52 protein-coding genes and 1 pseudogene (1 of these 53 running past the window's edge) are annotated in these 57,671 nt (G+C 69.7%); 44 read left to right on the top strand and 9 right to left on the bottom strand.

Going from position 1 to position 57,671, the window contains the following annotated elements; genetic code table 11:
• From secD to AB0D18_RS38280, 4 genes are all read left to right on the top strand, one after another.
• A protein-coding gene (secD, locus tag AB0D18_RS38295) for a protein translocase subunit SecD (RefSeq protein WP_362429854.1) crosses the window boundary here: on the top strand, positions 1-856 show its final stretch. The gene continues 905 nt to the left of window position 1, outside the view; 856 of the gene's 1,761 nt are visible here — the last part of the coding sequence; the start codon falls outside the window, past its left edge; its stop codon occupies positions 854-856.
• 1 nt (position 857) lies between these two features.
• On the top strand, positions 858-1,949 hold the full coding sequence (gene secF, locus AB0D18_RS38290; protein WP_362429851.1) for a protein translocase subunit SecF: 1,092 nt from the start codon (positions 858-860) through the stop codon (positions 1,947-1,949).
• Positions 1,946-2,497, top strand: coding sequence for an adenine phosphoribosyltransferase (locus AB0D18_RS38285; protein ID WP_362429848.1), 552 nt, complete (start codon positions 1,946-1,948; stop codon positions 2,495-2,497). Before secF ends, AB0D18_RS38285 begins: the two co-directional genes overlap by 4 nt.
• A gap of 201 nt (positions 2,498-2,698) precedes the next feature.
• Positions 2,699-5,167: a bifunctional (p)ppGpp synthetase/guanosine-3',5'-bis(diphosphate) 3'-pyrophosphohydrolase gene (locus tag AB0D18_RS38280; protein ID WP_362429845.1), complete on the top strand. Its 2,469-nt coding sequence runs from the start codon at positions 2,699-2,701 to the stop codon at positions 5,165-5,167.
• Between the two features lie 69 nt (positions 5,168-5,236).
• On the opposite strand, the gene AB0D18_RS38275 is transcribed toward AB0D18_RS38280, so the two are convergent.
• Positions 5,237-6,466 carry a DUF349 domain-containing protein gene (locus AB0D18_RS38275; RefSeq protein ID WP_362429842.1) on the bottom strand — a complete coding sequence of 410 codons (1,230 nt, stop codon included), beginning with the start codon at positions 6,464-6,466 and terminating at the stop codon, positions 5,237-5,239.
• Between the two features lie 169 nt (positions 6,467-6,635).
• Positions 6,636-7,442, bottom strand: coding sequence for a peptidylprolyl isomerase (locus AB0D18_RS38270; protein WP_362429839.1), 807 nt, complete (start codon positions 7,440-7,442; stop codon positions 6,636-6,638).
• A 182-nt stretch (positions 7,443-7,624) separates the two neighbouring features.
• On the opposite strand from AB0D18_RS38270, the gene AB0D18_RS38265 reads away from it, so the two are divergent.
• A complete protein-coding gene (locus AB0D18_RS38265; protein ID WP_362429836.1) occupies positions 7,625-8,320 on the top strand; it encodes an MBL fold metallo-hydrolase in 696 nt (231 codons plus the stop codon).
• Between the two features lie 10 nt (positions 8,321-8,330).
• The gene (gene hisS / locus AB0D18_RS38260) at positions 8,331-9,593 is read left to right on the top strand and encodes a histidine--tRNA ligase (RefSeq protein WP_362429833.1); all 1,263 of its coding nucleotides are present in this window, start codon (positions 8,331-8,333) and stop codon (positions 9,591-9,593) included.
• A gap of 91 nt (positions 9,594-9,684) precedes the next feature.
• On the opposite strand, the gene AB0D18_RS38255 is transcribed toward hisS, so the two are convergent.
• Together AB0D18_RS38255 and AB0D18_RS38250 are read right to left on the bottom strand one after the other, a co-directional pair.
• The gene (locus tag AB0D18_RS38255) at positions 9,685-10,536 is read right to left on the bottom strand and encodes an ABC transporter permease (protein WP_362429830.1); all 852 of its coding nucleotides are present in this window, start codon (positions 10,534-10,536) and stop codon (positions 9,685-9,687) included.
• On the bottom strand, positions 10,533-11,450 hold the full coding sequence (locus AB0D18_RS38250; RefSeq protein ID WP_362429827.1) for an ABC transporter ATP-binding protein: 918 nt from the start codon (positions 11,448-11,450) through the stop codon (positions 10,533-10,535). Before AB0D18_RS38250 ends, AB0D18_RS38255 begins: the two co-directional genes overlap by 4 nt.
• A 147-nt stretch (positions 11,451-11,597) precedes the next feature.
• Here AB0D18_RS38250 and AB0D18_RS38245 point away from each other — a divergent pair, with 147 nt between their 5' ends.
• The 10 genes from AB0D18_RS38245 to AB0D18_RS38200 all read left to right on the top strand — a co-directional run bounded on the left by AB0D18_RS38245 (position 11,598) and on the right by AB0D18_RS38200 (position 22,381).
• Positions 11,598-12,245, top strand: a complete 648-nt coding sequence (locus AB0D18_RS38245) for a vitamin K epoxide reductase family protein (protein ID WP_362429824.1) — start codon at positions 11,598-11,600, stop codon at positions 12,243-12,245.
• A 92-nt stretch (positions 12,246-12,337) separates the two neighbouring features.
• Entirely contained in the window at positions 12,338-13,690 is a 1,353-nt protein-coding gene (locus tag AB0D18_RS38240) for a replication-associated recombination protein A (RefSeq protein ID WP_362429821.1), read from the top strand.
• A 75-nt stretch (positions 13,691-13,765) separates the two neighbouring features.
• Positions 13,766-14,449 (top strand): HNH endonuclease family protein, encoded by a 684-nt coding sequence (locus AB0D18_RS38235; RefSeq protein WP_362429818.1) that lies wholly within the window; start codon positions 13,766-13,768, stop codon positions 14,447-14,449.
• Positions 14,450-14,806: 357 nt separating this feature from the next.
• Positions 14,807-15,421, top strand: coding sequence for a 30S ribosomal protein S4 (rpsD, locus tag AB0D18_RS38230; protein ID WP_185030621.1), 615 nt, complete (start codon positions 14,807-14,809; stop codon positions 15,419-15,421).
• 240 nt (positions 15,422-15,661) lie between these two features.
• Positions 15,662-16,102 (top strand): DUF948 domain-containing protein, encoded by a 441-nt coding sequence (locus AB0D18_RS38225; protein ID WP_362429862.1) that lies wholly within the window; start codon positions 15,662-15,664, stop codon positions 16,100-16,102.
• Positions 16,103-16,109: 7 nt separating this feature from the next.
• Positions 16,110-16,454, top strand: a complete 345-nt coding sequence (locus tag AB0D18_RS38220; RefSeq protein ID WP_362429816.1) for a DUF6167 family protein — start codon at positions 16,110-16,112, stop codon at positions 16,452-16,454.
• Positions 16,454-19,123 carry an alanine--tRNA ligase gene (alaS, locus tag AB0D18_RS38215; RefSeq protein ID WP_362429813.1) on the top strand — a complete coding sequence of 890 codons (2,670 nt, stop codon included), beginning with the start codon at positions 16,454-16,456 and terminating at the stop codon, positions 19,121-19,123. Before AB0D18_RS38220 ends, alaS begins: the two co-directional genes overlap by 1 nt.
• Positions 19,123-19,587, top strand: a complete 465-nt coding sequence (gene ruvX / locus AB0D18_RS38210) for a Holliday junction resolvase RuvX (protein WP_362429811.1) — start codon at positions 19,123-19,125, stop codon at positions 19,585-19,587. The genes alaS and ruvX overlap by 1 nt, the downstream gene beginning before the upstream one ends.
• A gap of 123 nt (positions 19,588-19,710) precedes the next feature.
• Positions 19,711-21,549: an endolytic transglycosylase MltG gene (mltG, locus tag AB0D18_RS38205; protein ID WP_362429808.1), complete on the top strand. Its 1,839-nt coding sequence runs from the start codon at positions 19,711-19,713 to the stop codon at positions 21,547-21,549.
• Positions 21,527-22,381: a shikimate dehydrogenase gene (locus tag AB0D18_RS38200; protein WP_362429806.1), complete on the top strand. Its 855-nt coding sequence runs from the start codon at positions 21,527-21,529 to the stop codon at positions 22,379-22,381. Before mltG ends, AB0D18_RS38200 begins: the two co-directional genes overlap by 23 nt.
• Before the next feature lie 19 nt (positions 22,382-22,400).
• Here the strand turns inward: AB0D18_RS38200 and AB0D18_RS38195 are convergent.
• A pseudogene (locus AB0D18_RS38195) lies at positions 22,401-23,395 on the bottom strand (IS5 family transposase).
• 42 nt (positions 23,396-23,437) lie between these two features.
• Entirely contained in the window at positions 23,438-23,692 is a 255-nt protein-coding gene (locus AB0D18_RS38190; RefSeq protein WP_362429803.1) for a hypothetical protein, read from the bottom strand.
• 115 nt (positions 23,693-23,807) lie between these two features.
• Between AB0D18_RS38190 and AB0D18_RS38185 the strand changes: the two genes are divergently transcribed.
• Positions 23,808-24,302, top strand: coding sequence for an RICIN domain-containing protein (locus AB0D18_RS38185; RefSeq protein WP_362429800.1), 495 nt, complete (start codon positions 23,808-23,810; stop codon positions 24,300-24,302).
• Between the two features lie 391 nt (positions 24,303-24,693).
• Here the strand turns inward: AB0D18_RS38185 and AB0D18_RS38180 are convergent, their stop codons facing one another.
• Positions 24,694-24,846: a hypothetical protein gene (locus AB0D18_RS38180; RefSeq protein ID WP_362429798.1), complete on the bottom strand. Its 153-nt coding sequence runs from the start codon at positions 24,844-24,846 to the stop codon at positions 24,694-24,696.
• Positions 24,847-25,141: 295 nt separating this feature from the next.
• Between AB0D18_RS38180 and aroC the strand changes: the two genes are divergently transcribed.
• The 9 genes from aroC (at position 25,142) to nusB (ending at position 33,522) form a co-directional block, all read left to right on the top strand.
• Complete coding sequence (gene aroC, locus AB0D18_RS38175) at positions 25,142-26,326, top strand: chorismate synthase (protein ID WP_362429795.1); 1,185 nt, start codon at positions 25,142-25,144, stop codon at positions 26,324-26,326.
• A gap of 29 nt (positions 26,327-26,355) precedes the next feature.
• Positions 26,356-26,838, top strand: coding sequence for a shikimate kinase (locus AB0D18_RS38170; protein WP_362429859.1), 483 nt, complete (start codon positions 26,356-26,358; stop codon positions 26,836-26,838).
• Positions 26,839-27,067: 229 nt separating this feature from the next.
• Positions 27,068-28,486, top strand: coding sequence for an RNA-guided endonuclease IscB (gene iscB, locus AB0D18_RS38165; RefSeq protein WP_362429793.1), 1,419 nt, complete (start codon positions 27,068-27,070; stop codon positions 28,484-28,486).
• Positions 28,487-28,602: 116 nt separating this feature from the next.
• Positions 28,603-29,706, top strand: coding sequence for a 3-dehydroquinate synthase (gene aroB, locus AB0D18_RS38160; RefSeq protein ID WP_362429790.1), 1,104 nt, complete (start codon positions 28,603-28,605; stop codon positions 29,704-29,706).
• Complete coding sequence (gene aroQ / locus AB0D18_RS38155) at positions 29,703-30,149, top strand: type II 3-dehydroquinate dehydratase (RefSeq protein ID WP_362429787.1); 447 nt, start codon at positions 29,703-29,705, stop codon at positions 30,147-30,149. The genes aroB and aroQ overlap by 4 nt, the downstream gene beginning before the upstream one ends.
• Before the next feature lie 206 nt (positions 30,150-30,355).
• Entirely contained in the window at positions 30,356-31,261 is a 906-nt protein-coding gene (locus AB0D18_RS38150; protein ID WP_362429784.1) for a Pro-rich N-terminal domain-containing protein, read from the top strand.
• Between the two features lie 81 nt (positions 31,262-31,342).
• On the top strand, positions 31,343-32,458 hold the full coding sequence (locus AB0D18_RS38145) for an aminopeptidase P family protein (RefSeq protein ID WP_362429781.1): 1,116 nt from the start codon (positions 31,343-31,345) through the stop codon (positions 32,456-32,458).
• Positions 32,459-32,518: 60 nt separating this feature from the next.
• Positions 32,519-33,085, top strand: a complete 567-nt coding sequence (gene efp / locus AB0D18_RS38140; RefSeq protein ID WP_362429778.1) for an elongation factor P — start codon at positions 32,519-32,521, stop codon at positions 33,083-33,085.
• Positions 33,086-33,087: 2 nt separating this feature from the next.
• On the top strand, positions 33,088-33,522 hold the full coding sequence (gene nusB / locus AB0D18_RS38135) for a transcription antitermination factor NusB (RefSeq protein WP_362429776.1): 435 nt from the start codon (positions 33,088-33,090) through the stop codon (positions 33,520-33,522).
• Between the two features lie 272 nt (positions 33,523-33,794).
• Here nusB and bldD read toward each other — a convergent pair whose 3' ends face one another.
• Positions 33,795-34,295: a transcriptional regulator BldD gene (bldD, locus tag AB0D18_RS38130; RefSeq protein WP_185030598.1), complete on the bottom strand. Its 501-nt coding sequence runs from the start codon at positions 34,293-34,295 to the stop codon at positions 33,795-33,797.
• Between the two features lie 207 nt (positions 34,296-34,502).
• On the opposite strand from bldD, the gene pyrR reads away from it, so the two are divergent.
• From pyrR to AB0D18_RS38060, 14 genes are all read left to right on the top strand, one after another.
• On the top strand, positions 34,503-35,111 hold the full coding sequence (gene pyrR / locus AB0D18_RS38125) for a bifunctional pyr operon transcriptional regulator/uracil phosphoribosyltransferase PyrR (RefSeq protein WP_362429772.1): 609 nt from the start codon (positions 34,503-34,505) through the stop codon (positions 35,109-35,111).
• Positions 35,112-35,208: 97 nt separating this feature from the next.
• Entirely contained in the window at positions 35,209-36,195 is a 987-nt protein-coding gene (locus AB0D18_RS38120; RefSeq protein WP_362429857.1) for an aspartate carbamoyltransferase catalytic subunit, read from the top strand.
• 2 nt (positions 36,196-36,197) lie between these two features.
• Positions 36,198-37,484 carry a dihydroorotase gene (locus AB0D18_RS38115; RefSeq protein ID WP_362429769.1) on the top strand — a complete coding sequence of 429 codons (1,287 nt, stop codon included), beginning with the start codon at positions 36,198-36,200 and terminating at the stop codon, positions 37,482-37,484.
• A complete protein-coding gene (locus tag AB0D18_RS38110; RefSeq protein ID WP_362429766.1) occupies positions 37,481-38,068 on the top strand; it encodes a hypothetical protein in 588 nt (195 codons plus the stop codon). Before AB0D18_RS38115 ends, AB0D18_RS38110 begins: the two co-directional genes overlap by 4 nt.
• Complete coding sequence (gene carA, locus AB0D18_RS38105) at positions 38,065-39,201, top strand: glutamine-hydrolyzing carbamoyl-phosphate synthase small subunit (protein ID WP_362429763.1); 1,137 nt, start codon at positions 38,065-38,067, stop codon at positions 39,199-39,201. Before AB0D18_RS38110 ends, carA begins: the two co-directional genes overlap by 4 nt.
• The gene (gene carB, locus AB0D18_RS38100) at positions 39,194-42,505 is read left to right on the top strand and encodes a carbamoyl-phosphate synthase large subunit (protein ID WP_362429760.1); all 3,312 of its coding nucleotides are present in this window, start codon (positions 39,194-39,196) and stop codon (positions 42,503-42,505) included. Before carA ends, carB begins: the two co-directional genes overlap by 8 nt.
• Positions 42,506-42,589: 84 nt before the next feature.
• Positions 42,590-43,699 carry a quinone-dependent dihydroorotate dehydrogenase gene (locus tag AB0D18_RS38095; protein WP_362429757.1) on the top strand — a complete coding sequence of 370 codons (1,110 nt, stop codon included), beginning with the start codon at positions 42,590-42,592 and terminating at the stop codon, positions 43,697-43,699.
• Positions 43,696-44,535: an orotidine-5'-phosphate decarboxylase gene (pyrF, locus tag AB0D18_RS38090; RefSeq protein ID WP_362429754.1), complete on the top strand. Its 840-nt coding sequence runs from the start codon at positions 43,696-43,698 to the stop codon at positions 44,533-44,535. The genes AB0D18_RS38095 and pyrF overlap by 4 nt, the downstream gene beginning before the upstream one ends.
• Before the next feature lie 257 nt (positions 44,536-44,792).
• Complete coding sequence (locus tag AB0D18_RS38085) at positions 44,793-45,116, top strand: integration host factor (RefSeq protein ID WP_018524251.1); 324 nt, start codon at positions 44,793-44,795, stop codon at positions 45,114-45,116.
• A 59-nt stretch (positions 45,117-45,175) separates the two neighbouring features.
• The gene (gmk, locus tag AB0D18_RS38080) at positions 45,176-45,769 is read left to right on the top strand and encodes a guanylate kinase (protein ID WP_362429751.1); all 594 of its coding nucleotides are present in this window, start codon (positions 45,176-45,178) and stop codon (positions 45,767-45,769) included.
• Positions 45,770-45,850: 81 nt separating this feature from the next.
• Positions 45,851-46,123 (top strand): DNA-directed RNA polymerase subunit omega, encoded by a 273-nt coding sequence (gene rpoZ / locus AB0D18_RS38075; RefSeq protein ID WP_028814064.1) that lies wholly within the window; start codon positions 45,851-45,853, stop codon positions 46,121-46,123.
• A 118-nt stretch (positions 46,124-46,241) separates the two neighbouring features.
• Positions 46,242-47,471 (top strand): bifunctional phosphopantothenoylcysteine decarboxylase/phosphopantothenate--cysteine ligase CoaBC, encoded by a 1,230-nt coding sequence (coaBC, locus tag AB0D18_RS38070; protein ID WP_362429748.1) that lies wholly within the window; start codon positions 46,242-46,244, stop codon positions 47,469-47,471.
• A gap of 250 nt (positions 47,472-47,721) precedes the next feature.
• Positions 47,722-48,930: a methionine adenosyltransferase gene (gene metK / locus AB0D18_RS38065; protein WP_362429745.1), complete on the top strand. Its 1,209-nt coding sequence runs from the start codon at positions 47,722-47,724 to the stop codon at positions 48,928-48,930.
• A 465-nt stretch (positions 48,931-49,395) separates the two neighbouring features.
• Complete coding sequence (locus tag AB0D18_RS38060; protein ID WP_362429743.1) at positions 49,396-51,567, top strand: primosomal protein N'; 2,172 nt, start codon at positions 49,396-49,398, stop codon at positions 51,565-51,567.
• 563 nt (positions 51,568-52,130) lie between these two features.
• On the opposite strand, the gene AB0D18_RS38055 is transcribed toward AB0D18_RS38060, so the two are convergent.
• Positions 52,131-52,778, bottom strand: a complete 648-nt coding sequence (locus AB0D18_RS38055; protein WP_362429740.1) for a hypothetical protein — start codon at positions 52,776-52,778, stop codon at positions 52,131-52,133.
• Positions 52,779-53,025: 247 nt separating this feature from the next.
• On the opposite strand from AB0D18_RS38055, the gene fmt reads away from it, so the two are divergent.
• From fmt to AB0D18_RS38035, 4 genes are all read left to right on the top strand, one after another.
• The gene (fmt, locus tag AB0D18_RS38050) at positions 53,026-53,967 is read left to right on the top strand and encodes a methionyl-tRNA formyltransferase (protein ID WP_362429738.1); all 942 of its coding nucleotides are present in this window, start codon (positions 53,026-53,028) and stop codon (positions 53,965-53,967) included.
• A 32-nt stretch (positions 53,968-53,999) separates the two neighbouring features.
• Positions 54,000-55,460: a transcription antitermination factor NusB gene (locus tag AB0D18_RS38045; RefSeq protein WP_362429735.1), complete on the top strand. Its 1,461-nt coding sequence runs from the start codon at positions 54,000-54,002 to the stop codon at positions 55,458-55,460.
• Between the two features lie 236 nt (positions 55,461-55,696).
• Entirely contained in the window at positions 55,697-56,383 is a 687-nt protein-coding gene (gene rpe / locus AB0D18_RS38040) for a ribulose-phosphate 3-epimerase (protein ID WP_362429733.1), read from the top strand.
• Positions 56,384-56,510: 127 nt separating this feature from the next.
• The gene (locus AB0D18_RS38035) at positions 56,511-57,557 is read left to right on the top strand and encodes a sugar-binding domain-containing protein (RefSeq protein ID WP_362429730.1); all 1,047 of its coding nucleotides are present in this window, start codon (positions 56,511-56,513) and stop codon (positions 57,555-57,557) included.
• The last annotated feature ends 114 nt before the right edge of the window (positions 57,558-57,671 follow it).

The raw sequence follows: 57,671 nt of genomic DNA, 5'->3' as shown, positions 1-57,671 counted from the left end.
CAAGTTCTCCAAGACGACCGCCAAGCTGATGAAGCAGCAGGCGCCGATGAACCAGTTCGGCATCGTCCTCGACGGCAACGTCGTCTCCGCGCCCTCCGTGAACCAGGTCCTCAGCGGCAACGCCGAGATCACCGGCAGCTTCACCCAGGAGTCCGCGCAGGAGCTCGGCAACATCCTGTCGTACGGCTCCCTGCCGCTCACCTTCAAGGAACAGTCCGTCACCACGGTCACCCCGGCCCTCGGCAGTGACCAGCTCAAGGCGGGCCTCATCGCCGGTGCGATCGGTCTCGCGCTCGTCGTGATCTACCTGGTGCTCTACTACCGCGGCCTGTCGTTCGTCGCGCTCCTGAGCCTCCTGGTCTCCGGCGTCCTGACGTACACGATCATGACGCTGCTCGGCCCGACCATCAACTTCGCCCTGAACCTGCCGGCGGTCTGTGGTGCGATCGTCGCCATCGGTATCACCGCGGACTCGTTCATCGTGTACTTCGAACGCATCCGGGACGAGATCCGTGACGGGCGCACGCTGCGTCCCGCCGTGGAGCGTGCCTGGCCGCGTGCCCGGCGCACCATCCTGGTGTCCGACTTCGTGTCGCTGCTGTCCGCCGTGGTGCTGTACGTCGTCACCGTCGGCAAGGTGCAGGGCTTCGCGTTCACGCTCGGCCTGACCACCCTGCTCGACGTCGTCGTGGTGTTCCTCTTCACCAAGCCGCTGATGACGCTGCTCGCCGCGAAGACGAAGTTCTTCGGCAACGGCCACAAGTGGTCCGGGCTCGACCCGAAGCGGCTCGGCGTCCAGCCCCCGCTGCGCCGCACCCGCCGTGTGTCCGCCCCCACCGAACCGAAGGAGGCGTGAGATGTCGCGACTCGGCAGCATCGGCGCCAGGCTGTACCGCGGCGAGGTCGGTTACGACTTCGTCGGAAAGCGGATGATCTATTACGGGATCTCGATCCTGATCACCGTCATCGCCATCGCGGGCCTCGGGTTCAAGGGCCTCAACATGGGCATCGAGTTCCAGGGCGGCGCGCTCTTCACCACGCCCGCCACCTCGGTCTCCGTGGATCACGCGAAGGAGGTCGCCGAGAAGGCCTCCGGCCACGACGCGATCGTCCAGAAGCTCGGCAACGACACCCTGCGCATCCAGGTCGGCGGCCTCGACACCGCGAGCGCCGCCCCGGTGACCGAGAAGCTCGCCCAGGACCTCAAGGTCCCGGCCGAGAAGATCAACACCGACCTGGTCGGCCCCAGCTGGGGCGAGGAGATCGCCAACAAGGCGTGGACCGGCCTCGCGGTCTTCATGGTCCTGGTGGTGATCTACCTGGCCATCGCCTTCGAGTGGCGGATGGCCGTCGCCGCCCTCGTCGCCCTCATCCACGACCTCACCATCACCGTGGGCGTCTACGCCCTGGTGGGCTTCGAGGTCACCCCGGGCACCGTGATCGGTCTGCTGACCATCCTCGGTTACTCCCTCTACGACACCGTCGTCGTCTTCGACGGTCTCAAGGAGGGCTCGAAGGACATCACCAAGCAGACCCGCTTCACGTACAGCGAGATCGCCAACCGCAGCCTCAACGGCACCCTGGTGCGTTCCATCAACACCACCGTCGTCGCGCTGCTGCCGGTCGCCGGACTGCTGTTCATCGGCGGCGGTGTGCTGGGCGCGGGCATGCTCAACGACATCTCGCTGTCGCTGTTCGTCGGCCTCGCGGCCGGTGCGTACTCCTCGATCTTCATCGCCACTCCGCTGGTCGCCGACCTGAAGGAGCGCGACCCGCAGATGAAGGCCCTGAAGAAGCGCATCCTCGCCAAGCGGGCCGCCGCCGAGGCCAAGGGCGAGTCCGCCGACGGCGGTGCGGGCGACCCGCAGGATGCCGTCCCGGCCGCCGCCGCACCCGTCGTGGGCCAGCGTCCGGGCCGTGGCCGCCCCACCCAGGGGAAGCGCCGATGAACGCCACCGTGGACACCACCCGCGAGCTGCTGCTCAGCCGCATCCGGGACGTGCAGGACTACCCGAAGCCCGGCGTCGTCTTCAAGGACATCACGCCGCTGCTCGCCGACCCGAAGGCCTTCTCGGCCCTCACCGACGCCCTCGCGGACCTGTGCGTGAAGCACGGAGCCACGAAGATCGTCGGCCTGGAGGCGCGCGGCTTCATCCTGGCCGCACCGGTCGCGATCCGTGCGGGCATCGGATTCATCCCGATCCGCAAGGCCGGCAAGCTGCCCGGAGCGACGCTCTCGCAGGCGTACGAGCTGGAGTACGGGACCGCGGAGATCGAGGTGCACGCCGAGGACCTCAGCGCGGGCGACCGCGTCATGGTCATCGACGACGTCCTCGCCACCGGCGGTACGGCCGAGGCCTCGCTGGAGCTGATCCGGCGGGCCGGGGCCGAGGTCGCCGGAGTCGCGGTCCTCATGGAGCTCGGCTTCCTGAACGGCCGGGACAAGCTGGTGCCCGCCCTCCAGGGCGCCCCGCTGGAAGCCCTGATCACGGTCTGACCAGGCGCGCAGCACGAAGGAAGGCGGGCCACCTGGGCAACAGGGGGCCCGCCTTTCCCAGGTCTTGACTCCTGGCACAGGAAGAACGCGAGGCCAAGGGTCGATACCATGGGGTTTCCGGACCCGACCGGGGACCACCTGAACCGGCAAGCGCATCCCCCGGGTGCACCCCGGAGTCCAGGACCCGTACGAGGAGCGCACTTGCCTGACGAGGCCCAGCCAGTCGCCACCCCGCAGCCGGACAAGGCCGCGGCGGGCGCCACGCCCCCGAAGCCCCCGGCCGAGAAGCCCAAGCCGCCGGTGGCCCCGGAGCGCGCAGCAGGGCCCCCGCCGGCACCCGCCGTCCGCCCCGCGGCCCCCGCGGGAGCCACCGCCCGCAGCGGCGGTTCCTCCAACCGCGTACGCGCCCGCCTCGCCCGCCTCGGCGTGCAGCGCTCGTCCCCGTACAACCCGGTCCTGGAGCCGCTGCTGCGGATAGTGCGCAGCAACGACCCCAAGATCGAGACGGCGACGCTGCGCCAGATCGAGACGGCCTACCAGGTCGCCGAGCGCTGGCACCGCGGGCAGAAGCGCAAGAGCGGCGACCCGTACATCACGCACCCGCTCGCCGTGACGACGATCCTCGCCGAGCTGGGCATGGACCCGGCGACGCTGATGGCCGGACTGCTGCACGACACCGTCGAGGACACCGAGTACGGCCTGGACACCCTGCGCCGCGACTTCGGCGACCAGGTGGCGCTCCTCGTCGACGGCGTGACCAAGCTCGACAAGGTCAAGTTCGGGGAGGCCGCGCAGGCCGAGACCGTACGCAAGATGGTCGTCGCCATGGCCAAGGACCCGCGCGTCCTGGTCATCAAGCTCGCCGACCGCCTGCACAACATGCGCACCATGCGGTACTTGAAGCGCGAGAAGCAGGAGAAGAAGGCGCGCGAGACCCTGGAGATCTACGCGCCGCTCGCCCACCGCCTGGGCATGAACACCATCAAGTGGGAGCTGGAGGACCTGGCGTTCGCCATCCTCTACCCCAAGATGTACGACGAGATCGTCCGGCTGGTCGCCGAGCGCGCGCCCAAGCGCGACGAGTACCTGGCCATAGTGACCGACGAGGTGCAGTCCGACCTGCGGGCCGCCCGCATCAAGGCGACCGTCACCGGGCGGCCGAAGCACTACTACAGCGTCTACCAGAAGATGATCGTCCGCGGCCGTGACTTCGCGGAGATCTACGACCTGGTGGGAATTCGCGTCCTCGTCGACACGGTACGGGACTGCTACGCGGCCCTCGGTACCGTGCACGCGCGGTGGAATCCGGTCCCCGGCCGGTTCAAGGACTACATCGCGATGCCCAAGTTCAACATGTACCAGTCGCTTCACACGACGGTCATCGGGCCCAGCGGCAAGCCGGTCGAGCTCCAGATCCGCACCTTCGACATGCACCGCCGCGCCGAGTACGGCATCGCCGCGCACTGGAAGTACAAGCAGGAGCCGTCCGCCGGCGCCTCCAAGGTCCGCACGGACGTGCCGCGGCACAAGGACGACGCCGTCAACGACATGGCGTGGCTGCGGCAGTTGCTCGACTGGCAGAAGGAGACCGAGGACCCCAGCGAGTTCCTGGAGTCGCTGCGCTTCGACCTCTCCCGCAACGAGGTCTTCGTCTTCACTCCGAAGGGCGACGTCATAGCGCTGCCCGCGGGCGCGACGCCGGTCGACTTCTCGTACGCGGTGCACACCGAGGTCGGGCACCGGACGATAGGGGCGCGGGTCAACGGGCGGCTCGTACCGCTCGAATCGACCCTGGACAACGGTGACCTGGTCGAGGTCTTCACCTCGAAGGCCGACGGCGCGGGCCCGTCCCGCGACTGGCTCGGCTTCGTGAAGTCGCCGCGCGCCCGCAACAAGATCCGTGCCTGGTTCTCCAAGGAGCGCCGCGACGAGGCCATCGAGCAGGGCAAGGACGCCATCGCGCGCGCCATGCGCAAGCAGAACCTGCCGATCCAGCGGATCCTGACGGGGGACTCCCTCGTCACCCTCGCGCACGAGATGCGCTACCCCGACATCTCCTCGCTGTACGCGGCGATCGGCGAGAGCCACGTCACCGCGCAGTCCGTCGTGCAGAAGCTGGTGCAGGCGCTCGGCGGGGAGGACGCCGCCAACGAGGACCTCGCGGAGAGCTCACCGCCCTCGCACGGCCGCACCAAGCGCCGGGCCAACGCGGATCCGGGAGTCGTCGTCAAGGGCGTCGACGACGTGTGGGTCAAGCTGGCCCGCTGCTGCACGCCCGTACCCGGCGACCCCATCATCGGGTTCGTCACCCGGGGCAGCGGCGTCTCCGTGCACCGTGCGGACTGCGTCAACGTCGACTCGCTCTCCCAGCAGCCCGAGCGGATCCTCGAAGTCGAGTGGGCACCCACCCAGTCGTCGGTCTTCCTGGTCGCCATCCAGGTCGAGGCCCTCGACCGGTCCCGGCTGCTCTCGGACGTCACCCGCGTCCTGTCCGACCAGCACGTCAACATCCTGTCGGCGGCCGTCCAGACGTCCCGCGACCGGGTGGCCACCTCGCGCTTCACCTTCGAGATGGGCGACCCGAAGCACCTCGGCCACGTACTGAAGGCCGTCAGGGGAGTCGAGGGCGTGTACGACGTCTACCGTGTGACGTCGGCGCGCCGGCCGTAGCGCCAACTGCCAAGAGGGGCCCCGGACTTGACTCAAGTCCGGGGCCCCTCTCGTACGTACGACAGGAAATCAGCCGCCGAACTCCTCCAGGCCCTTCATCGCCTGGTCGAGCAGCGCCTGACGGCCCTCCAGCTCACGAGCGAGCTTGTCCGCCTTCGCGTTGTTGCCCGCGGTGCGCGCCGTGTCGATCTGCTTCTGGAGCTTCTCGACGGCGTCCTGGAGCTGGCCGGTCAGACCCGCGGCACGCGCACGCGCCTCCGGGTTGGTCCGCTTCCACTCGTTCTCCTCGGACTCCTGGAGAACGCGCTCGACGGCCTGCATCCGGCCCTCGACCTTCGGACGGGCGTCGCGCGGCACATGACCGATGGCCTCCCAGCGCTCGTTGAGGGCCCTGAACGCGGCACGCGCGCTCTTCAGGTCCTTCACCGGCACCAGCTTCTCGGCCTCGGCCGCGAGCTCCTCCTTCAGCTTGAGGTTCTCGCCCTGCTCCGCGTCCCGCTCGGCGAAGGTCTCGCCGCGCGCCGCGAAGAAGACGTCCTGGGCGCCGCGGAAGCGGTTCCACAGGTCGTCCTCGAACTCGCGCTGGGCGCGGCCCGCCGCCTTCCACTCCGTCATCAGGTCGCGGTAACGCGCCGCCGTGCCGCCCCAGTCGGTCGACTTCGACAGCGACTCGGCCTCGGTGACCAGCTTCTCCTTGGCCTTGCGGGCATCCTCGCGCTGCGCGTCCAGCGAGGCGAAGTGCGCCTTGCGGCGCTTGGAGAACGCCGAGCGGGCGTGCGAGAAGCGGTGCCACAGCTCGTCGTCCGCCTTGCGGTCGAGCCGGGGCAGACCCTTCCAGATGTCCACCAGCGCCCGCAGCCGCTCGCCGGCCGAACGCCACTGGTCGCTCTGCGCGAGCTCCTCGGCCTCGACGACCAGCTTCTCCTTCGAGGCCTTCGCCTCGTCGGTCTGCTTGGCCTTCTCCGCCTTGCGCTCCTCGCGGCGCTTGTCGACCGTCGTCACGAGGGCGTCGAGCCGCTTGCCCAGCGCGTCCAGGTCACCCACCGCGTGGTGCTCGTCGACCTGCGTACGCAGGTGGTCGATCGCGGTCTGGGCGTCCTTGGCCGACAGGTCGGTGGTCTTCACCCGCTTTTCGAGGAGGCCGATCTCGACCACCAGGCCCTCGTACTTGCGCTCGAAGTAGGCCAGGGCCTCCTCCGGGGACCCCGCCTGCCAGGATCCGACGACCTTCTCGCCCTCGGCCGTACGCACGTACACGGTGCCCGTCTCGTCGACACGGCCCCACGGGTCGCTGCTCACAGCGCCTCCTCCACATGATGCCTGCGAGGGTTCGTGGCCCCCGGGCATCGTCCACAGTTTTCAAGATCCACAGTCTGGTCGCGGGGCCGAAGACGCCCTGCACACCGCCAACATAGGCGACGCGCAGGGCGGCTGTCCGCATCCCGCACATCCCGGTTTGACTGTGGGTCTACTTGGTCACGGTCGCCTTGTCGATGACCACGGTGGCGTTCGGGGCCCCGTCGCCCTTCCCACTGGACTCACCCGCACCAGCGATCTTCTCCAGTACTTTCTGACCACCCGCGATCGTGCCGAACGGGGTGTAGTTCGCAGGCAGCGGGCTGTCCTTGTAGACCAGGAAGAACTGGCTGCCGCCGGTGCCGGGGCCCGCGTTGGCCATCGCGACCGTGCCCGCCGGGTACGTACCGCCCTTGACCTTCGGGTCCTTCAGGTTCTCGTCGGGCAGCTTGTAACCGGGGGTGCCGCTGCCGGCCGCCGTCGGGTCGCCGCACTGCAGGACGTAAATGCCCTGGGTGGTGAGGCGGTGGCACTTGGTGTGGTCGAAGTACCCCTTCCCGGCGAGGAAGTTGAACGAGTTCACCGTGCGCGGTGCGTTCTTCGCGTCCAGTGCCAGATCGATGTCGCCGCAGGTGGTCTGCAGCTTCATCGCGTACTTTGCCGACTTGTCGATGTCGAGCTTCGGCTCCTCCTTGAAGGAGAGCTTCGCGACCTCGCCCGGCGCGGGCTTCTTGCACGGGTCGGCGGTCTTCTTCGGGGTGAGCGACGGGTCCGGGGCGTCGGCCACGGTCTTGCCTTCCTTGCCGCCGAAGACGCCCGTCGCATACGCCGTCGCGCCCGCCGCCACGACCACGGCCACTGCCGCGCCGATCACAGCGGTGCGCCGCCTGGTCCTGCGCTGCTTCTCGGCACGGCGCTGCTGCTGGCGCTCGAACTTTTCCCTGGCGAGCTGCCGCCGCCGCTGATCGCTGGTGACCACCGGGTGTTCTCCTCGTACGTGTCGACTGGTGCCGGACGCCTGTCCGGCCGGGCCCGAGCTAGCCCGTACCGTATATGGGTTACCTGTGGGACGGAGAGCGCCGGTAGGCTACTGATCCATTGCGCACGCAATGGAAAGATCGCTACGGCGAACCACCGCTGGACGACCTACAGAGGACGATCGTGCTTATTGCCGGGTTCCCCGCCGGGGCCTGGGGGACCAATTGCTACCTGGTCGCCCCCGCCGCAGGCGAGGAGTGCGTCATCATCGACCCGGGCCACCAGGCCACCCAGGGTGTCGAGGAGACGCTGAAGAAGCATCGGCTGAAGCCCGTCGCCGTCGTGCTCACCCACGGCCACATCGACCACGTCGCCTCCGTCGTCCCGGTGTGCGGGGCCAAGAACGTACCCGCGTGGATCCACCCCGAGGACCGCTTCATGATGAGCGACCCGGAGAAGGCCCTCGGCCGCTCCCTGGGCGCCCAGCTCATGGGCGAGCTGACCGTGGGGGAGCCGGACGACGTCAAGGAGCTGTACGACGGGGCCGAGCTGAAGCTCGCCGGTCTGGACCTGTCCGTGTCGCATGCGCCCGGCCATACCAAGGGGTCGGTGACCTTCAAGTTGCCCGAGGCTGCGGACATTCCGCAGATCCTGTTCTCGGGCGACCTGCTGTTCGCCGGCTCCGTCGGACGCACCGACTTCCCCGGTGGCTCCCACGCCGACCTCCTGAAATCGCTGGCCCGTGTGTGCCTGCCGCTCCAGGACTCGACCGTGGTGCTGTCCGGGCACGGCCCCCAGACGACCATCGGCCAGGAGCGCGCGACCAACCCGTACCTGCGGGACCTGGACGCGGCGCCCGCCCCTCGACGAGGAATGTGAACCACCTCCCGTGAGTACTTTTCAGGCCCCCAAGGGCACGTACGACCTGCTTCCGCCCGTCTCCGCGACCTATCTCGCCGTGCGTGAGGCCATCGCCGCACCGCTGCGGAACTCCGGCTACGGCTACATCGAGACCCCCGGCTTCGAGAACGTCGAGCTGTTCGCCCGCGGCGTCGGCGAGTCCACCGACATCGTGACCAAGGAGATGTACACCCTCACCACGAAGGGCGGCGACGAGCTCGCGCTGCGCCCCGAGGGCACCGCATCCGTGCTGCGCGCCGCCCTGGAGGCCAACCTCCACAAGGCCGGCAACCTGCCCGTCAAGCTCTGGTACTCCGGCTCCTACTACCGCTACGAGCGCCCGCAGAAGGGCCGTTACCGCCACTTCTCGCAGGTCGGCGCAGAGGCCATCGGCGCCGAGGACCCGGCGCTCGACGCCGAGATGATCATCCTGGCCGACCAGGCGTACCGCTCGCTCGGCCTGCGGAACTTCCGCATCCTGCTGAACTCGCTCGGCGACAAGGAGTGCCGCCCCGTCTACCGGGAGGCCCTCCAGTCCTTCCTGCGCGGCCTCGACCTCGACGCGGAGACCGTCCGCCGCGCCGAGATCAACCCGCTGCGGGTCCTCGACGACAAGCGCGCGGACGTGCAGAAGCAGCTGGCCGGCGCCCCGGCACTGCGCGACTACCTGTGCGACGCGTGCAAGGCGTACCACGAGGAGGTGCGCGCGCTGGTCACCGCTGCGGGCGTCGCCTTCGAGGACGACGAGAAGCTGGTCCGCGGCCTGGACTACTACACCCGCACCACCTTCGAGTTCGTCCACGACGGTCTCGGCTCGCAGTCCGCGGTGGGCGGCGGCGGCCGCTACGACGGCCTGTCCGAGATGATCGGCGGCCCCGCGCTGCCGTCCGTCGGCTGGGCGCTGGGCGTCGACCGCACGGTGCTGGCGCTGGAGGCCGAGGGCGTCGTCCTCGACATCCCGTCGGCGACGGCCGTGTACGCGGTGCCGCTCGGCGAGGAGGCCCGCCGGGTGCTGTTCGCGAAGGTCACCGAGCTGCGGAAGGCAGGGGTCGCCACCGACTTCTCGTTCGGCGGCAAGGGGCTCAAGGGCGCCATGAAGAACGCCAACAGGTCGGGTGCCCGCTACGTCGTCGTCGCCGGTGAGCGCGACCTCGCGGAGGGCCAGGTCCAGCTCAAGGACATGGAGTCCGGCGAGCAGGAGCCGGTGGCCCTGGACTTGGTCGTCGCGGAGATCCAGCGCCGCATCGGCTGACACGTTTCGTACGTACGCAGGAGGGGCCCGGAACCGCGGAGGTTCCGGGCCCCTCCTGCGTACGGTCATCCGTCCTGGCCCTCCCGTACGGTCATCCGTCCTGCTTCCCCTTCCAACGGAACGTCAGCAGGCACAGCACCAGACCACCCACCACCCAGGCCCCCAACACCAGCGCGATCCGCCCGTACTCCCACGCCCCCGCCTGCTCGAGCACCGCCGCCGACTCCGGCAGGAAGACGCCCCGGAAGCCCTGGCACATCCACTTCAGCGGGAACAGCGCGCCCACGCTCAGCATCCAGTGCGGCAGCGTGTCGATCGCGATGTAGACGCCCGAGATGAACTGCAGCAGCAGGAACGGCAGGATCACCACCGACGTCGCGCTCTTCCCGCTCTTCGGCAGGCTGCTCACCGCGATGCCGAGCAGCGCGCACCCGGTGAGACCCAGCAGGAAGATCCAGGCGAAGGTCAGCCATTTGCCGGCCGTCGTCGGCAGGTCGACGTCGAAGAGCAGGGTGCCCACGGCGAGCAGGATCACGGACTCGGCGATCGCGGTGACCAGGACCAGCCAGATCTTCCCGAGGAAGAAGGCGGACGGGGGCATCGGCGTCCCGCGCAGCCGCCGCAACACCTTCTCGTCGCGTTCGATGGCGATGGAGATGCCCAGCGACTGGAAGCTCACCGACATGATGCCGGAGGCCAGCATCGCGGCCACGTACAGCTGGGAGGCGGTGATCCCCGCGCCCTCCACGTCGTCGCTGAAGATCGACGCGAAGAGCGCCAGGAAGACGATCGGGAAGGCGAAGGTGAACACCACCTGCTCACGCCGGCGGAAGAACTGCTTCAACTCGATGCCGCCGCGCAGCAGTCCGAGCGACCACGCGCTGGGCTGCCGGGGTACGGATTCCTTACGCGGGCGAGCCGTTGGGCTCGTCGGGGTCGTCATCGGGCGTCCTCCCCGAGCGTGCCGTTGCGGCCGTCGGCGTGCGGTCCGCCGCCGTCCGGCCCGCCGGTGCCGTCCTGCCCGGTGAGCCGCAGATAGACGTCCTCCAGCGTGGGCCGGGTGACCTTCAGCCCCGGAATCTCGCCGTCGAAGCGCGCCATCAGCTCCGCGACCGTACGGGTCGGAGTCTGTGTGCGCTCCGCGCGCGGCGCCCCGTCCGGCTCCTGCCACTCCACCGTCGCGTACGTCCCGAACTCGTCCCGCAGGGCCGCGGGCACGCCCTCCGCGACCACCCTCCCGGCCGCGATCACCGCCAGCCGGTCGGCCAGCGCCTCGGCCTCCTCCAGGTAGTGCGTGGTCAGCACGATGGTGGTGCCCTCCGCTGCGAGCATCCGGATCAGGTCCCAGAACTGCCGGCGCGCCCCCGGGTCGAATCCGGTCGTCGGCTCGTCGAGGAGCAGGAGCTCCGGGCCGCCGATCACCCCGAGCGCCACGTCGAGCCGCCGCCGCTGCCCGCCCGAAAGGCTCTTCACCCGCTGCCCGGCCTTCGCCTCCAGACCGACGAGCGCGATGACCGCCTCCGGGTCGCGCGGCTTCGGGTAGTACCTGGCGAAATGCCGCACCGTCTCCCGTACCGTCAACTCGGCGGGCGCCGATTCGTCCTGCCAGACGATGCCGACCCGGGAACGCCAGGCGCGGTCCGCGGAAGCCGGGTCCGCGCCCAGCACCGCCACTTCTCCGCCGTCGCGGGCCCGGTGGCCCTGCAGGATCTCGACCGTGGTGCTCTTGCCCGCCCCGTTGGGGCCGAGCAGGCCGAACACTTCTCCGTGCCGGATGCCCAGGTCAAGGCCGTCGACCGCGACGACATCGCCGTAACGCTTGCGCAGTCCGTGCACTTCCACCGCGAGTGCTGTCATGGGTGACCAGGATGGGCGCGAACCGAGTGTTCCGCTCCGACCGTGCGTCCGTCCTTTACCTCCTTATGTCCTGCGAACGGCGTAGGGCATCCTCCGTGCGGCAGAATGAGACCGCCCCTCAGATCACGGCAGCAACGGAACGGCGATATGACGACGACAGCGGTTGACGACATGTCAGACGACGTGTCAGCGGAGACGGACGAGCGGAACGGCACGGGTCTCATCGGGGCCGGGCGGGCGTTCTCCTGGCTGCTGATCATCACGGGAGCGGCCGGAGTGTTCGCCTCGTGGATCATCACGATCGACAAGTTCAAACTGCTGGAGGACCCGAACTTCACACCCGGGTGCAGCCTCAACCCGGTCGTCGCCTGCGGCAACATCATGAAGAGCGACCAGGCCGCCTTCTTCGGGTTCCCCAACCCGATGCTCGGCCTTGTGACGTACGGGATGGTCGTCGCCATCGGCGTCGCCCTCCTCGCAGGCGCCCGCTACAAGCGCTGGTACTGGCTCGGCCTCAACGCGGGCACCCTCTTCGGCGTCGCCTTCTGCACCTATCTCCAGTACCAGTCGCTCTACACGATCCGCTCGCTGTGTCTGTGGTGCTGCCTGGCCTGGGTCGCCACGATCGTGATGTTCTGCTACGTCACCGTCCACAACCTGAAGCACCGGGTCCTGCCGGCGCCGAGGTGGTTGCGGAACGGGCTGGTGGAGTTTCCCTGGGTGGTGCCGGTGCTGTGGATCGGGGCCATCGGGATTCTGATCCTCACGAACTGGTGGAGCTTTTGGACGAGCTGAGGTTCGGGGTATCCCTCGGGTGGTGCGTGGTGGCTGGTCGTGCAGTTCCCCGTGCGGCGGCATTGTCAGTGGTCTGACCTAGGCTTCAGGTTGTGGAGCCCGATCTCTTTACCGCAGCCGCAGAAGAACGCCAGGCAACCGACCCGTCCAGCAGTCCCCTGGCCGTCCGGATGCGCCCGCGCACCCTCGACGAGGTCTTCGGACAGAAGCACCTCCTCAAGCCGGGCTCGCCCCTGCGCCGCCTGGTGGGGGAGAGCGGCGGAGGCCCCGCCGGGCCTTCGTCCGTGATCCTCTGGGGCCCACCGGGCACCGGCAAGACGACCCTGGCGTACGTCGTCAGCCAGGCGACCCAGAAGCGGTTCGTGGAGCTGTCCGCGATCACCGCGGGCGTGAAGGAAGTACGGGCGGTCATCGAGAGCGCGCGCCGCGCCACCGGTGGCTTCGGCAAGGAGACCGTCCTCTTCCTCGACGAGATCCACCGCTTCAGCAAGGCCCAGCAGGACTCCCTGCTGCCCGCCGTGGAGAACCGCTGGGTCACCCTCATCGCGGCCACCACCGAGAACCCGTACTTCTCGATCATCTCGCCGCTCCTCTCCCGCTCCCTGCTCCTCACCCTCGAATCCCTCACCGACGACGACCTGCGCGGACTGGTCCGCCGGGCGCTCACCGAGGAGCGCGGCCTCGGCGGCGCGGTCGCCCTGCCCCAGGACGCCGAGGACCACCTGCTGCGGATCGCGGGCGGCGACGCCCGGCGCGCGCTGACCGCCCTGGAGGCGGCGGCCGGAGCGGCGATCTCCAAGGGGGAGGAGACGATCACCCTGGAGACGGTCGAGGAGACCGTCGACCGGGCCGCCGTGAAGTACGACCGCGACGGCGACCAGCACTATGACGTCGCCAGCGCCCTCATCAAGTCCATCCGGGGCTCCGACGTGGACGCCGCCCTGCACTACCTGGCCCGGATGATCGAGGCGGGCGAGGACCCCCGGTTCATCGCCAGGCGGCTGATGATCTCCGCCAGCGAGGACATCGGCCTCGCCGACCCAACCGCCCTGCCCACGGCCGTGGCCGCTGCCCAGGCCGTCGCCATGATCGGCTTCCCGGAGGCGGCGCTGACGCTGAGCCACGCCACCATCGCGCTCGCCCTCGCCCCGAAGTCCAACGCCGCGACCCTCGCCATCCAGGCCGCCCAGGCCGACGTACGGCAGGGCATGGCGGGCGCCGTCCCGCCGCATCTGCGCGACGGGCACTACAAGGGCGCCGCCAAGCTCGGCCACGCCCAGGGATACGTCTACCCGCACGACGTGCCCGGCGGCATCGCCGCCCAGCAGTACGCCCCGGACGAGGTGCACGGCCGGCATTACTACACCCCCACCCGGTACGGGGCGGAGGCCAGGTACGCGGACGTGGTGGAGAAGGTGCGGGAGCGGCTGAACGGGCAGGGGTGAAGAGCGGCCAGCGGTGAGAGCGGCGCCAGCGGTGAGAACGGGCAGGGGCGAGTCCCCGGCGCTAGGCTCCGGAGCATGGTCCGAGGACTGCCGGCGCTGTTGCTCTGCTCCGCCCTGCTGACCGCCTGCCACCATGCCGAGACCCCGCCGGAGCAGCCCACTCCGGTCCCGCTCACCAGTCCTGGCTTCCCGCCCGCCGCCGCCGATGCCCGCACCCGGCTGGCCGACCTCACCGTCGAGTGGGGCAAGAACTGGCAGACGTACCAGAGGGCCGCGTTCGGCGAGACCTGGTCGGACGAGACCGACGCCCCGGGCGGGCGCAACGGCTGCGACACCCGCGACGACGTCCTGCACCGCGACCTGACCGTGCTGCGCCGGGGCGACCACGACGCATGCGTACCCCTGTCCGGAGTGCTCCACGACCCCTACACCGGGCGGGAGCTGCCCTACACCTACCGGCGTGCCTCGCAGATCCAGACCGACCACGTCGTGCCGCTCGGCGCGGCCTGGCGGGCGGGTGCCTGGGCGTGGACCCCGGAGCAGCGGCTCAGGTACGCCAACGACCTCGACGTACTCCTCGCCGTCGACAAGCGGGCGAACCACGACAAGAGCAGCAAGACCCCCGACAAGTGGAAACCGCGGCGTGAATACTGGTGCGAGTACGCCCGCCGCTGGACCGGCATCAAGACCAAGTACGCGCTGACGGTGACCCCGCCGGAGAAGGGGGCCCTGTTCGAGATGCTCGGCACCTGCCGCTGACGGCCCGGCCCCGGTCCCGGTCTCGGCCCCGGTCCGCAGCATCACGCACGGCCTAGTACAATCGACCGAAGTGCTGCGTCCCGTGTCCGGTCTCGTACCGGCATCACCAGAACGGGACATGCAGCCGGAGCCCTCCGCCGCAAGGCGTGAGGTGTTCCAGGAGCGTCGCGCACCGTTGAAGGTGTCGCGGGCAGCCCATCATCCCTCACGGATTGATGGGCCACTCGCGTGCTGCACATAGTGCCCAGACCAGGGAGCGGCTGCCCGTCCAGCGATGGAGGGGTTTCCCCGGCTGCGGATGCGACCTCCCCATATCCCTGGTGAAGCCGTATTCCATTCAGACAGAGAGGTTGGTTCGTGCCGAACCAGTCCCGCCCCAAGGTCAAGAAGAGCCGCGCGCTCGGCATTGCGCTGACGCCGAAGGCCGTCAAGTACTTCGAGTCGCGCCCGTACCCGCCCGGCGAGCACGGCCGTGGCCGCAAGCAGAACTCGGACTACAAGGTCCGTCTGCTCGAGAAGCAGCGTCTGCGCGCCCAGTACGACATCAGCGAGCGCCAGATGGCGCGCGCCTACGACCGCGCCAAGAAGGCCGAAGGCAAGACGGGCGAGGCGCTGGTCGTCGAGCTCGAGCGTCGCCTCGACGCCCTGGTCCTGCGTTCGGGCATCGCCCGCACGATCTACCAGGCCCGCCAGATGGTCGTGCACGGTCACATCGAGGTCAACGGCGGCAAGGTCGACAAGCCGTCGTTCCGCGTCCGTCCCGACGACGTCGTGATGGTCCGCGAGCGCAGCCGCGAGAAGGTCCCCTTCCAGGTTGCCCGCGAGGGTGGCTACGACACGGACGGCGAGACCCCGCGCTACCTCCAGGTGAACCTGAAGGCCCTGGCCTTCCGCCTGGACCGCGACCCGAACCGCAAGGAAATCCCGGTCATCTGCGACGAGCAGCTGGTCGTCGAGTACTACGCCCGCTGATTCGGCGTAGTCCTTACGCACTTGCGTGCACTGCCCGTCGTCTTCCCGCTCCCTCACGGAGCGGGGAACGGCGGGTTTGCGCGTTGCGGGGGCAGTGTCAGGGCAGTGCTGGGGGCGCGCGATATCCGGTACGGAGCCGTGGCCCCGGCGCGATAGGCTCGCGGAACGACTTTTCGTATACGTCGATTTCGCATACGCCCATTCCGACCCAACAGGGAGCGCATCGTGTCCGGTGGAGAGGTGGCCGGCATCCTGGTAGCCGTCTTCTGGGCGATTCTCGTCTCCTTCCTCGCTCTCGTACTGGTGAGGCTGGCGCAGACGCTCAAGCAGACGACCCGGCTGGTGGCCGAGGTGACCGAGCAGGCGGTACCGCTGCTGTCCGACGCCTCCGCGACCGTGCGCTCCGCGCAGACCCAGCTGGACCGGGTCGACGCGATCGCCTCCGACGTACAGGAAGTCACGTCGAACGCGTCCGCGCTCTCCTCCACCGTCGCCTCCACCTTCGGCGGCCCGCTGGTCAAGGTCGCCGCCTTCGGGTACGGCGTGCGCCAGGCGATCGGCCGCAAGAAGACACCGGAGCCGCCGGCTCCGGACCGCCGTACCGTGATCGTCGGCCGGACCCTGCCTTCCGCGCGGCGGGCGAAGCGGAACGGCCGGAGTTCCCGCGGATCTAAGGACTGACGCAGCGATGTTCCGCCGTACGTTCTGGTTCACCGCAGGCGCAGCCGCCGGCGTGTGGGCCACCCAGAAGGTCAACCGCAAGATCAAGGCGCTGACCCCCGAGAGCCTCGCCGCACAGGCCGCCGACAAGGCGGTCGAAGCGGGCCACAGGCTCAAGGACTTCGCACTCGACGTCAGGGACGGCATGGCCCGGCGCGAGGCCGAACTCGGCGACGCGCTCGGTCTGGAGGCGGCCCCCGACGACGCGCGAGCGCTCCCGCCGCAGCGGTACGTTGCGGCCATTGACCACGGCACCACCACCAACTCCCCGTCACACAACGGGAATTCGTACAACCGGAATGAGGACCACTGATGGAGTCGGCAGAAATTCGTCGCCGCTGGCTGAGCTTCTTCGAGGAGCGCGGTCACACCGTTGTCCCTTCGGCGTCGCTCATCGCGGACGACCCGACTCTGCTCCTGGTCCCGGCCGGCATGGTGCCCTTCAAGCCGTACTTCCTCGGTGAAGTGAAGGCCCCGTGGCAGCGCGCCACCAGCGTGCAGAAGTGCGTCCGCACCCCGGACATCGAAGAGGTCGGCAAGACCACCCGGCACGGCACGTTCTTCCAGATGTGCGGCAACTTCTCCTTCGGGGACTACTTCAAGGAAGGGGCCATCCGCTTCGCCTGGGAGATCCTGACGAAGTCCGTCGACGACGGCGGTTACGGCCTCGACCCGGAGAAGCTCTGGATCACCGTCTATCTCGACGACGACGAGGCCGAGCAGATCTGGCGCGAGAAGATCGGTGTCCCCGCCGAGCGGATCCAGCGCCTGGGCAAGAAGGACAACTACTGGTCGATGGGCGTCCCCGGACCCTGCGGCCCGTGCTCGGAGATCAACTACGACCGCGGCCCCGAGTTCGGCGTCGAGGGCGGCCCGGCCGTCAACGACGAGCGCTACGTGGAGATCTGGAACCTGGTCTTCATGCAGTACGAGCGCGGCGCCGGCCTCGGCAAGGAGGACTTCGAGATCCTCGGCGACCTCCCGTCGAAGAACATCGACACGGGTCTGGGTCTTGAGCGCCTCGCCATGATCCTGCAGGGCGTACAGAACATGTACGAGACCGACACCCTGCGCGTCGTCATGGACAAGGCCACCGAGCTGACCGGCGTGCGCTACGGCGCCGCCCAGGGCAGCGACGTCTCGATGCGCGTGGTCGCCGACCACATGCGCACCTCCGTGATGCTCATCGGCGACGGCGTCACCCCCGGCAACGAGGGCCGCGGCTACGTCCTGCGCCGCATCATGCGCCGCGCCATCCGCAACATGCGCCTCATGGGTGCCACCGGTCCGGTCGCCCAGGAACTCGTCGAGACCGTGATCGACACGATGGGCCAGCAGTACCCGGAGCTCATCACCGACCGCCAGCGCATCCTGGGCGTCGCCCTCGCCGAAGAGGCCGCCTTCCTCAAGGCCCTCAAGGGCGGCACCAACATCCTGGACACCGCCGTCACCGAGACCAAGGCCGCCGGCGGCCAGGTCCTCTCCGGCGACAAGGCGTTCCTGCTCCACGACACCTGGGGCTTCCCGATCGACCTCACCCTCGAAATGGCCTCCGAGCAGGGCCTTTCGGTGGACGAGGAGGGCTTCCGCCGCCTCATGAAGGAGCAGCGGGAGCGCGCCAAGGCCGACGCCCAGGCCAAGAAGCACGGCCACGCCGACATGTCCGGCTACCGCGAGATCGCGGACGCCGCCGGCGAGACCGACTTCATCGGCTACAGCAGCACCGTCGGTGAGTCCCGCGTCGTCGGCATCCTCGTCGACGGCACGCCCTCCCCGGCCGCCACCGAGGGCGACGAGGTCGAGATCGTCCTGGACCGCACTCCGTTCTACGCGGAGGGCGGCGGCCAGATCGGCGACACCGGCCGCATCAAGCTGGACAACGGCGCCGTCGTCGAGATCCGCGACTGCCAGAAGCCCGTCCCCGGCGTGTACGTCCACAAGGGCGTCGTCCAGGTCGGCGAGGTCACCGTCGGCGCTCCGGCCCAGGCCATCATCGATGTGCACCGCCGCAACGCCATCGCCCGCGCCCACAGCGCTACGCACCTCACCCACCAGGCGCTGCGCGACGCTCTCGGCCCGACGGCCGCCCAGGCCGGCTCGGAGAACCAGCCCGGCCGCTTCCGCTTCGACTTCGGCTCCCCGGCCGCCGTTCCCGGCGCCGTCCTCACCGACGTCGAGCAGAAGATCAACGAGGTCCTCTCGCACGAGCTGGATGTGCAGGCCGAGGTCATGTCGATCGACGAGGCCAAGAAGCAGGGCGCCATCGCCGAGTTCGGCGAGAAGTACGGCGAGCGCGTCCGCGTGGTCACCATCGGCGACTTCTCCAAGGAGCTGTGCGGCGGTACGCACGTCCACAACACGGCCCAGCTCGGCCTGGTCAAGCTGCTCGGCGAGTCGTCGATCGGTTCCGGCGTGCGCCGCATCGAGGCCCTCGTCGGCGTCGACGCGTACAAGTTCCTGGCCCGTGAGCACACGGTCGTCGCCCAGCTCCAGGAGCTGGTCAAGGGCCGTGCGGAGGAGCTGCCGGAGAAGATCTCCGCCATGCTCGGCAAGCTGAAGGACGCCGAGAAGGAGATCGAGAAGTTCCGCGGCGAGAAGGTCCTGCAGGCCGCCGCCGGGCTCGCCGAGGGCGCCAAGGACGTCAAGGGCGTCGCCCTGGTCACCGGCCAGGTGCCGGACGGCACGTCCGCCGACGACCTGCGCAAGCTGGTTCTCGACGTGCGCGGCCGCATCCAGGGCGACCGCGCCGTCGTGGTGGCCCTGTTCACCACGGCCAACGGCCGCCCGCTGACCGTCATCGCCACCAATGAGGCGGCCCGTCAGCGCGGCCTGAAGGCCGGCGAGTTGGTCCGTACGGCTGCCAAGACCCTCGGCGGCGGTGGCGGCGGCAAGCCGGACGTCGCCCAGGGCGGCGGCACCAGCGTCGAGGCCATCGGCGACGCCATCGACGCCGTCGAGCGCCTCGTCGGGGAAACCGCCTGATGCGACGCGGACGCCGTCTTGCGATCGACGTCGGGGACGCCCGGATCGGGGTCGCCTCGTGCGACCCCGACGGGGTCCTCGCCACGCCGGTGGAGACCGTGCCGGGACGTGACGTCCCGGCCGCCCACCGGCGGTTGCGCCAGCTGGTCGAGGAGTACGAACCCCTCGAAGTCGTGGTCGGTCTCCCTCGCTCCCTCAACGGGGGCGAGGGCCCGGCCGCGGTCAAGGTGCGGAAGTTCGCCCAGGAGCTCGCCCGGGGCATCGCACCGGTCGGCGTCCGGCTGGTCGACGAGAGGATGACCACAGTGACGGCCACTCAGGGGCTGCGCGCTTCGGGCGTGAAGTCCAAAAAGGGGCGGTCCGTCATCGATCAGGCCGCCGCGATTGTCATTCTTCAGAACGCGCTTGAGTCCGAACGGGTGTCGGGAGAGCTCCCTGGCGAAGGCGTCGAAGTGGTTGTCTGATCGCGATACGGTAACGTTCCGCGCCGTGGCGGCGTTCGAACAGCTGCCGCACAGGATTTGAGGCGGGACGGATGCCGTGCCCCGAGCGCGCCACACCCGCCGCCTCGCGGCTCTAGGGGACCGATGACTGAGTATGGCCGGGGTCAAGGCTCCGAACCGTGGCACCCGGAGGACCCGTTTTACGGGGACCAGGGCGGCCAGGGTTGGGGCGGACAGCAGGCCGGGCAGCAGGCCGGGCAGGGCCAGGTCCCGTACGACCAGACCTACGGCGGCCAGCCGCAGCAGCAGTACGCGCAGCAGCAGGTCCAGCCCCAGCACGGTCAGCCGCAGCAGGGCCAGGCCCAGCAGGCGTACTACGACAGCGGTCAGTACCAGCAGGCGCACCAGAGCGGCCAGTACCCCCAGGTCCATGACAGCGGTCAGTACCCGCAGGCGCACGACAGCGGTCAGTACCCCCAGGCCCAGCAGGCTCAGCAGTCCCAGGGCCCTCAGCCCCAGTACGGCGACCAGCAGCAGTACGGCGGCCAGGGGAACCAGGGCGGCTGGGACACCGGGCAGCAGCACCAGGCCGTGCCGTACGGCATGAACCCGGCCGACCCGTACAGCGGCCAGCAGCCCGGCTACGGCGGCGAGCAGCAGGACTACTACGGCACTCCCGAGGCCTACCCGCCGCCGCAGCCCCCCGCCCAGCGCCGTACGGCCCCCGAGCCGACGCCCGACTGGGACCCGGACGCCCCCGTCGAGGAGGAACACCCCTTCTTCACGGGCACCGACAACGGCCGCACCCCGGCCCGCGACGCGGACGACGAGGAGTACGACGACGATCCGCGCTCCTCGCGCCGGGGCAAGGGCGGCAAGTCGGGTAAAACCGGCAAGGACAAGAAGAAGAGCCGCAACGGCTGCGCCTGTCTGGTGGTTTCGGCGGTCCTGCTGGGAGGTCTCGGCACGGTCGGGTACTTCGGCTACGACTACTGGCAGCAGCGCTTCGGCCCGGCCGAGGACTTCTCCGGCGAGGGAACCGGCTCGGTGCAGATCGAGGTCAAGAAGGGCGCCGACGGCAACGAGATCGGCAACACCCTCAAGAAGAACGGCGTGGTCAAGAGCGTCAGCGCGTTCACCGCCGAGATGAAGAAGGACCCGGAAAAGGGCAACTCCATTCAGGTGGGCGTCTACACCATGAAGAAGGAGATGTCCGCGAAGGCCGCGCTGGCGCTGATGCTCGACCCCAAGAGCCGGAGCAACTACAGCCTCAATCCGGGCTTCCGGAATGCCGCGGTCTACGCTGAGATCGACAAGCGGCTCGAGCTCAAGCCGGGCACGACGAAGGCCGTGGCGAAGGCCCAGGTGAACAACCTCGGCCTGCCCGCGTGGGTGCCCAAGGACCCGGAGATCAAGGACAGGCTGGAAGGCTTCCTCTACCCCGCGACCTACTCGATCGCGAAGGGAAGCAAGCCCGAGGAGATCCTCAGGAAGATGGTCGGGCAGGCCAACGCCCACTACGAGCAGCAGAACATCACGGGCAAGGCGGCGAACCTGAAGCTCAAGCCCTTCGAGCTGCTCATCGTGGCCAGCCTCGTCGAGGCCGAGGGCAAGACGCACGACGACTACCGCAAGATGTCGGAGGTCGTCTACAACCGCCTCAAGTACAACCCCCAGACCGTCGGAAAGCTCCAGTTCGACTCGACCTTCAACTACGCCAAGGGTCAGAGCAACATCAACATTGGCGAAGACGCGATCCAGAAGGACAAGGACCCCTACAACACGTACTCGCACATCGGTCTGCCGCCCGGCCCCATCAACAACCCCAGCAATGACGCCCTCGCCGCAGCAGTGAAGCCGACGAGCGACGGTTGGCTCTACTTCGTGGCGACCGACGGCAAGAGCAAGACCGAGTTCGCCAAGACGCACGACGAGTTCCTCAAGCTGAAGGAAAAGTTCAATGCCAGCCAGAAGGGTCGCTGAGACGCGGCGGGCCGCCGTCCTCGGCTCGCCCATCGCCCACTCCCTCTCCCCGGTCCTGCACCGCGCCGCCTACGCGGAGCTGGGGCTCGACGGCTGGTCGTACGACCGCTTCGAGGTGGACGAGGCCCAACTCCCGTCGTTCGTGGGGGAGTTGGGCGGCGAGTGGGCGGGTCTCTCGCTCACTATGCCGCTCAAGCGCGCGATCATGCCGCTGCTCGACGAGGTCAGCGAGACGGCTGCCTCGGTAGAGGCGGTCAACACCGTCGTCTTCACCGAGGACGGGCGGCGGCTCGGCGACAACACCGACATCCCCGGCATGCTCTCGGCCCTGCGCGAGCGCGGCGTGGAGAAGGTGGAGTCGGCAGCGATCCTCGGGGCCGGTGCCACCGCATCCTCCGCGCTCGCCGCGCTCGCCCGGATCTGTACCGGGCAGGTCACCGCGTACGTACGCAGTGAAGCGCGCGCGGTCGAGATGCGGACCTGGGGCGAGCGGCTCGGGGTGGATGTCCGGACCGCCGACTGGGCGGACGCCCGCGAAGCCTTCGGGGCGCCGCTGGTGATCGCGACGACTCCGGCAGGTACCACCGACGCGCTGGCAGCGGAGGTACCGGACGCCGTCGGGACGCTCTTCGACGTCCTGTACGAACCGTGGCCGACCGCCCTCGCGGCATCCTGGTCCGCCCGCGGAGGGGCAGTGGTCGGAGGACTCGACCTCCTGGTGCACCAGGCGGTGTTGCAGGTCGAGCAGATGACCAACAGGAGCCCGGGTCCGCTTGCTGCGATGCGTGCCGCTGGTGAATTGGGACTGACATCGATGAGGCGGCGGAGCTAGGGCCTGTGTGATGTCGTGATCAGTCGGCGGCTTTGAGGAGGTCGTCGATCCAGATCATCGCAGCGTGGAGGTGGAGGCCGGCGAGGTAGCTGTCTGGGGTTTTGTCGTATCGGGTGGCGATCCCTCGCCAGGCTTTCAGCTTATTGATCAGAAGTTCGACGGTGTTCCGTTCCTTGTAGAGGTCGGCGTCGTGGCTGATGGGCCGGCCGCCTCCTGCGCCCTTCTTCTTGCGGTTGGCGGCCTGGTCCCGTTTCTCCGGGATGACGGCCTTGGCTCCGCGTCTGTGCAGGTAGGCGCGGTTGCCGCGGGACGAGTACGCCTTGTCTGCGGCGACTGCGCCGGGCGTCGTGCGAGGACGGCCGACCGGCAGGCGGACTCTCACCTTCGCGAGCTCGGGGATGAATTGCGGGCTGTCTCCGGCCTGTCCGGCGGTCAAAACCAGCGCGAGCGGACGACACTGGCGGTCCGCGGCGAGACGAATCTTGCTTGTGAGTCCGCCCCGGGACCTGCCGAGCAGGGCTTCCTTCAGACGGAGCCTGCGTCTGCGCTGGATACGCCGACGTTCGTCCTGTTCCTCCGTGCCGCCCCCTTTTGCCGGGCTGTCTCCTGCTCCTGCACGGCTTCTTCCAGGGCCTTCATGAGGTGCTTGCTGACCCGCATCCCTGCGGCGTCGTGGTGAGCGCGGACCGTGGTGGAGTTCACGCTGACCAGCGACAAGTCCGTTCTGCCCACCCGCACCCCCTGGGCGATCAGGCCTTCCAGCAGGGCCGTGGGGACACCGGCGTCCCGCCACACGCGGAAGCGTCCGTAGACGGTGGTCCAGGGGCTGAACTCGGCAGGCATCTCCCGCCACTGCCCACTGGAGCGGAACCGCCAGACCACACCTTCGAACTGCTCCCGCAGCCACTCCGGGTACGGCCCGTACCTGCCGGTAGGCAGGTACGGGCCGATGAACTTCCACTGGGCATTGGTGAGTTGCCTGCGTGTCGCAACCTCAGCCCTACCGGATTCCACCCCACGAAGAAGGCAGAACCCAGCAGCTGATCACGACATCACTCAGGCCCTAGATCGGCGGGGCCGGTATCCGCGTTCGCCGATGCCCCACCCGTAGTCGTGCGCCGCGGCACCCCGCCATTCGATCAGCGCGGAGCCGCTGGCCACCACGTCCTCCGCTTCCTCGGCCCCCGCGAGGCGGAGCAGCTCGACGATATCCCCGTCCGAGTAGGCCATGCCGAGGATCGCCCCACCCGCGGTGACCCGGCGGCCGCCCTCGCCACGGGGTGCGTGCACGACTATCGGCAATCCGGGCATACCCCCACTGTTGCCCCGGAATGGCTAAAGCGTATCCAGACGGTAAATCGGCGAAAATGTCAATTATATGGACCAGCCGAATTTGTAAGATACACTCAACCGCCGGACACTACAAATGGAGTTTCGAGTGCGCAAAATACTGACGGCCGCAGCTTTGTGTTTTGCCTTGATGGGGCTGACCGCTGGCCCCGCCAGCGCCAGCGGGTCTGGGTCCATCAGCAACCAAGGCTACTGCCTGACTCCCAAGGGGGGAAGCCAGGCGAATGGCACCATCATCACCTTGTGGCCATGCCATAGCTCCACGTCTCAATGGGTGTCCGCAAACTACAAGATAGTCCTCAAGGGTAGCGCGAATAAGTGCATTACCCCATACGGCGGCAGCCTCGCGAACGGCGCCGTGCTCACACTGTGGGATTGCAACAATGATGCACGCTCCCAGCAGTTTATGGAGATAGCTTTCATAAAGTACCCTGCCATAAGTGTCGTCAATGAAAATTCGTGTATTACCCCTAAGGGCAACTCGGTCGGCAGTGGGGTTTACGCGACCCTGTGGACTTGCACTGGCGCCCTTTCTCAAGCGTTCAGCCCGGATCACTGGAGCATTGATTAACGAGTAACATTTCAGAGGAAGCCCCCGTCGCTACACCGACGGGGGCTTCCGCGTGCGGGCTACACCTCCAATTTGACCGGCGGAGGCAGCGGCTCGAAGAAGTTGCGGCGTCCCCCAGCGCCGCCCGGACTCCAGTGACGAGGCCATGGCATTCAGTGCTGTGGATGTTGCGGGCAGGCCACTCGCTGCGCAACGCTCGCCGCTCTTCAGCGGCAGCATCCCGCCGTGTCGCAAACCACACCACCGAGAATGAGGCGACTTGGGGCCACCACGGGTGTTGGTCCGCGTGCGAAGCCCAGCGACTCATGGGGTTGCGCCCTATCCCGACGTACAGAAGTTGATCGTTGCGGTCGTACAGCCGGTACACGGACGTTTCACCCGTCCCGCTAGCTTAAGTTCCCGGATGGATCATTGGGCCTGCACTGGTTCCTGCATCGGCCTCCTTCGACTTCCGCTTTGCGGGTCCGTCGGTGGTGCCGTCGATGATTTGGCGAACTCGCCCGAATGAGATGTCGAGCAGCTCGCCGATCTTGCGATACGGCATGCCGTTATCGTGCAGTTCCTTGACCGCCCGCTGCCGCATCCCGCGCACGCGAGTCGCAAATCAAGTCTTGCCAGGGGCTTCACGTGCTGTTCAGGGGGCAAACAGGTCGCCCAGTCGAGCCACTTCACTCGCTTGCTGAGAAACCTCACTGAGTACGAGATCCCGCTCCAGGTCCGACTGGTGGACCGGGGGTGCTAGCCCCAAGCCCAGACGTGGGAGGATCGGTGGTGGCGGGCCCGGGCCGCGCATCCGGGCTGCGTCATCGCAGTTCCAGGCGCGAGAATGAGGAGCACCGTTGAGCAGGTTGCGCTGGCTGACCGCGGGAGAATCCCACGGACCCGCACTCGTCGCGACGCTGGAGGGCCTTCCCTCCGGTGTGCCGATCACCACGGACATGGTGGCGGACGCGCTGGCGCGACGGCGGCTCGGTTACGGGCGTGGCGCCCGGATGAAGTTCGAGAAGGACGAGGTCACCTTCCTCGGTGGCGTGCGGCACGGCCTGACCATGGGCGGCCCCGTCGCGATCATGGTGGGCAACACCGAGTGGCCCAAGTGGGAGCAGGTCATGTCGGCCGACCCCGTGGACCCCGAGGAGCTGGCCAAGCTGGCGCGCAACGCGCCGCTGACCCGCCCCCGCCCCGGCCACGCCGACCTCGCGGGCATGCAGAAGTACGCGCTGGACGAGGCGCGGCCGGTGCTGGAGCGCGCGAGCGCCCGGGAGACCGCGGCCCGTGTCGCGCTGGGCACGGTGGCGCGCTCGTACCTGAAGCAGACGACCGGGATCGAGATCGTCTCGCACGTCGTCGAGCTGGCCGCGGCCAAGGCGCCGTACGGCGTCCTGCCGGAGCCGTCCGACGAGGCGCGGCTGGACGAGGACCCGGTGCGCTGCCTGGACGCGGACGCGTCGAAGGCGATGATCGCGGAGATCGACCAGGCCCACAAGGACGGGGACACCCTGGGCGGAGTCGTCGAGGTTCTGGCGTACCACGTGCCCGTCGGGCTCGGTTCGTTCACGCACTGGGACCGCCGTCTGGACTCGCGGCTCGCGGGCGCGCTCATGGGCATCCAGGCCATCAAGGGCGTCGAGGTCGGCGACGGCTTCGACCTGGCGCGGGTGCCGGGCTCGAAGGCGCACGACGAGATCGTGCCGACCCCCGACGGTGTGAGGCGCACCACCGGGCGGGCCGGCGGCACCGAGGGCGGCATGTCCACCGGTGAGCTGCTGCGCGTACGAGCTGCGATGAAGCCGATCGCGACGGTGCCGCGCGCACTCGCGACGATCGACATCTCCACCGGTGAGGTTGCCGCGGCGCACCACCAGAGGTCCGATGTATGTGCCGTTCCGGCGGCGGGCATCGTGGCCGAGGCGATGGTGGCGCTGGTGCTCGCGGACGCGGTCGCCGAGAAGTTCGGCGGCGACAGCGTGGGCGAGACACGGCGCAATGTGCAGTCGTACCTCGACAACCTGCAGATCCGGTGACCGGCCCCAAGGTCGTTCTGGTCGGCCCGATGGGGGTCGGCAAGACCACCGTCGGCGCGTTGCTCGCGGAGCGGCTGGGCCTGGCGCACCGGGACACCGACGCCGACATCGTCGCGGCCCAGGGCCGTGAGATCGCCGACATCTTCGTCGACGAGGGCGAGCCGTACTTCCGTGAGCTGGAGCGCGCGGCCGTACGCACGGCCGTCCAGCAGCACACGGGCGTACTCGCGCTCGGCGGCGGCGCGATCCTCGACGCGGAGACCCGAGAGCTGCTCTCCGCGTACCCCGTCGTCTATCTGTCGATGGACGTGGACGAGGCGGTGAAGCGCACCGGGCTGAACACCGCCCGCCCGCTGCTCGCCGTCAACCCGCGCAGGCAGTGGCGCGAGCTGATGGAGGCCCGCCGCACCCTGTACACCGAGGTTGCCCGGGTGGTCGTCGCCACCGACGGCCGCACCCCCGAAGAGGTCGCCCAGGCGGTCCTCGACGCACTGGAGTTGAAGGACGCGTAACGGGATCTCCCTCGTGAACGAGGGGACTTTCAGCTTGATGGGTTGAGGGCCGCCGTTACCAGCACCAGCCAGCAATGCAATTTTGGAGGTGAACAAGTTGGCTACGTTCCACGTACGACAGAAGATCAACAGCGCTGTGCTTCCTCAGCAGCTCTCCCTTGAATTCGAGTCAGCAGACATCCCCCGGATCGGGGACGAAACGGGGCTCGAAGGCCGTAAGGCACCGAGCGTGGAACATGTGCGAGGGGAGATCACCAGCGCCTCACCTGACGCTGGTGGCGTCACCCCCAACCTCCGGGTTGGGGCGAAGGCCCGTGAGGGCCACCCCGTCGTGTTCGTCCTCGACGCGCACGGCACACCGTTGCAGCCCACCAGTCCCGCCAGGGCCCGCAAGCTCCTCACCAAAGGCCGGGCGGTAGTGGCCCGGCATACACCGTTCGTCATCCGGATGAAGGGCCGCACTGCCGAGTCTTCGGAGGTAGACGGTGTGGAACTCGGGATCGACCCCGGCTCCAAGCACACAGGCATCGCCGTCTTCACCGCCAAGAACGGGGACCGGCGCGGCCTGTACGGCATCCAGCTCGACCACCGGGGCGGTGCCATCCGCGACAAGATGTCGCAGCGCGCCCACTACCGGCGTGGCCGCCGCTCGCGGAACCTGCGCCACCGGGCTCCCCGCTTCCTCAACCGCACCCGCTCCAAGGGCTGGCTTGCTCCGTCGCTGCGGCACCGGGTCGAGACCACCGTGTCGTGGGCCATGCGGCTGGCCCGCTGGGCGCCGGTCACCGTAGTTCATATGGAGCGGGTCGCGTTCGACACCCACACCATCTCCGCCGGAGGGCCGTTGCAGGGGTCCGACTATCAGCACGGCACATTGCAAGGCACCGAGGTCCGCGAATACCTCCTCGCGAAGTGGGAGCGGGCTTGCGCCTACTGCGGCACCACCGGAGTACCGCTCAACATCGACCACATCCACCCGAAGTCTCGGGGCGGCTCCGATCGCATCAGCAACTTGGCCCTTGCCTGCATCCCCTGCAACCAGACCAAGAACAACACCCCCGTCGAGGTCTTCCTCGCCAAGTCCCCCAAGCAGCTCGCGCGAATTCTCGCCCAGGCCAAGGTCCCCCTGCGGGACGCGGCAGCGGTCAACGCCACCCGGTGGGCACTGTGGCACGCCCTTGACCGGACATTCCCCGGAGCGGTCCGGGCAGCTTCCGGGGGACGCACGAAGTGGAACCGGCAACGGACCGGCCAGCCCAAAACCCACACCCTCGACGCCCTCTGCGTCGGCGTACTCGACTCGATCGACCGCACTCCGTGCGCTGTCCTCGTCGCCGCAGCGACCGGGCGGGGCACCTACGCCCGCACCCGCACCGACAGGTACGGTTTCCCCCGCCTGCGCCTCCCGAGGCAGAAGCAGTTCTACGGCTACCAGACCGGAGACCTTGCCCGGGCTGTCGTGCCCACCGGAAAAAGGACCGGCACCCACACCGGACGGGTGGCCGTCCGCGCCACCGGCAGCTTCAACATCAAAACTGCCCACGGACTCGTCCAAGGCATCCGCCACAAATACTTCCGCCTCCTCCAACGAGCAGACGGCTACGGCTACACCCGCAAACCCGAGGGCGTGCCACGCGATACGACCTGACACAGCACAGCACAGCGATCCGCCCTGGGGGCGAATCTCAGCCCGTTGCCCTGCTCCGCAGGAGCTTCGTTTCCTCCCCCGACCCAAAGGCGGGGGTATCCACGCAGGAGAACCTGATGACCACCGAGCAGGCAGCAGCGCCGACGCGGATCACCGTCGGCGGCACGGACGGCACCGAGGCGTACGAGGTGCTGGTGGGGCGGCAGTTGCTGGGCGAGCTCCCCTCGCTCATCGGGACCGCCGCCAAGCGCGTCGCCGTACTCCACCCCGAAGCCCTCGCCGAGACGGGCGAGGCGGTACGGGAGGACCTGGCCGCGCAGGGCTACGAGGTCATCGCGATCCAGCTGCCCAACGCCGAGGAGTCCAAGACCGTCGAGGTCGCGGCCTACTGCTGGAAGGCGCTCGGGCAGACCAGCTTCACCCGCACCGACGTGATCGTGGGCGTCGGGGGAGGAGCCACCACCGACGTGGCGGGCTTCGTCGCGGCCACCTGGCTGCGCGGGGTGCGCTGGATCGCCGTCCCGACGACCGTGCTCGGCATGGTGGACGCGGCGGTCGGCGGCAAGACCGGCATCAACACCGCCGAGGGCAAGAACCTCGTCGGCGCCTTCCACCCGCCGACCGGGGTCCTCTGCGACCTCGCGGCGCTGGACTCGCTGCCCGTCAACGACTTCATCAGCGGTCTCGCCGAGGTCATCAAGGCCGGCTTCATCGCCGACCCGGTGATCCTCGACCTGATCGAGGAGGACCCGGTCGCGGCGCGCACCCCCGCGGGGCCGCACACCGCCGAGCTGATCGAGCGGGCGATCCGGGTCAAGGCCGAAGTGGTCTCCGGGGACCTCAAGGAGTCCGGCCGCCGGGAGATCCTCAACTACGGGCACACCCTCGCCCACGCCATCGAGAAGAACGAGCGCTACAAGTGGCGGCACGGCGCGGCCGTCTCCGTCGGCATGGTCTTCGCCGCCGAACTCGGCCGGATCGCCGGCCGTCTCGACGACGCGACCGCCGACCGGCACCGCTCGGTCCTGGAGTCGGTCGGGTTGCCGCTCACCTACCGCGGCGACCAGTGGCCCAAGCTCGTCGAGAACATGAAGGTCGACAAGAAGTCGCGCGGCGACATGCTGCGCTTCATCGTTCTGGACGGCCTCGCCAAGCCGACCGTCCTGGAGGGCCCCGACCCGGCGATGCTGCTTGCGGCACACGCCGAGATCGCCGCATGAGCGGCGCGAGCAGGGCCCTCGTCCTCAACGGGCCCAACCTCGGGCGGCTCGGCTCCCGCGAGCCCGACGTGTACGGCTCCACGTCGTACGCCGGACTCGTCGAGGCCTGTCAGGGGCTCGGCAAGGAGCTCGGTCTCGACGTCGAGGTCCGGGAGACCAACGACGAGGGCGAGCTGATCCGCTGGCTGCACGAGGCGGCGGACGGCTCGATTCCGGTCGTTCTCAACCCCGGGGCCTTCACCCACTATTCGTACGGAATGCGGGACGCGGCGGCCCAGCGCACCGCCCCGCTGATCGAGGTGCACCTCTCGAACCCGTACACCCGCGAGGAATTCCGGCACACCTCGGTGGTCGCCGCCGTCGCCAGCGGCACCATCGCGGGCTTCGGCATCGGCTCGTACCGGCTCGCGCTGCGTGCGCTCGCGGAGCAACTCGGCGGCTGAGACCGCCGTCTGACAGGGCAGGGCACTTACGGCCGCCCCCGGTCGTTCATCAGGTGGTCGTTCACCTGGTGAGTGGCGGGGGCGGTACCGTTCGGGGGTTCGACCCGGCCTTTCCGGGTCAGCATCACCACGGTCCGGATCCACCACGGTCCGGATTGACCGATCAGCCCGGCAAGAGTCGCCTGTACGAGACGGAGTGGCACCGGATGCAGCACGTAGTGGGGGCTCCGCTGCCACCTCCCCACGGCCCCGCCCAGATCTGGGCGAGCGCCGCCCCCCACGGCACCCCGCACCCGCCCGCGGGGCCGCCGGCGGGGCCTCCCGTGGGTCCGCCCCAGCCGCCCCACACACCGCCCGTGCAGCAGCCCCCGGGCTTCACCACGCACGGCAACGGCAACGGCCCGCAGCCGCACGCACCGGCCCCACAGCCGCACCACGCCCCCCAGCACGCCCCCGTGCCGCCCGCCGCGCGCGACACCACGGGCCACATCCAGCTGCCCCCGGGCGGCCCCGTGCCGCTGCCCGCACCGCCGACCGCGGCCGCCCACACGGGCAACACCACCCTCGCGGTGCTGCTGATAGGCCCCGCGGGCGCGGGCAAGACCACGGTCGCCAAGTACTGGGCGCAGAGCCGCCGGGTGCCGACCGCGCACATCAGCCTCGACGACGTCCGCGAATGGGTCTGCTCCGGCTTCGCCGACCCGCAGGCAGGCTGGAACGACCACTCCGAGGCCCAGTATCGGCTCGCCCGCCGCACCTGCGGCTTCGCCGCCCGCAACTTCCTCGCCAACAACATCTCCTGCATCGTCGACGACGCCGTCTTCCCCGACCGGCCCGTCGTCGGCCTCGGCGGCTGGAAGCGGCACGTGGGCCCCGGGCTGCTCCCCGTGGTCCTGCTGCCCGGCCTGGAGATCGTCCTGGAGCGCAACGCCAAGCGCAGCGGCAACAGGCGCCTCAGCGACGAGGAAGTGGCCCGCATCCACGGCCGGATGGCCGGCTGGTACGGATCGGGGCTGCCCATCATCGACAACTCCCAGTACGACGTGCCGACCACGGCCCAGCTCCTCGACGAGACCCTCGCCAGGGCGATGGCGTCCCCGCCCACCTGGTAGTGCGCACCGGACCCCTTCGGCGGCACCCCGGTCGGACGCGCAGAAACGGCGCGCCCGTGCCCCCGTACCTACGCTCGGGGCATGTCTGAGGCCCATGGAATCCGCCGCGGGCGGCTGCGCGACCGTACGGCCGCCGCGGGCAGCGAGGCCGCGCTGGTCTCCCGGCCCGCCAACGTCCGCTACCTCGCCGGCAGCGCCCCGCCCGGTGCCGTCCTGCTGATCGGCCCCGAAGGCCCCGAGCGCGACGTCCTGCTGTGCCCGCGCACGCCCGAGGGCATGCCCGTCGAGGGCCGCCCCGACGAGGCGCTGCGCATCCACATCCTGCCGACCCCGGGCGCTGACGCGGCCGTGGCAGGCGCGGACTTCGCGGCGGCCGCGGGTGCGGGCTCCCTCGCCGTGGAGGAACACCACCTGACCGTGGCCCGCTACCGGGCGCTCGGCTCGGTCGCGCCCCGGCTGCGCCTCGCGGAGCTCGGTTCCGCCGTCGAGCAGCAGCGCATCGTCAAGGACCAGGAGGAGATCGCATGTCTGCGCACGGCGGGCGAGATCACCGACCAGGCCCTGGGCGAACTCCTCGAATCCATCCTGGTGGGGCGCACGGAACGGCACCTCGCCCTGGAGCTGGAGCGCCGCCTCGTCGACCACGGCGCCGACGCCCCCGCCTTCACCACCTCCGTGGGCACCGGCCCCCATTCGGGGCGCTCCGGGCACCGGCCGACCGACCGCAGGGTCGAGGAGGGCGATTTCCTGTCCGTCTGCCTCGGCGCCGACTTCCGCGGCTACCGGGTCGAGATCGGCCGTACCTTCGTCATCGGCACCAGTCCCGCCGACTGGCAGATCGAGCTGTACGACCTGGTGTTTGCCGCCCAGCGGGCGGCCAGGGAGACCCTCGCGCCCGGCGTCGAGTACCGCGAAGTGGACCGCGCGGCACGCCATCTGCTGGAGGCCGCGGGGTACGGAGAAGCTCTTCCGGCGTCCACCGGACACGGCGTGGGGCTCGAAATCGTGGAGGACCCGGAGCTGGCACCTTCTGCCATGGGTAAACTGGACGCTTGTGTGCCGGTCACCGTCGAACCGGGGGTTCACCTCCCTGGCCGGGGCGGAGTCCGGATCGATGACACTCTCGTCGTGCGCCCCGAGGCGGACGGCGGACCCGAGCTACTCACCATTACGACCAAGGAACTGCTCGCGCTCTAGCCTCGTGCTTGCCGAGTGCGTTCTGCCGGTCGTTCCACCAGTCCAGGAGATTCCGCAACCGTGGCTTCCACGAACGACCTCAAGAACGGCATGGTGCTCAAGCTCGACGGAGGCCAGCTCTGGTCCGTCGTCGAGTTCCAGCACGTCAAGCCCGGCAAGGGCCCGGCCTTCGTGCGCACCAAGCTCAAGAGCGTGATGTCCGGCAAGGTCGTCGACAAGACCTTCAACGCCGGCACGAAGGTCGAGACCGCCACCATCGACCGTCGTGACATGCAGTTCTCGTACATGGACGGCGACTACTTCGTCTTCATGGACATGGACACGTACGACCAGCTGATGGTCGACCGCAAGTCCGTCGGCTCCACCGCCAACTTCCTGATCGAGGGCTTCACCGCCTCCGTCGCCCAGCACGAGGGCGAGGTGCTCTACGTCGAGCTCCCGGCCGCCGTCGAGCTGACGATCAAGCACACCGACCCCGGTGTGCAGGGCGACCGCTCCACCGGTGGCACCAAGCCCGCCACCCTGGAGACCGATTACGAGATCGGCGTCCCGCTGTTCATCACGACCGGCGAGAAGATCAAGGTCGACACCCGCACGGGCGACTACCTCGGCCGGGTGAACAGCTAACCGTGGCCGCTCGCAACAACGCCCGCAAGCGCGCGTTCCAGATCCTCTTCGAGGCCGATCAGCGCGGTACGTCCGTGCAGAATGTCCTCGCGGACTGGGTCCGGCACTCGCGGAGCGACGAGCGACAGCCGCCGGTGACCGAATACACGATGGAACTCGTCGAGGGGTACGCGCAGTACGCGTCCCGCATCGACGAGCTCATCGAGACCTATGCCGAAGGCTGGGACCTCGACCGCATGCCGGTCGTGGACCGCAACATCGTCCGGCTCGGTACGTACGAGCTGGTGTGGGTGGACGGGACCCCGGACGCGGTGGTGATCGACGAGGCGGTTCAGCTCGCCAAGGAGTTCTCCACCGACGACTCCCCGTCGTTCGTGAACGGCCTGCTGGGCCGCTTCAAGGACCTCAAGCCGAAGCTCCGCCGCGAAGAGGGCTGACGCCTTCTCCCGGCGGGATTCGCCACGCGAAGGGCCCGCCGCACGGATTCCGTGCGGCGGGCCCTTCGCGTGTACCCCGGGCGGGCGGGGGCATGGATTTCGGCAGGCCGGGATTGCGTGCCCGCGGAGATTCTGTGCCACTGATTCTGTGCCACCGCGGAGAAGTGCGCACATACGGAAAATACCGCCGGGGGCGGCAGAGGCACTTGCTGCCTCCACCGCCCCCGGCGGTACGTTTCTGCTCTTGCTGCGCTTGGCTCGAAGGGCCTGGATCAGACCTCTTCGTGGCCGACGGCGCGACGCGCGTCCGCGTCCAGGACGCCCCAGCTGATGAGCTGTTCGGTCAGGACCGAAGGCGACTGGTCGTAGATCACGGCCAGGGTGCGCAGGTCGTCCTGACGGATCGACAGCACCTTGCCGTTGTAGTCGCCGCGCTGCGACTGGATCGTGGCCGCGTACCGCTGGAGCGGGCCGGCCTTCTCCGCCGGAACGTGCGCGAGACGCTCCAGGTCGAGCCGGAGCTTCGGCGGCGGCTCGGCGGCCCCGCCGGGCGTCGTACCGGGCAGGAGTTCCTGCACGGGGACCCCGTAGAAGTCCGCCAGCTCGGCGAGGCGCTGCACGGTCACGGCACGGTCGCCGCGCTCGTACGAACCCACCACGACCGCCTTCCAACGGCCCTGGGACTTCTCCTCGACACCGTGGAGGGAAAGGCCCTGCTGGGTGCGGATCGCCCGGAGCTTGGCCCCGAGCTGCTTGGCGTATTCGCTGGACATAAAGCTCCCCGGACGCTGGAACATTGCGGCTCCGCCGCGTGGCTGGTAACTCACTGTGAGGTTACGCAGCGTTACTTGGATGCGTCAAGCCGAACGGGTGGGAGCCCCGTGAGAGAAGGGATCCGAGCCCCCTGGTACCGTGGGACACGTACATCCGACGTCCTTTAAGAACCGTCCCGTGAGGCGGAGAAGGAGGTCCGTTTCATTATGGACACCAGCGACATTCCTGTTTCAAGCACTGGCAATACCGGCAATTCAGATGGCGCGCGGCCCGTTCTCGAAGGCCCCGACATCGCACGGGTTCTGACCCGTATCGCCCACGAAATCGTCGAACGCGCCAAGGGCGCCGACGACGTGGTTCTCCTCGGCATTCCGACCCGCGGTGTTTTCCTCGCCCGCCGGCTCGCCGCCAAGCTCGAAGAGATCACCGGCCGCCCGGTGCCGGTCGGCTCCCTCGACATCACCATGTACCGCGACGACCTGCGGATGCGCCCCGCGCGCGCCCTGGCCCGTACGGAAATCCCCGGCGACGGCCTCGACGGACGCCTGGTCGTCCTCGTCGACGACGTGCTCTTCTCCGGCCGGACCATCCGCGCCGCCCTCGACGCACTGGGCGACCTCGGCCGCCCGCGCGCGGTCCAGCTCGCGGTCCTCGTCGACCGCGGCCACCGCGAACTGCCGATCCGCGCCGACTACGTCGGCAAGAACCTCCCCACGTCGCTGCGGGAGACGGTCAAGGTCCTGCTCGCGGAGGAGGACGGTCGCGACACCGTGCTGCTCGGCCTCCAGCAGACCGCCCCGGCGAGCGGCAAGTAGCTTCCCTTCCTCCGTGCGGCCCGTGATCCGGGTCGTACGGATGCTGCTGCCTGCTCATACGCCTTCCTCACCTCCGTACACCTGGAGAGAACCCAAGATGATGCGCCACCTCATCTCGGCCGCCGACCTCACCCGCGACGACGCCGTCCTGATCCTCGACACCGCCGAGGAGATGGCCCGGGTCGCGGACCGGCCGATAAAGAAGCTGCCCACCCTGCGCGGACGCACCGTCGTCAACCTCTTCTTCGAGGACTCGACGCGGACCCGGATCTCGTTCGAGGCGGCCGAGAAGCGACTGTCCGCCGACGTCATCAACTTCACCGCCAAGGGGTCCTCGGTCTCCAAGGGCGAGTCGCTGAAGGACACCGCGCAGACGCTGGAGGCGATGGGCGTCGACGCCGTCGTCATCCGGCACGGCGCGAGCGGCGCCCCGTACCGCCTCGCGACCTCCGACTGGATCGACGCGACCGTCATCAACGCGGGCGACGGCACCCACCAGCACCCGACGCAGGCCCTGCTCGACGCCTTCACGATGCGGCGGCGCCTGGTCGGCCGCGACGCGGGCCTCGGCCAGGACCTCGAAGGCAAGCGCATCACGCTCGTCGGGGACGTCCTGCACAGCCGGGTGGCCCGCTCCAACGTCGACCTGCTGCACACCCTCGGCGCCGAGGTCACCCTCGTCGCGCCGCCCACCCTGCTGCCGATCGGCGTCGAGCACTGGCCCGCCGAGGTCTCGTACGACATCGACAGCGTGCTCGCCAAGTCCGACGCGGTGATGATGCTCCGCGTCCAGCGCGAGCGCATGAACGCGGCCTTCTTCCCGACCGAGCGCGAGTACTCGCGGCGGTACGGGCTGAACGGCGAGCGGATGGCGAAGATGCCCGAGCACGCCATCGTCATGCACCCGGGCCCGATGGTCCGCGGCATGGAGATCACCGCCGACGTCGCCGACTCCGACCGGTGCACGGTCGTCGAGCAGGTCGCCAACGGGGTCTCCGTGCGGATGGCCGTCCTGTATCTGCTTCTCGGCGGCAACGAATCCGCCGCCCCCAGCAACACCACTCGTACCGAGGAGAGCAAGTAATCATGAGCAAGATCCTGATCCGTGGTGCGAAGGTGCTGGGCGGCGACGTCTCGGACGTGCTGATCGACGGCGAGACGATCGAGGCGGTCGGTGCCGGGCTCGAAGCCGGGGACGCGACCGTCGTCGAGGCCGAGGGGAAGGTGCTGCTGCCCGGCCTCGTCGACCTGCACACCCACCTGCGCGAGCCGGGCCGTGAGGACTCCGAGACCGTGCTCACCGGCACGCGCGCCGCCGCGTCCGGCGGCTACACCGCGGTCTTCGCCATGGCCAACACCTTCCCGGTCGCCGACACCGCCGGCGTCGTCGAGCAGGTCTGGCGGCTCGGCAAGGAGTCCGGCTACTGCGACGTGCAGCCCATCGGCGCCGTCACCGTCGGCCTGGAGGGCAAGCAGCTCGCCGAGCTCGGCGCGATGCACGACTCGGCCGCCGGTGTGAAGGTCTTCTCCGACGACGGCAAGTGCGTCGACGACGCAGTGATCATGCGGCGCGCGCTGGAGTACGTGAAGGCGTTCGGCGGCGTCGTCGCCCAGCACGCCCAGGAGCCCCGCCTCACCGAGGGCGCCCAGATGAACGAGGGCACCGTGTCCTCGGAACTGGGTCTCGGCGGCTGGCCCGCCGTCGCCGAGGAGTCGATCATCGCGCGCGACGTACTGCTCGCCGAGCACGTCGGCTCGCGGGTGCACATCTGCCACCTGTCGACCGCCGGTTCGGTCGAGATCGTACGGTGGGCCAAGTCGCGCGGCATCGACGTCACCGCCGAGGTCACCCCGCACCACCTGCTCCTCACGGACGAGCTGGTCCGCTCGTACAACCCGGTCTACAAGGTGAACCCGCCGCTCCGTACGGAGAAGGACGTCCTGGCGCTGCGCGAGGCGCTCGCCGACGGCACGATCGACATCGTCGCCACCGACCACGCCCCGCACCCGCACGAGGACAAGGACTGCGAGTGGGCCGCCGCCGCCATGGGCATGGTGGGCCTGGAGACCGCGCTGTCCGTCGTCCAGCAGACGATGGTGGAGACCGGACTGCTCGACTGGGCCGGTGTCGCCGACCGCATGTCGTTCGCCCCGGCCGGCATCGGCCGCCTGGAGGGCCACGGCCGTCCCATCGCCGCGGGGGAGCCCGCGAACCTGACCCTTCTCGACGCCGCTTACCGTGGACAGGTGGACCCCGCGGGCTTCGCCTCCCGCAGCCGCAACACCCCCTACGAGGGCCGTGAGCTGCCGGGACGCGTCACCCACACCTTCCTGCGGGGCCGGGCAACGGTCGTGGACGGGAAACTCGCGTGACATCTCTCATTGTGCTGGCAGCCGAGGCCGAGCAGAAGTCGGCCGAGGTGACGAACTGGTCCGGACGGATCGGCTGGGTCGTCGGCCTCGGGCTCTTCGTCGCCCTCCTCTACTGGCTGATGCGCCAGGGCTGGAAGTGGCGCGCCACCCTCCAGTCGGACCTGCCCGAGCTCCCCGAATCGCCGTCGGAGCCCGGTGCGGCGAAGCTGAGGATGAGCGGCCGCTACCACGGCTCCACGACCGCGGGGCAGTGGCTCGACCGGATCGTGGCCCGCGGTCTGGGCACCCGGAGCCGTGCCGAGCTCACCCTGACCGACCAGGGCCTGGATGTCGTACGACCCGGGGCGGACGACTTCTTCGTCCCGGCCGCGCAGCTCGTCGGGGCCCGCCTCGACAAGGGCATCGCGGGCAAGGTCCTCGCGGAGGGCGGCCTGCTGGTCGTCACCTGGGAGCACGGCGGCAAGCAGCTGGACTCCGGCTTCCGCTCGGACAGGGCGGCCGAGCACGCGGCCTGGGTCGAGGCCATCAACTCCATGAACAACGAAAACCTCAAGATCAGCACTACGGAAGGCACCGCACGATGACGATCTCCACCCGGGGAGCCGCCAAGGCTCCCGCCGTACTCGTCCTGGAGGACGGCCGCAGCTTCCGCGGCCGCGCCTACGGGGCCGTGGGGGAGACCTTCGGCGAGGCGGTGTTCAACACCGGCATGACCGGCTACCAGGAAACCCTCACCGACCCCTCGTACCACCGTCAGGTCGTCGTGATGACCGCCCCGCACGTGGGCAACACCGGGGTCAACGACGAGGACGACGAGTCGGCGAAGATCTGGGTGGCGGGCTACGTCGTCCGCGACCCCGCCCGTATCCCGTCCAACTGGCGCTCCCGGCGCTCGCTCGACGACGAGCTGGTCAAGCAGGGGGTCGTCGGGATCTCCGGCATCGACACCCGCGCCCTCACCCGCCACCTGCGCGAGCGCGGCGCCATGCGCGTCGGCATCTTCTCCGGCGAGGCACTGGCCGACGAGGCCACGCTGCTCGCCCGTGTGCAGGAGGCCCCGCAGATGAAGGGCGCCGACCTGTCCGCGGAGGTCGCCACCAAGGAGACGTACGTCGTCCCCGCGGTCGGCGAGAAGAAGTTCACCGTCGCCGCGATCGACCTCGGCATCAAGGGCATGACCCCGCACCTGATGGCCGAGCGCGGCATCGAGGTCCACGTGATGCCCGCCACGGCCACCGCCGAGGACCTGTACGCCGTGAACCCCGACGGCGTCTTCCTCTCCAACGGCCCCGGCGACCCGGCGACCGTGGACCTGACCGTCATCAAGGCGGCGCTGGAGCGCAAGACTCCGCTCTTCGGCATCTGCTTCGGCAACCAGATCCTCGGCCGCGCGCTCGGCTTCGGCACGTACAAGCTGAAGTACGGCCACCGCGGCATCAACCAGCCGGTGCAGGACCGCACCACCGGCAAGGTCGAGATCACCGCGCACAACCACGGATTCGCCGTCGACGCTCCGCTCGACAAGGTCTCCGACACCCCCTACGGCCGCGCCGAGGTCTCCCACGTCTGTCTGAACGACAACGTGGTGGAGGGGCTTCAGCTCCTCGACCAGCCGGCCTTCAGCGTCCAGTACCACCCCGAGGCAGCGGCCGGTCCGCACGACGCCGCGTACCTGTTCGACCGCTTCGTAGAGCTCATGGAGGGCCAGCGTGCCTAAGCGCACCGATATCCAGTCCGTCCTGGTCATCGGCTCAGGCCCGATCGTCATCGGCCAGGCCGCTGAGTTCGACTACTCCGGCACCCAGGCCTGCCGCATCCTCAAGGCCGAGGGCCTGCGGGTCATCCTGGTGAACTCCAACCCGGCGACGATCATGACCGACCCGGAGATCGCCGACGCCACGTACGTCGAGCCGATCACCCCGGAGTACGTCGAGAAGATCATCGCGAAGGAGCGCCCCGACGCGCTCCTGCCGACCCTCGGCGGTCAGACCGCGCTCAACACCGCGATCTCCATGCACGAGCAGGGTGTGCTGGAGAAGTACGGCGTGGAGCTGATCGGCGCCAACGTCGAGGCGATCAACAAGGGCGAGGACCGCGAGCTCTTCAAGGGCGTCGTCGAGGCCGTCAAGGCCAAGATCGGCTACGGCGAGTCCGCCCGCTCCGTCATCTGCCACTCGATGGACGACATCATCGCGGGCGTCGACACGCTCGGCGGCTACCCCGTCGTCGTCCGCCCCTCCTTCACCATGGGCGGCGCCGGCTCCGGCTTTGCGCACGACGAGGAGGAGCTGCGCCGCATCGCAGGCCAGGGCCTCACGCTCTCCCCGACCACCGAGGTGCTCCTGGAGGAGTCCATCCTCGGCTGGAAGGAGTACGAGCTGGAGCTGATGCGCGACAAGGCCGACAACGTCGTGGTCGTCTGCTCCATCGAGAACTTCGACCCGATGGGCGTCCACACCGGCGACTCCATCACCGTCGCCCCGTCGATGACCCTCACCGACCGCGAGTACCAGCGGCTGCGCGACATCGGCATCGCGATCATCCGCGAGGTCGGCGTCGACACCGGCGGCTGCAACATCCAGTTCGCGATCAACCCCGACGACGGCCGCATCATCGTCATCGAGATGAACCCGCGCGTCTCCCGTTCCTCGGCGCTGGCGTCGAAGGCGACCGGCTTCCCGATCGCCAAGATCGCCGCCCGTCTCGCCGTCGGCTACACGCTGGACGAGATCCCCAACGACATCACCGAGAAGACCCCGGCGTCCTTCGAGCCCTCGCTCGACTACGTCGTCGTCAAGGTCCCGCGCTTCGCCTTCGAGAAGTTCCCGGCCGCCGACGCCACCCTCACCACCACCATGAAGTCGGTGGGCGAGGCCATGGCGATCGGCCGCAACTTCACCGAGGCGCTCAACAAGGCGCTGCGCTCGCTGGAGAAGAAGGGCAGCCAGTTCACCTTCGTCGGTGAGCCCGGCGACAAGGCCGAGCTGCTCGAAATCTCCAAGGTCCCCACCGACGGCCGCATCAACACCGTCATGCAGGCCATCCGGGCCGGCGCCACCCAGGAGGAGATCTTCGACGCCACGAAGATCGACCCCTGGTTCGTCGACCAGCTGTTCCTGATCAAGGAGCACGCGGACGAGCTCGCGGCCGCCGACAAGCTCGACCCCGAGCTGCTCGCGGAAGCGAAGCGGCACGGCTTCTCGGACGTCCAGATCGCCGAGATCCGGGGCCTGCGCGAGGACGTCGTCCGCGAGGTCAGGCACGCGCTCGGAGTCCGGCCGGTCTACAAGACCGTCGACACCTGCGCCGCCGAGTTCGCGGCGAAGACGCCGTACTTCTACTCCTCGTACGACGAAGAGTCCGAGGTCGCGCCGCGCGAGAAGCCCGCCGTGATCATCCTGGGCTCCGGCCCGAACCGGATCGGCCAGGGCATCGAGTTCGACTACTCCTGCGTCCACGCCTCCTTCGCGCTCAGCGACGCGGGCTACGAGACCGTGATGGTCAACTGCAACCCGGAGACCGTCTCCACGGACTACGACACCTCCGACCGCCTGTACTTCGAGCCCCTCACGCTCGAAGACGTGCTGGAGATCGTGCACGCGGAGTCCCTCGCGGGCCCGATCGCCGGTGTCATCGTCCAGCTCGGCGGCCAGACCCCCCTCGGTCTCGCCCAGGCGCTCAAGGACAACGGCGTCCCCGTCGTCGGCACCCCGCCCGAGGCCATCCACGCCGCGGAGGACCGCGGCGCGTTCGGCCGCGTGCTCGCCGAGGCCGGTCTGCCGGCCCCCAAGCACGGCACCGCGACGACCTTCTCCGAGGCCAAGGCCATCGCCGACGAGATCGGCTACCCCGTCCTCGTACGCCCGTCGTACGTGCTCGGCGGCCGCGGCATGGAGATCGTCTACGACGAGACCCGCCTCTCCTCCTACATCGAGGAGTCGACCGAGATCAGCCCCTCGCGGCCGGTTCTCGTCGACCGCTTCCTCGACGACGCGATCGAGATCGACGTCGACGCCCTCTACGACGGCACCGAGCTCTACCTCGGCGGCGTCATGGAGCACATCGAGGAAGCCGGCATCCACTCCGGCGACTCCGCCTGCGCGCTGCCCCCGATCACCCTCGGCGGCCACGACATCAAGCGTCTGCGGATCTCGACGGAGGCCATCGCCAAGGGAGTCGGCGTCCGGGGACTGATCAACATCCAGTTCGCCATGGCCGGGGACATCCTGTACGTCCTCGAAGCCAACCCGCGCGCCTCCCGCACCGTCCCCTTCACCTCGAAGGCGACCGCGGTGCCGCTCGCGAAGGCCGCCGCCCGCATCTCGCTGGGCGCCACCGTCGCCGAACTGCGCGCCGAGGGCATGCTGCCGAAGACCGGCGACGGCGGCACGCTGCCGCCCGACGCGCCGATCTCCGTCAAGGAGGCCGTGATGCCGTGGAGCCGCTTCCGCGACATGCACGGACGCGGCGTCGACACGGTGCTCGGCCCGGAGATGCGCTCCACCGGTGAAGTCATGGGCATCGACTCGGTCTTCGGTACGGCGTACGCCAAGTCGCAGGCCGGCGCGTACGGCCCGCTGCCCACCAAGGGCCGCACCTTCATCTCGGTCGCCAACCGCGACAAGCGCTCGATGATCTTCCCGGCGCGTGAACTGGTCGCCCACGGCTTCGAGTTGCTCGCCACCTCCGGCACCGCCGAGGTCCTCAAGCGCAACGGCATCAACGCCACCGTCGTGCGCAAGCAGTCCGAGGGCGAGGGCCCGAACGGCGAGAAGACCATCGTCCAGCTCATCCACGACGGTGAGGTCGACCTCATCATCAACACCCCGTACGGCACGGGCGGCCGTCTCGACGGCTACGAGATCCGTACGGCGGCGGTCGCCCGCTCCGTCCCCTGCCTCACCACGGTCCAGGCGCTCGCCGCCGCCGTGCAGGGCATCGACGCGCTCAACCGCGGTGACGTGGGGGTCCGTTCCCTCCAGGAACACGCGGAACATCTGAACGCGGCCCGCGAGGACTGAGCCGCACGGAGGGGGACACCGGAAGCTTCCGGTGTCCCCCTCTTCGCGAGCCCACCCTCCCGTACGTCCCGAAGGCAGTCACCCATGTACAAGTTCTTCTTCCACCTCGTCTTCAAGCGGATGGACCCCGAGAAGGCCCACTACCTGGCCTTCCGCTGGATCCGCCTGGCCGCCCGCGTCCCCGTCCTGCGCACCTTCGTCGCGGCCGTGCTCGCGCCCCGCCACAAGGAGCTGCGCACCGAGGCCCTGGGCCTGCGCATGCACGGCCCGTTCGGCCTGGCCGCCGGCTTCGACAAGAACGCCGTCGCCATCGACGGCATGACCATGCTCGGCTTTGACCACATCGAGATCGGCACGGTCACCGCCCAGCCGCAGCCAGGCAACCCCAAGAAGCGCCTCTTCCGCCTGATCGCGGACCGCGCGCTCATCAACCGCATGGGCTTCAACAACGAGGGCTCCGAGGCCGTCGCCGCCCGCCTCGCGGCCCGCAGTCCCGTCTTCAAGGCCACTGTCGGTGTCAACATCGGCAAGACCAAGGTGGTCCCGGAGGAAGAAGCCGTCGGCGACTACGTGACGTCCACCGAGCGCCTGGCCGCCCACGCGGACTACCTCGTCGTCAACGTGTCGTCGCCGAACACCCCGGGCCTGCGCAACCTCCAGGCCACGGAGTCCCTGCGGCCGCTCCTCACCGCCGTACGGGAGGCCGCCGACCGCACTGTCACCGGCCGCCGCGTCCCGCTCCTGGTCAAGATCGCCCCCGACCTCGCGGACGAGGACGTCGACGCCGTCGCCGACCTGGCCCTGGAGCTCGGCCTGGACGGCATCATCGCCACCAACACCACCATCGCCCGCGAGAGCCTCGGCCTGAAGTCGTCCCCCGAGCTCTACCGGGAGACCGGCGGCCTCTCCGGGGCCCCCGTCAAGGCGCGCTCACTGGAGGTCCTGCGCCGTCTGTACGCCCGTGTGGGCGACGAACTCGTCCTCGTCGGGGTGGGCGGCATCGAGAACGCCGAGGACGCCTGGCAGCGCATCCTCGCCGGTGCCACCCTCGTCCAGGGCTACAGCGCCTTCATCTACGAGGGTCCCTTCTACGCCCGCGCCATCCACAAGGGTCTGGCCGCACGCCTCGCCAACAGTCCGTACAAGACCCTCGCCGACGCTGTCGGCGCCGACACCAAGAAGGCCGCCGCATGACCGTGATCCCCTTCGGCACCCGACTCCGTACGGCCATGGACACCCGCGGCCCCCTCTGCGTCGGCATCGACCCGCACGCGTCGCTCCTGAACGCCTGGGGCCTGGACGACGACATCAAGGGCCTGGAGACCTTCACCCGCACCGTCGTCGAGGCGCTCGCCGACCGGGTCGCCGTCCTCAAGCCGCAGTCGGCCTTCTTCGAGCGGTTCGGCTCGCGCGGAATCGCCGTACTGGAGAAGGCGGTCGAGGAGTCCAGGGCCGCCGGGGCCCTGGTCCTGATGGACGCCAAGCGCGGCGACATCGGCTCCACCATGGGCGCGTACGCCGCCACCTACCTCGACCCCGCCTCCCCGCTCTTCTCCGACGCGGTCACCGTCTCCCCGTACCTCGGCTTCGGCTCGCTGCGCCCCGCGCTCGACCTCGCCAAGGAGAACGGCGCCGGGGTCTTCGTCCTCGCCCTCACCTCCAACCCGGAGGGCGCCGAGGTGCAGCGCGCCACCGCCGCCGACGGCCGCTCCCTCGCCCAGCTGATGCTGGACCACATGGCGGCCGAGAACGCGGGCGCGGACCCGATGGGCTCCGTCGGCGCGGTCGTCGGTGCGACCCTCGGCGACGCGGGCGTGAACCTCGCCATCAACGGCCCGCTGCTCGCCCCCGGCATCGGCGCGCAGGGCGCGACCCCGGCCGACCTTCCCGGAGTCTTCGGTTCCGCGGTCGGCAACGTCGTCCCGAGCGTGAGCCGCGGAGTACTGCGCCACGGACCCGATCCCGTCGGGCTGCGGGACTCCGCCCGGCGCTTCGCGGACGAGGTGCGCGCGGCTGTTTCGGGAGTGTGAACACCCGGTCGGGAGCCGCCGTGGCGCGATGTTGACGAATTCCTGACCCAAAACCCGGGTGTTATGGGGTAAATGTCCCGCTCGTCTGAGGCTGACCAGGACTTTTAGTCCGTTCTCACTGACGGGAGCGGCCATGCCCGCTAGTCTCCGACGAGAGCAAACGCACAGCTCCACCGTGTGTTGCTCACCGAGTGCGGGGCCTTTGGCTTCCACACCCGGTCCGTATCCGACAGTTCGACATCCGAGGTGACGTAGGCGTGGCTCTTCCGCCCCTTACCCCTGAACAGCGCGCAGCCGCGCTCGAAAAGGCCGCCGCGGCTCGCCGGGAGCGGGCCGAGGTCAAGAATCGACTCAAGCACTCCGGCGCTTCCCTCCACGAGGTCATCAAGTCGGGCCAGGAGAACGACGTCATCGGGAAGATGAAGGTCTCCGCCCTGCTCGAGTCCCTGCCCGGTGTGGGCAAGGTCCGCGCCAAGCAGATCATGGAGCGGCTCGGCATTTCCGAGAGCCGCCGGGTGCGTGGTCTCGGCTCCAACCAGATCGCATCCCTGGAGCGTGAATTCGGCGGCAGTGCTGCCTGAGCGCCCCTGCCGGAGGTCCGGCGTTCCCGGCACCCCCGGGAAGCTGGAATAATCGCTCCATGGCTGCAACATCCCGGGGGACGTCCCCCGCACCCCCGGACGTACGTCCGCGGCTGACCGTGCTCTCCGGCCCCTCCGGGGTCGGCAAGAGCACGGTCGTGTCGCATATGCGCAAGGTTCACCCCGAGGTCTGGCTCTCCGTCTCGGCCACCACCCGCAAGCCGCGACCCGGCGAGCGGCACGGCGTCCAGTACTTCTTCGTCACAGATGAAGAGTTCGACAAGCTGGTCGCCAACGGCGAACTGCTGGAGTGGGCCGAGTTCGCGGGCAACCGCTACGGCACCCCGCGGGGCGCCGTCTCCGACCGTCTGGAGGCGGGTGAACTCGTACTCCTGGAGATCGATCTGCAGGGTGCGCGCCAGGTCAAGGAGTCGGAGCCCGACTCCCAGCTGGTTTTCCTCGCTCCGCCGAGCTGGGACGAACTGGTCCGCCGGCTCACCGGCCGCGGCACCGAGTCGCCCGAGGTCATCGAGCGGCGACTGGCCGCAGCCAAGATCGAACTCGCCGCCGAGGCCGAGTTCGACACCACCCTTGTCAACACCTCCGTCGAGGACGTAGCACGCGAGCTGCTAACGTTGATGGAAGTTGTTTGATCTTTGTCCATTTTTTCGGGCGCCCCAGAAGACCGGTCATCCGGGAAGCCGGGTATCCCGGAAGTTTTCGGAAGGTAGAGCGTGTCCTCTTCCATTTCCACGCCCGAGGGCATCATCAACCCGCCGATCGATGAGCTGCTCGAGGCAACTGACTCGAAGTACAGCCTCGTGATCTACGCGGCCAAGCGCGCGCGTCAGATCAACGCGTACTACTCCCAGCTGGGCGAAGGCCTGCTGGAGTACGTCGGTCCGCTGGTGGACACCCACGTCCACGAGAAGCCGCTCTCGATCGCCCTGCGTGAGATCAACGCGGGTCTGCTGACGTCGGAGGCCATCGAGGGCCCGGCGCAGTAGCCATTACCAGCTCAACAGGCAGCACCAGCACCTTCATCACAGGCCCGACGGCACATCCGTCGGGCCTGTGGTGTGTGATGGGTGCGTACGCATCCGATGAACGCGGGGAGCCGTAACTGTGGAGAAGCCGAAGGTCGTCCTGGGGGTCAGCGGCGGCATCGCCGCCTACAAGGCGTGCGAGCTACTGCGCCGGCTGACCGAGTCCGGCCATGACGTACGGGTCGTACCGACCGAGGCGTCGCTGCACTTCGTGGGCGCGGCCACCTGGTCGGCGCTGTCCGGGAACCCGGTCTCCACCGAGGTCTGGGACTCCGTCCACGAGGTCCCGCACGTACGCATCGGCCAGCACGCCGACCTCGTCGTCGTCGCCCCGGCCACCGCCGACATGCTCGCCAAGGCGGCCCACGGCCTGGCCGACGACCTCCTCACCAATACGCTCCTCACCGCCCGCTGTCCGGTGCTCTTCGCCCCCGCGATGCACACCGAGATGTGGGAGCACCCGGCCACCCAGGAGAACGTGGCGACGCTGCGCCGCCGGGGCGCCGTCGTCCTGGAGCCCGCCGTCGGCCGCCTGACCGGCGTCGACACCGGCAAGGGGCGCTTCCCCGACCCGGTCGAGATCTTCGAGACCTGTCGCCACGTTTTGAGGAGGAGCAGTCTGGCCCGGGGCGTGGCGGCGCCCGACCTCACCGGCCGGCACGTCGTCATCAGCGCGGGCGGTACCCGTGAGCCGCTGGACCCGGTCCGCTATCTGGGCAACCGCTCTTCCGGCAAGCAGGGGTACGCCCTCGCGCGCACGGCCCTCGCCCGTGGCGCCCGCGTCACGCTGATCGAGGCGAACACCGGTCTGCCCGACCCGGCCGGCGCCGACATCGTCCGCGTCGGGACCGCCGTACAGCTGCGGGAAGCGGTCCTCAAGGCCGCCGCGGACGCCGACGCGGTGGTGATGGCGGCCGCCGTCGCGGACTTCCGCCCCGAGACGTACGCCACAGGGAAGATCAAGAAGAAGGACGGCGAGGAGCCCGCGCCCGTCGCGCTGGTCCGCAACCCGGACATCCTCGCCGAGGTCGCGGGCGGCGGTACGGGGGAGCGGCTGCGCCCCGGACAGGTCGTCGTCGGATTCGCCGCCGAGACCGACGACGTACTCGCCAACGGGCGCAAGAAGCTCCTGCGCAAGGGCTGTGACCTGCTCGTCGTCAATGAGGTCGGAGAGCACAAGACCTTCGGTTCGGAAGAGAACGAAGCGGTCGTGCTCGCCGCGGACGGTGCGCAGACCCCGGTGCCGTACGGGCCGAAGGAAGCTCTCGCCGACGTCGTGTGGGACTTGATTGCCCCTCGTCTCGGGTAGACCGTTCTCCTCCCTTCTCAGCCGATTTGAGAGCCAGGAATCCCACCAAGACGGGATTTTTTGCCCCTGGCGTCGCTCACTTTCCGTATTGCACAATGCAGTGCCGCGGATCACACAACGGCAATTCGGTGAGACACGTGGTCCACCAGGCAAGAGCGACCGATAAAGTGGAAGCGGATCGACGCCGGGCGCAGCTCCCGGCCGGTCCACCAATGATCAGCCAGCAGCCGCTGCAACCCCAGGGAGCGTTGTGTCCCGTCGTCTCTTCACCTCGGAGTCTGTGACCGAGGGCCACCCCGACAAGATCGCTGACCAGATCAGCGACACGATTCTCGACGCGCTCCTGCGGGAGGACCCGACATCCCGGGTCGCGGTGGAGACCCTGATCACGACGGGCCTCGTGCACGTCGCGGGTGAGGTCACCACGAAGGCGTACGCGCCGATCGCGCAGCTCGTGCGCGAGAAGATCCTCGACATCGGTTACGACTCCTCGAAGAAGGGCTTCGACGGCGCCTCGTGCGGCGTGTCGGTGTCCATCGGTGCGCAGTCCCCGGACATCGCGCAGGGCGTCGACACCGCGTACGAGAAGCGGGTCGAGGGTGACGAGGACGAGCTCGACAAGCAGGGCGCGGGCGACCAGGGCCTGATGTTCGGCTACGCGTGCGACGAGACGCCGGAGCTGATGCCGCTCCCGATCCACCTCGCGCACCGCCTGTCGCGCCGCCTGTCCGAGGTCCGCAAGAACGGGACGATCCCGTACCTGCGCCCCGACGGCAAGACCCAGGTCACCATCGAGTACGACGGCGACAAGGCCGTCCGTCTCGACACGGTCGTCGTCTCCTCGCAGCACGCTTCGGACATCGACCTGGAATCCCTCCTCGCGCCCGACATCCGCGAGTTCGTCGTCGAGCACGTCCTCAAGCAGCTCGTCGAGGACGGCATCAAGCTCGACACCGAGGGCTACCGCCTCCTGGTGAACCCGACCGGCCGCTTCGAGATCGGCGGCCCGATGGGCGACGCCGGCCTGACCGGCCGCAAGATCATCATCGACACGTACGGCGGCATGGCCCGCCACGGCGGCGGCGCCTTCTCGGGCAAGGACCCGTCCAAGGTCGACCGCTCTGCGGCGTACGCGATGCGCTGGGTCGCCAAGAACGTCGTGGCCGCCGGTCTCGCCGCCCGCTGCGAGGTCCAGGTCGCGTACGCGATCGGCAAGGCCGAGCCGGTCGGTCTCTTCATCGAGACCTTCGGCACCGCCACGGTCGACACGGACAAGATCGAGCAGGCCATCGCCGAGGTCTTCGACCTCCGCCCGGCCGCGATCATCCGCGACCTGGACCTGCTGCGCCCGATCTACGCGCAGACCGCCGCGTACGGCCACTTCGGCCGCGAGCTGCCCGACTTCACGTGGGAGCGCACGGACCGCGTGGACGCGCTGAAGAAGGCCGCCGGCCTGTAAGGCGTACACGCTCGGTACACGCTCACGGGTTTCGCTGCGCGACGGCCCCGGACCGCTTGGATGCGGGACGGGGCCGTCGCGCTTTTCGGGTACGCGTACGGCACGCAATGGGCGTGCCCCGCAGGGGGATTCAGCTCTAGGGTGGGGGCAGCCCGGTGCGCAGGCGAGCGGATACTTCCTGGGTGAACACACCCTCGCGGGTTCGAATCCCGCCGCCGGTTTCCTGTCGGGAGCCGGTGTGGCCGAGTGGTCCATGGCACAAGTCGCCCTTCGGGGCGTGAGCCGCTTGCCGCTTTGATCTCGGGCGACTTCTTGGGACGCCTCTTGGGCGGCTGCCCCGGTGGACGATCACCACGGCGGCCAGGGGCTGCACTCCGTCGATCGGGCGGGGCGTGCTCCTGGCGGCGGCGTGCGGGCGGCCGTGGGGACCGTCGGCTGTCAGTGTCGTCTGGTAGGAATTTGGCTGTGAGCAGTGACGATGACCAGCAGCAGGGCGTGCAGGGCGATCCGGGGGACGGGCCGCCCGAGCAGCTTGCGCTGATGCGGGAGTTCCTTCGGGACGAGAAGCAGGTGCCGAAGGCGAAGCCACGGACGTGGCGGGGGGCGCCCTTGGCCGCGGAGCTGCCCGTGGCGCGGGTCATGGTCAACAAGGGGGTGCTGCACCTCGACCGGTATTTCGACTACGCGGTGACCGAGGAGCTGGACGCGGACGCCCAGCCGGGCGTGCGGGTGCGGGTGCGGTTCGGGGCGGGGGCGCACCGGGTGCGGGACGGCAGGCGGGAGGGGGGCGGCCTGATCGACGGGTTCATCGTCGAGCGGGTCGCCGAGTCGGACTACAACGGGCCGTTGGCCGCCCTGGCGCAGGTGGTGTCGCCTGAGCCGGTGCTCAGTGCGGAACTGCTGGGGCTGGCGCGGGCGGTGGCGGACCGGTACGCGGGGAGTCTGGCCGATGTGCTGCAGCTGGCGATCCCGCCGCGGAACGCACGGGCCGAGAAGAAGGATTTCCCGGCTGCGCTGCCTGCGCCCGCCCCGCCCGAGGTGGGGAGTTGGGGGCGGTACGAACAGGGGGCGGCCTTTCTGGAGACGCTGGCCAGGGGCGGTGCGCCGCGGGCCGTGTGGACCGCGCTGCCGGGGCCGTTGTGGGCGGAGGAGATCGCACGGGCGGTCGCCGCGACGCTGGCCTCGGGGCGGGGGGCGATCGTCGTGGTGCCCGACGGGCGGAGCGTGGAGCGGGTGCACGTGGCCCTGGGCGAGGTGCTGGGGGAGGGACGGCATGCCGTGCTGACCGCCGACGCCGGGCCCGAGAAGCGCTACCGGGAGTGGCTTGCCGTGCGGCGGGCTGCCGTGCGGGCGGTGGTGGGGACCAGGTCGGCGATGTTCGCGCCGGTCAGGGACCTGGGGCTGGTCGTGGTGTGGGACGACGGGGACGGCAATCTGAGCGAGCAGCACGCGCCCCTGCCGCATGCGCGTGAGGTGCTGGAGCTGCGGGCCACGCAGGACAAGTGCGCGTTCCTGCTGGGGAGTACGAGTTGCACGGTCGAGGCCGCGCAGCTGATGGAGAGCGGGTGGGCCAGGCCGCTGGCGGCGGGGCGTGAGCAGGTGCGGCTGGCTGCTCCGCTTGTACGGACCGTGGGCGACCAGGAGTTGGCGCGGGACGAGGCGGCGCGGGCCGCACGGCTGCCGAGCCTGGCCTGGCAGACCGTACGGGAAGGGCTGAAGAGCGGGCCCGTGCTGGTGCAGGTGCCGCGGCGGGGGTACGTACCGCGGCTGGCGTGCGAGCGGTGCCGGACGCCGGCTCGGTGCAAGCACTGTGCGGGGCCGCTGGAGGCGCCCGACGCACGGGAGTTGTACTGCGGGTGGTGCGGGCGGACCGAGACGGGCTGGCACTGTGCGGAGTGCGGGTTCAACCGGTTGCGGGCGCAGATCGTGGGGGCGCGGAGGACCGCGGAGGAGCTGGGGCGGGCGTTTCCGGCGGTTCCGGTGCGGACTTCGGGACGGGATCACGTGCTGGATGTGGTGCCGGGAGTGCCTGCTCTGGTGGTGAGCACGCCAGGGGCGGAGCCCGTTGCCGAGGGCGGGTACGCGGCGGCGCTGCTGCTGGACGGGTGGGCCATGCTCGGCAGGCCCGACCTGCGGGCCGGGGAGGACGCGCTGCGGCGGTGGATCGCGGCGGCGTCGCTGGTGCGGGGGCAGGCGGAGGGCGGCACGGTCGTGATCGTCGCGGAGCCGACGCTGAGGCCGGTGCAGGCGCTGGTGCGCTGGGACCCGGTGGGCAGCGCGCAGCGGGAGCTGGCCGAGCGCGCCGAGCTGGGCTTTCCGCCGGTGTCGCGGATGGCGGCGGTGAGCGGGCGCGGGGATGACGTGGCGGAATTCCTGCGGGTGGCGGAACTGCCGGTGGAAGCCGAGGTGTTGGGACCGATTCCGTTGCCGGTGACGGATCCGGGGCGGCCCCGGCGGGCACAGGACCCGCCGGTGGGGGAGCAGTGGGAGCGGGCCCTGGTACGGGTGCCGCCGGGGCGGGGCGCGGCGCTGGCGGCGGCGTTGAAGGTGGCGCAGGCGGCGAGGATGGCTCGGGGGGGGAGTGGAGGGGTGGGGGAGGGGGTGCGGATTCGGGTGGATCCGCCGGATATTGGGTGAGGGGGCCTTGGGCGGCCGGCGGGTGGGTGGGGTGGGCGGGCGGGGTGGGGCTGGGGCGGGGTTCTGTGGTGGGTCCTGCCGCCTCGGGTGGGGCCGTTGGCTCCTGCGAGGCCGTCGCCGGGCTGGGGTGCGCCGCGCAGTGCGTGGGGGCAGGCCCTGCACTCTGTACTGGGGCGCGCCTCCCCATCCTTGCCCCCACCGCTGTGGGCAATCGTTCCGCTGGGGCGGAACGGGTGGGCACAGCGGGACCCCTCGCTCCCCGTAGGAGCACCGCTGCCCTCCCTGGCCCCTGTTCGGCGTGCCGGTGCGGGCGGGAGCGGGCGTGGGCTGGAGCGAGGGGCGTGCTCCGCGTGGGGGCCGCCCCCTTGCCCACCCGTTCCGCCCCCGGGGGCGGCCCCGCTGCCCAAGAGGGCTGGGGGTAAGGGCCGGCTTTTAGGGGCGCGGGGAACTGCGCGACCAGCCACGACGCACCCGCACGATGTCCCCCGCCCGAGAGGTGAGGGGTGGTGGGCGTGGGGGTGCCCCCTGCCGGGGGAGGGCAGGGGGCACTGGTGGGGAGGGGGTTAGCCGTTGCGGGGGCTGGGGAAGGGGCGGGAGTCTTCGCGGAGGGACTGGCTGCTTGCCGTCGGCTGCGGCGGCATGGAGCGGGCGGCGGGAACCGCGGGCAGGATCGCGGGCAGCGTCCGCGTCGCGGCGGGGGCCGTTGCTGTCGCGGTCGATCCGGCCGATCCGTTCGTGGAAGTGGAAGTGGATGTGGATGTGGGGGAGGACGGGGGCGTTGCAGTGGGGGAGGGGACGGGGGAGGCGGACAGAGGGTCCGTTCCGTTGTGGTCCGGGGCGGTTCCGTGCGCGGGCTGTGCCGTCGCCCGGCGGGCGCCGTAACGGCGGTGCACCGCCTGCTTGGTGACCCCGAGCGCCGAACCCACCGCGTCCCACGAGAAACCGAGCGAGCGGTCGAAGTCCACGGCGGCGGTCACCAGGGTCTCGACGCTGTCCCGCAGTTCCTGCGCGAGGCGGACGGTCGGGGCGGGGGCCCGCCCGTACACGACGAAGCCCGTGGAGGGTCCCGAGCGGCGCGGGCGGTAGACGTTGCCCAGCTGGGCGGTGAGGGTACGCAGTGCGTCCACCTGCCGGCGGACCCGCTCGATGTCCCGTACCAACAGGTGCAGGCTGGCCCGCGCTTGGGCGTCATGGGTTGCGTGGTCGGCCATGAAAAAGCCTCTCGAACCGGCGTTGAATGAAGAAGGACGAATGAAGGACGGGGCCGTCAGGTTGACGACCCGTTTCGGTCAATCTCTTTTGACCAACGCGCCACCCGGTGTTGTGGTCACGCTCCAGGGGCGTGTCCGCATATGCGCGGGGCGCACGGACGTGCGTACGCCCCCTCGGGCGGGTCCGGGGTGTCACCCATAGACTGGTGCGCTGCCCGATCGCCGACCGAGAGGCTCGTACACCCCCATGAAGCTCGTCTTTGCCGGCACCCCCGAGGTCGCCGTTCCCGCCCTGGACGCCCTGATCGCCTCCCGGCACGAGGTCGTCGCCGTCGTCACCCGGCCCGACGCCCCCGCCGGGCGGGGTCGCAGGCTGGTCGCCAGCCCCGTCGCCGAGCGCGCGGAGGAGGCCGGGATCGAGGTGCTCAAGCCGGTGAAGCCGCGCGACGAGGAGTTCCAGGCCCGGCTGCGCGAGATCGGCCCGGACTGCTGCCCGGTCGTGGCGTACGGTGCGCTGCTGCCGAAGTCCGCCCTGGAGATCCCCGCGCACGGCTGGGTCAATCTGCACTTCTCGCTGCTGCCCGCCTGGCGCGGCGCCGCCCCCGTGCAGCACTCGGTGATGGCCGGTGACGAGGTGACGGGTGCGTCGACCTTTCAGATCGAGCAGGGGCTGGACTCCGGCCCGGTGTACGGCGTGATCACGGAGGACGTGCGCCCCACGGACACCAGCGGTGACCTGCTGACCCGGCTCGCCTTCGCCGGATCCGGCCTGCTGGTGGCCACGATGGACGGCATCGAGGACGGGTCGCTGCAGCCCGTTCCGCAGCCCCTCGACGGCATCAGCCTCGCCCCGAAGATCACCGTCGAGGACGCCCAGGTCGACTGGAACGCCCCCGCGCTGCGCGTCGACCGCATCGTGCGCGGCTGCACCCCCGCGCCCGGCGCCTGGACCGTCTTCCGCGACGAGCGGCTGAAACTGGTGCAGGCGGGGCTGGCCACGGACCGCACCGATCTCGCCCCCGGCGAGCTGTCCGCGGGCAAGAACAACGTCTACGTCGGCACCGGCTCGCACGCCGTCGAGCTGCTCTGGGTGCAGCCGCAGGGCAAGAAGCCGATGAAGGCCGCCGACTGGGCGAGGGGCGTACGGATCGCCCCCGGTGAGCTTCTGACCAAGGCGGACGTACGCTGAGGGGAACCCCCTTCACTTAAGCGGAGCACCTTTTGAGCGACCAGAAGCCCCAGCAGAGCCGTCCCGCGCGCAAGCCGTACAAGCCGCACCGCAAGCCCCAGAAGGACCCCGTCCGCTTCCTCGCCTTCGAGGCGCTGCGCGCCGTCGACGAGCGGGACGCGTACGCGAACCTGGTGCTGCCGCCGCTGCTGAAGAAGGCCCGGGAGAAGAACGAGGGCTTCGACGGGCGCGACGCCGCGCTCGCCACCGAGCTCGTCTACGGCACGCTGCGCAGGCAGGGCACGTACGACTCGATCATCGCGGCCTGCATCGACCGGCCGCTGCGCGAGGTCGACCCGCCGGTCCTCGACGTGCTCGCGCTCGGCGCCCACCAGCTGCTCGGCACCCGCATCCCCACCCACGCGGCCGTATCGGCGAGCGTGGAGCTGGCGCGGGTGGTGCTCGGCGAGGGGCGTGCGAAGTTCGTCAACGCGGTGCTCCGCAAGATCTCCAAGCAGGACCTGGAGACGTGGGTGGAGCAGGTGGCTCCGCCGTACGAGGACGATGCCGAGCAGCATCTCGCCGTCGTGCACTCGCACCCGCGCTGGATCGTTTCCGCGCTGTGGGACGCGCTGGGCGGCGGCCGGGGCGGCATCGAGGACCTCCTCGAAGCGGACAACGAGCGCCCCGAGGTGACGCTGGTCGCCCGCCCGGGCCGGTCCACCACGGACGAGCTGCTCGACGTGCTGGGCGAGGAGTCCGGGCTGCCCGGCCGCTGGTCGCCGTATGCGGTACGGATGGCCGAGGGCGGCGAGCCGGGTGCGCTGGACGCGGTACGGGACGGGCGTGCGGGCGTCCAGGACGAGGGCAGCCAGCTGGTGGCCGTGGCCCTCGCCAATGCGGCGATCGAAGGCCCCGACAAGCAGTGGCTGGACGGCTGCGCGGGTCCTGGCGGCAAGGCGGCGCTGCTCGCCGCCCTCGCCTCCGAGCGGGGCGCGGCGCTGCTCGCCTCCGAGAAGCTGCCGCACCGGGCGCGCCTCGTGGCGCAGGCGCTGGCCGGGAACCCCGGTCCTTACCAGGTCATCGCCGCTGACGGCACCCGGCCGCCGTGGCTGCCCGGCACCTTCGACCGGGTGCTGATGGACGTGCCGTGCTCGGGTCTGGGCGCGCTGCGGCGTCGCCCTGAGTCGCGGTGGCGGCGTCGCCCTGAGGATTTGGAGAGCTTCGCTCCGCTTCAGCGGTCGCTGCTGCGGGAGGCGTTGAAGGCGGTACGGGTCGGGGGAGTCGTGGGGTACGCGACCTGCTCGCCGCATCTCGCGGAGACGCGGACCGTCGTGGACGACGTGATCAAGGGCAAGGGTGCGGGCAACGAGCCGTTCGAGGTGGAGTGGGTGGATGCGCGGCCGCTGATGCCGGGGGTTTCGGCGTTGGGGGACGGGCCGGATGTGCAGCTTTGGCCGCATGTGCATGGGACGGATGCGATGTACCTGGCGGTGCTGAGGAGGATTGGCTGAGGCTGAGGCTGAGGCTGAGGCTGAGGCGGGGGTGGGCGGGCGCGGTCGTGGGGGCGTGCGGTCGTGAGGGGCGCGGCTCCGCGTGGGGCCGCCCCCTTGCCCACCCGTTCCGCCCCCGGGGGGCGGCCCCGCTGCCCAAGGCGGCTCCGGGGGGATAGGGGCTGGGGGCGGCCCCGCTGCCCAAGAGGGCTAGGGGTTAGGTCGGGGGGCTTGCTGGGGCATGGCAGTCTTGGGGCATGGCAGCGCAGATCAATCCCAGTATCCTGTCCGCCGACTTCGCCCGGCTCGCCGAAGAGGCCAGGGCCGTCGAAGGCGCCGACTGGCTCCATGTCGACGTCATGGACAACCACTTCGTGCCGAACCTCACCCTCGGCGTGCCGATCGTGGAGTCGCTGAGCAGGGCCACGGACATCCCGCTGGACTGCCACCTCATGATCGAGGACCCGGACCGCTGGGCGCCGCAGTACGTCGAGGCGGGTGCCGGTTCCGTGACCTTCCACGCCGAGGCCGCCGCCGCCCCGGTCCGTACCGCGCGCGAGATCCGCGCCAAGGGCGCCCGCGCGTCCATGGCGCTCAAGCCGGCCACGCCCATCGAGCCGTACGAGGACCTGCTCCCCGAGCTCGACATGCTGCTGATCATGACGGTTGAGCCGGGCTTCGGCGGGCAGTCGTTCCTCGACATCATGCTGCCGAAGATCCGCCGTACCCGGCAGCTGATCTCCAAGCACGGTCTGGAGCTGTGGCTCCAGGTGGACGGCGGCGTCTCCGCCTCCACCATCGAGCGGTGCGCGGAGGCGGGCGCGGACGTCTTCGTCGCGGGCTCCGCCGTCTACAACACCGACGACCCGGCCGCCGCCGTACGCATGCTGCGCCACCAGGCCGACGAGACCACGGCCAAGGCATCCTGGGCCTGCGCGCACTGAGGCCCGGGGAACGGCGCCGCAGCAGCGGCACGGTCACGGTAATAAGAAGGCAAAATGAACGTGGGCCCACAGGGCTGATCAAGGTCCGTCACATCTGACAGGATGAACGGCGAACCATTGTGTGAAAGTGAACCAAGGTAAGGAGATCGCGGTGTCTGCGATGTCAGCGGGCCGGTCGGCCATGCGGATGGGACCCGCTGAGCTGGTTCAGGCGGCGGCCATGGCCCGCCGCTTCTACCTTGAGGGCAAATCCAAGATCCAGATCGCCGAGGAGTTCGGCGTCAGCCGCTTCAAGGTGGCCCGGGTCCTGGAGACCGCTCTCGAACGTGATCTCGTACGGATCGAGATCCGCGTCCCCGCCGAACTGGACGCGGAGCGCTCCGACGCCCTGCGTGCCCGGTACGGTCTGCGCCACGCGGTCGTCGTCGAGTCCCCGGCGGACGCCGCCGACGACGCCCCCGATCCGGAGAACCTGGGCGAGGTCGCCGCCGACCTGCTCGGCGAACTGGTCAACGAGGGCGATGTGCTGGGGCTGGCCTGGGGCCGTTCCACCATCCACATGGCCGCCGCCCTGCACCACCTCCCGCCGTGCACGGTCGTGCAGTTGACCGGTGTGTACGACGCGGGGACGGCGGAGCGCGGCTCGGTCGAGGCGGTCCGCCGGGCCGCCCAGGTATCCGGCGGCGAGGCCCACCCGATCTACGCGCCGATGCTGCTGCCCGACCCGGCGACCGCTGCCGCGCTGCGCAACCAGACCGGGATCGCCCGCGCCTTCGAGTACTTCGACAAGGTGACGGTCGCGTGCGTGTCCATCGGCTCGTGGGAGCGGGGCATCTCGACGGTCCACGACATGCTGACGGACGAGGAGCGCGCGCACTACGCCTCGCTCGGGGTCGCCGCCGAGACGTCGGCGCATCTCTTCGACGCGGAAGGCCGCCGGGTCGGCCGTGACCTCGGCGAGCGCTGCATCACCGTCGAGGCGGACCGGCTGCGCCGGATACCCGAGGTGGTCGCCATCGCGGGCGGACTGCGCAAGGCCGCCGCGATCGACGCGGTGCTCCGCTCCGGGCTCGTCACCAGCCTGGTCACGGACACCGCCGCCGCCGACTACCTGCTGAACGCGGGCGGCCCGCCGCCGCGTCCGGCGCTGGACCGGGCGGACCCGGACGACTGATTTCCGTACCTGGACGACTGATTTTCGGTACCTGTACGAGGAAGGGGCGCGCGGTGGTCGGCGGCGTGCGAGGTCATCGCCGGGGTCTCGGTGGTGCAGCGCTCCTGCTCCTTG

The sequence above is a fragment of the Streptomyces sp. NPDC048442 genome (assembly GCF_040651475.1).
GTDB lineage: Bacteria > Actinomycetota > Actinomycetes > Streptomycetales > Streptomycetaceae > Streptomyces.
The sequence above is the reverse complement of the archived record's forward strand: the minus strand, read 5'-3'. Positions and strand labels throughout refer to the sequence as shown.

Excerpts from the sequence above, each read along its gene's own strand:
- secF (WP_362429851.1), top strand. The coding sequence starts at position 858 with ATGTCGCGACTCGGCAGCATCGGCGCCAGGCTGTACCGCGGCGAGGTC.
- AB0D18_RS38285 (WP_362429848.1), top strand. The coding sequence starts at position 1,946 with ATGAACGCCACCGTGGACACCACCCGCGAGCTGCTGCTCAGCCGCATC.
- AB0D18_RS38255 (WP_362429830.1), bottom strand. The coding sequence starts at position 10,536 with ATGACGACCCCGACGAGCCCAACGGCTCGCCCGCGTAAGGAATCCGTA.
- AB0D18_RS38250 (WP_362429827.1), bottom strand. The coding sequence starts at position 11,450 with ATGACAGCACTCGCGGTGGAAGTGCACGGACTGCGCAAGCGTTACGGC.
- AB0D18_RS38245 (WP_362429824.1), top strand. The coding sequence starts at position 11,598 with ATGACGACGACAGCGGTTGACGACATGTCAGACGACGTGTCAGCGGAG.
- AB0D18_RS38235 (WP_362429818.1), top strand. The coding sequence starts at position 13,766 with ATGGTCCGAGGACTGCCGGCGCTGTTGCTCTGCTCCGCCCTGCTGACC.
- AB0D18_RS38220 (WP_362429816.1), top strand. The coding sequence starts at position 16,110 with ATGTTCCGCCGTACGTTCTGGTTCACCGCAGGCGCAGCCGCCGGCGTG.
- alaS (WP_362429813.1), top strand. The coding sequence starts at position 16,454 with ATGGAGTCGGCAGAAATTCGTCGCCGCTGGCTGAGCTTCTTCGAGGAG.
- ruvX (WP_362429811.1), top strand. The coding sequence starts at position 19,123 with ATGCGACGCGGACGCCGTCTTGCGATCGACGTCGGGGACGCCCGGATC.
- mltG (WP_362429808.1), top strand. The coding sequence starts at position 19,711 with ATGACTGAGTATGGCCGGGGTCAAGGCTCCGAACCGTGGCACCCGGAG.
- AB0D18_RS38200 (WP_362429806.1), top strand. The coding sequence starts at position 21,527 with ATGCCAGCCAGAAGGGTCGCTGAGACGCGGCGGGCCGCCGTCCTCGGC.
- AB0D18_RS38190 (WP_362429803.1), bottom strand. The coding sequence starts at position 23,692 with ATGCCCGGATTGCCGATAGTCGTGCACGCACCCCGTGGCGAGGGCGGC.
- AB0D18_RS38185 (WP_362429800.1), top strand. The coding sequence starts at position 23,808 with ATGGAGTTTCGAGTGCGCAAAATACTGACGGCCGCAGCTTTGTGTTTT.
- AB0D18_RS38180 (WP_362429798.1), bottom strand. The coding sequence starts at position 24,846 with ATGCCGTATCGCAAGATCGGCGAGCTGCTCGACATCTCATTCGGGCGA.
- AB0D18_RS38170 (WP_362429859.1), top strand. The coding sequence starts at position 26,356 with ATGGGGGTCGGCAAGACCACCGTCGGCGCGTTGCTCGCGGAGCGGCTG.
- aroB (WP_362429790.1), top strand. The coding sequence starts at position 28,603 with ATGACCACCGAGCAGGCAGCAGCGCCGACGCGGATCACCGTCGGCGGC.
- aroQ (WP_362429787.1), top strand. The coding sequence starts at position 29,703 with ATGAGCGGCGCGAGCAGGGCCCTCGTCCTCAACGGGCCCAACCTCGGG.
- AB0D18_RS38150 (WP_362429784.1), top strand. The coding sequence starts at position 30,356 with ATGCAGCACGTAGTGGGGGCTCCGCTGCCACCTCCCCACGGCCCCGCC.
- AB0D18_RS38145 (WP_362429781.1), top strand. The coding sequence starts at position 31,343 with ATGTCTGAGGCCCATGGAATCCGCCGCGGGCGGCTGCGCGACCGTACG.
- bldD (WP_185030598.1), bottom strand. The coding sequence starts at position 34,295 with ATGTCCAGCGAATACGCCAAGCAGCTCGGGGCCAAGCTCCGGGCGATC.
- pyrR (WP_362429772.1), top strand. The coding sequence starts at position 34,503 with ATGGACACCAGCGACATTCCTGTTTCAAGCACTGGCAATACCGGCAAT.
- AB0D18_RS38120 (WP_362429857.1), top strand. The coding sequence starts at position 35,209 with ATGATGCGCCACCTCATCTCGGCCGCCGACCTCACCCGCGACGACGCC.
- AB0D18_RS38115 (WP_362429769.1), top strand. The coding sequence starts at position 36,198 with ATGAGCAAGATCCTGATCCGTGGTGCGAAGGTGCTGGGCGGCGACGTC.
- carA (WP_362429763.1), top strand. The coding sequence starts at position 38,065 with ATGACGATCTCCACCCGGGGAGCCGCCAAGGCTCCCGCCGTACTCGTC.
- AB0D18_RS38095 (WP_362429757.1), top strand. The coding sequence starts at position 42,590 with ATGTACAAGTTCTTCTTCCACCTCGTCTTCAAGCGGATGGACCCCGAG.
- pyrF (WP_362429754.1), top strand. The coding sequence starts at position 43,696 with ATGACCGTGATCCCCTTCGGCACCCGACTCCGTACGGCCATGGACACC.
- gmk (WP_362429751.1), top strand. The coding sequence starts at position 45,176 with ATGGCTGCAACATCCCGGGGGACGTCCCCCGCACCCCCGGACGTACGT.
- AB0D18_RS38055 (WP_362429740.1), bottom strand. The coding sequence starts at position 52,778 with ATGGCCGACCACGCAACCCATGACGCCCAAGCGCGGGCCAGCCTGCAC.
- fmt (WP_362429738.1), top strand. The coding sequence starts at position 53,026 with ATGAAGCTCGTCTTTGCCGGCACCCCCGAGGTCGCCGTTCCCGCCCTG.
- rpe (WP_362429733.1), top strand. The coding sequence starts at position 55,697 with ATGGCAGCGCAGATCAATCCCAGTATCCTGTCCGCCGACTTCGCCCGG.